Origin of the sequence: Streptomyces sp. NPDC057099 (assembly GCF_042671245.1) — a bacterium.
GTDB classification, from domain to species: Bacteria; Actinomycetota; Actinomycetes; order Streptomycetales; family Streptomycetaceae; genus Streptomyces; species Streptomyces purpurascens.
Map to the genome: position 1 here is coordinate 334,610 of NZ_JBHUTX010000005.1, position 56,216 is coordinate 390,825.

The window sequence follows — 56,216 nt, forward strand, 5'->3', positions numbered from 1 at the left end:
CAGTTCCAGGGCGCCCGGCTCGACCACCCGCCGGCCCGCGCGGTCGGTGAAGGACGACAGGTCCGCGTGGAAGCGGAACGTCACCCGGACCGCCTCGCCCGGGGCCGCCGTCACCCGCTGGTAGCCGATCAGCCGCATGTCGGGGCGGGTCACGGACGCCACCGGGTCGTGCAGATACAGCTGGACGACCTCCGCGCCCTCGCGGTCGCCCGTGTTGCGGACGGTCACCGACACGTCGTACGAGCCGTCCGTGCCGACCTCGACAGGATCGGGGTCGCTGCTCTCCCAGGCGAACGCCGTGTACGAGCGGCCGTGGCCGAACGCGTACAGCGGGGTCGGGTCCAGGTTGCTGACCTCGCCCGCGAGGCCGAGCGGCGGCTGGAGATACGTCCAGGGCTGGCCGCCGGGGACCTGCGGGACGCTCACGGGGAGCCGGCCCGACGGGTTCACGCGGCCCGACAGCACGCCCGCGACGGCCGGGCCGCCCTCCTCCCCCGGGAAGAAGGCCTGGACGACGGCCCCCAGGCGTCCGTGCCACCGCCCGAGGGCGTACGGCCGGCCGGTCAGCAGGACCAGGACCACGGGCACGCCGGTGGCGATCAGCGCGTCCAGCAACTCGCCCTGGGCGCCCGGCAGGCCGAGGTCCGTCGCGTCGCAGCCCTCGCCCGAGGTGCCCCGGCCGAACAGGCCCGCCCGGTCGCCGAGGACCGCCACGCACACGTCCGCCTCGGCGGTGCGGGCGATGGCCTCCTCGAAGCCCGAGGTGTCCGGGCCGGTCACCTCGCACCCTTGTGCGAACGTCACCTTGGCGTCGGGGAGTTCGGTGCGCAGGGCGTCCAGGACGGTCGGGATCTCGATGCCGGTCGGCACCTCGGGGTGGTGGGTGAGGACATGGGACGGGAAGGAGTAGCAGCCCAGCATGGCCAGGGCGTCGGCCGCCCGGGGGCCGACCACCGCGATCCGGGTGTCGGGGGCCAGCGGGAGCAGGCCGTCGGGGTTGTCGAGCAGGACCACCGACTCCTCGGCCAGACGGCGGGCCAGGATCCGGTTGCCCGTGGAGTCCAGGTTCACCTCGGTGGCCGGCTCCGGGGTCCAGTCCTCTTCCAGCAGGCCCAGCTCGCACTTCTGGAGCAGGACGCGGCGGGCCGCGCGGTCCACGAGTTCCTCGGGGACCTGGCCCGACCGGACGGCGGCCGGCAGCGGATCGCCGTAGCACTTGAGGGTGGGCAGTTCGACGTCGATGCCGGCTTCGAGGGCCGCGTGGGCCGCCTCGGCCGGGGTGCCGGCGACGCGGTGCAGGGTCTGCAGGAAGCCGATGCCGAAGTAGTCGGCGACGACCGTGCCGGTGAAGCCCCACTCCTCGCGCAGGAGCCCGGTCAGCAGCTCGGGGTCCGCCGAGGCCGGGACGCCGTCCCGCTCGGTGTAGGCGGCCATCACCGAGCGCGCCCCGCCCTCGCGCAGCGCCATCTCGAAGGGCGGGAGCGTGACGTCAGCGAACTCGCGGACACCGGCCCGCACCGGGGCCAGATTGCGGGCGCCCGCCGAGGACGCGTACCCGGCGAAGTGCTTGAGCGTGGCGACGACCCCGGCCGACTCCAGGCCCCGCACATAGGCCGAGCCGACCGTGCCGACCAGGTACGGGTCCTCGCCGATGGTCTCCTCCACCCGGCCCCAGCGCGGATCGCGTACGACGTCCAGCACGGGCGCGAGGCCCTGGTGGACACCGGCCGAGCGCAGGTCGTCGCCGATCCGGCGGGCCATCTCCTCGACCAGCGGGGGATCCCAGGTCGCACCCCAGGCCAGCGGGACCGGGTAGGCCGTGGCCTGCCAGGCGGTGAAGCCGGCCAGGCACTCCTCGTGCGCGATCGCCGGGATGCCGAAGCGGCCGGCCTCGGTGATCCGGCGCTGGGCGCGGGCCAGGGCCCGCACGCCGAGCGCCGGGTCCACGGGGGCGGTGCCGAAGGAGCGGGTGAGCTGGCCCAGGCCGCGCGTGATCAGCTCGTCCCAGTCATGGTCCACGCTCATGTCGTGCTGGTGCGGAGCGACTCCGTCGCCGTCCGTCGAGGCGCCCACCCACACGCCGTACAGCTGGGCGGTCTTCTCCTCCAGGGTCATCCGGGAGAGCAGGTCGTCGACGCGGGCGGCGGCGGGCAGCGCGGGGTCACGCCAGGGCGCGGTGGTCATGAAGCTCCTGTCGGGTGGACGGACGGCCCTCTCACGAACGGTGCTGACGAGCGGTTCTCACGAACGCATCTACGAATGTTTCGTTATGTGCTCCGAATGTTCCGGGAACCTATGGCGCCGCGAGGACTTCGTCAAGGGGGCCCGCAGGGTTACGATCGCCGCCATGACTTCCCCGGAGCCCGCTGACAGCCGGCCGCAAACCCGGACGCAAGACCGGACGCAGGGGCGCACCGCGCAGACCGCGACGCTCGCCGAGATCGCCCGTGAGGCCGGTGTGTCGGCGCCGACTGTTTCGAAGGTCCTGAACGGCCGTGCCGATGTCGCCCCGGCCACCCGGGCCCGCGTCGAGGACCTGCTGCGCGCCCACGGCTACCGGCGCCGCCGGGCCGAGGCGACCCGCTCGCCCCTGATCGACCTGGTCTTCCACGAACTGGAGAGCGCCTGGGCGATGGAGGTCATCCGGGGCGTGGAGAACGTGGCCCGGGACGCCGGGCTGAGCGTGGTGCTGTCGGAGAGCGCCGGGCGGCTCACCCCCGGGCGGACCTGGGCCGACCAGGTCGCCGCGCGCCGCCCGCACGGCGTCGTCCTCGTGCTGTCCGGGCTCGACGCGTCGCAGCGGGCGCTGCTGACCAGCCGCTCCATCCCGTTCGTGGTGATGGACCCGGCCGGCGACCCGGGCGCCGACGTGCCGTCGATCGGCGCGACCAACTGGCAGGGCGGTCTCGCGGCCACCCGGCACCTGGTCGAGCTGGGGCACCGCAGGATCGGCGCGATCACCGGGCCCTCGCAGATGATGTGCAGCCGCGCCCGGGTCGACGGCTACCGGGCCGCCCTGGAGACGGCCGGGCTTCCGGTGGACCCCGGGCTGATCGCGGACGGCGACTTCCATCACGAGGCCGGCTACCGGCGGGGCCTGGAGCTGCTGCGCCGCCCGGACCGGCCGACCGCCGTCTTCGCCGGGAACGACCTCCAGGCGCTCGGGCTGTACGAGGCCGCGCGCGAACTGGGGCTGCGCATCCCCGAGGACCTGAGCGTGGTCGGGTTCGACGACCTGCCGGTGGCGCCCCTGGTCGGGCCGCCGCTGACGACCGTACGGCAGCCGCTGACGGAGATGGCCGAGGCGGCGGCCAAGCTGGTGCTCGACCTCGGCCGCGAGGAGGGCACCCCGGCGGCGACCCGGGTCGAGCTGGCGACGAGCCTGGTGGTGCGCAGCAGCACGGTGGCGCCCCTGGCCGGAAGGTGACGTATGGACGGGTGGGGCGGGTGTCTTGACGGGCGGGACCGGCGTCTCCACACTCCTCCGAAGCCAATCGGTTGCACCACCGAAACTTTCGGAGGCACCCGCAATGAGATCCCTGAGATCGGGCATGAGATCGCTGAGATCGGGCTTGCTCACATCCCTGCTGGCCGGCGCCGTGACGGCCGGCTCCCTCCTGGTCGCGGCCCCCGCCTCGCACGCCGCCGACACCCCACTGCGCGACCTCGCCGCCGCCAAGGGCAAGGTCATCGGTACGGCGGTCACCGGCTCCAGGCTCACCGGCACCTACGGCGACATCGCCGGACGCGAGTTCAACTCGCTCACCCCCGGCAACGCCATGAAGTGGGGCTCCGTCGAGCCGAGCCGGGGTAGTTACAACTGGGCCGAGGCCGACCGGATCGTCGAGTTCGCCGAGGCCCACGGCCAGCAGGTGCGCGGCCACACCCTGCTCTGGCACCAGCAGAACCCGGGCTGGCTGACGAACGGCAGCTGGACCCGGGACCAGCTCGGCGCGATCGTGCAGGACCACATCGCCACCGAGGTCGGCCGCTACAAGGGCAGGCTCGCCGCCTGGGACGTGGTGAACGAACCGTTCAACGAGGACGGCACCTACCGCCCGACCCTCTTCCACACCACCCTCGGCCAGGACTACATCGCACAGGCCCTGACCTGGGCCCGGGCCGCCGACCCGAGCGCGAAGCTGTACGTCAACGACTACAACGTGGAGGGCGTCAACGCGAAGAGCACCGCTCTGTACAACCTGGTCAAGTCGCTGAAGGAGCGCGGGGTTCCGATCGACGGGGTCGGGCTGCAGGCCCATCTCATCGTCGGCCAGGTGCCCTCGACGCTCCAGCAGAACATCCAGCGCTTCGCCGACCTGGGTGTCGACGTGGCGATCACGGAGCTGGACATCCGGATGCAGCTGCCGGCGACCGAGGCGAAGCTGACCCAGCAGGCCGCCGACTACAAGGCGGTGATGAACGCCTGTGTGGCCGTCACACGCTGCGTCGGTGCCACCGTCTGGGGCTTCACCGACTCCGACTCCTGGATCCCGGACACCTTCCCCGGCCAGGGCGCGGCGACGCCGTACGACGAGAACTACAGCCCGAAACCGGCGTACCACGCCCTCGCGGAAGCCCTCGGCGGTACGACGACCCCGCCCCCGACGGGCGCCTGCACGGCGACCTACAGCGTCACCAGCCAGTGGAACACGGGCTACACGGGCCAGGTGCGGATCGCCTGCTCGGGGGCCGCGCTGTCGTCGTGGAAGGCGAACTGGACGTTCGGCGCCGGGCAGCGGATCACCCAGGCCTGGAACGCGAGCTGCACCCAGTCGGGGGCGGCGGTCAGTTGTGTGAACGCCTCGTACAACGGTTCGGTGCCGGACGGTGGTTCGGTGACGTTCGGGTTCAACGGCTCGTGGAGCGGGAGCAATCCGGTGCCGGTGGTGACACTGGGGTGAGAACGGGCCCGTCCGGCCCATGAAGTCTGAGAATTTCCGAAGAAAAGGCGCGGCGAGTGCCCTGCCCGTAATAATTCGGACTTATGTTCCTGCCGTGACGGGACACGAGGCGAACGGCGACGAGAGCAGAGGCACGGGCCGGCGGTCGATCGCGCTGCGCACCGCCGGCCTCACCCTGACGGCCCTGCTGATGCTGGCCGCCACGGCGGCGGGCTGGGCCTACTGGCATCTCGACAGCAACATCAAGAGCGTCGACATCGACAACGCGCTGGGCGACAACCGCCCGCCGAGGCCGGTGAGCGTGCCGTCGCCCTCGGCGTCCGCCCTGCCCAGCGGTGCGCTCAACATCCTGGTCCTGGGCTCGGACTCGCGCAGCGGCGAGCAGAACCAGAGGATCGGGGGCGGCGACAGCATGGGCGCCCGCTCCGACACGGCGATGGTCGTCCACCTCGACGCCGGGCGGACCAGCGCGACGGTGGTGAGCATCCCGCGCGACACCCTGGTCACCCGCCCGTCCTGCCCCCGCTCCTCCGGCGGTTCGACGGCGGTGGCCTACCACTCCATGTTCAACAGCGCGTACGCGGTGGGCGGTCCGGTCTGTGCCGTGAAGACCGTCGAGTCGCTCACCGGCGTCCGCATGGACCACTACATCGAGGTCGACTTCTCCGGCTTCGAGAAGCTGGTGGACGCGCTCGGCGGTGTCACCGTCACCACCGAGGAGGACATCGCCGACGACCACAGCCATCTGCGTCTGAAGGCCGGCACCCACCATCTGGACGGCGACCGGGCCCTCGCCCTCGCCCGCACCCGGCACGGCATCGGCGACGGCAGCGACCTCGGCCGCATCGGCCTCCAGCACACGCTGGTGAAGGCACTGCTGGAACAGATCGCCGCACAGAACCTGCTCACCGACCCGGCGAAGCTGTACCGGGTCGCGGACGCGGTGACCGCGGGCCTCACCACCGACACCGGCCTGGACTCCCTGACCGACCTGACCCGGCTCGGCCAGAGCCTCAAGGGCCTGTCGGCGAGCGAGGTGCGGACGGTGACGATGCCGGTGGTGCGGGCGCCGTCGGACCCCAACCGGGTGGTGGCCGAGGAGCCCGAGGCGGAGAAGCTGTGGGAGTCGCTGCGCTGACCTGCGTAAACGCGACCCGGGAAGGGATCCGGAAAAGAATCTCGAAGAAAACGCGGCGACCGTGTCGATTCCGGGGTCTCCCGATCGACGCAGGGGTGAGAGCGGGAAAAAAGTCCCTGCTCCGGAGACCCCGAGGAGTCACCATGCCGCGCTTTCTCACCCTGATCCGCATCGACGAGAAGAACGCCCCCGCCGAGGGCCCGAGCCCGGAGCTCATGGAGCGGATGGGCGCGCTCCTGGAGGAGATCACCAAGGCCGGGGTCATGCTCGACACGGCCGGGCTCACCCCGACCTCGGACGGCAGCCGGGTGACCTGGGAGGGCGGGCAGCTGTCCGTCACCGACGGGCCGTTCACGGAGTCCAAGGAGGTCATCGGCGGCTACTCGATCAGCCAGTGCAAGGACAAGGCCGAGGCGATCGAGTGGACCAAGCGGTTCCTGTCCACGCACGAGGACTACTGGACGATCACCGCCGAGGTCCGGCAGATCGCCGAGGACTGACCGGCGCTGCTTGGCCGGGTGCCGCCGAGGGTGTCTGATGGTGGGCTGTGACAGCGCAGCCCACCCCGGACCCGAGCGGCACCGGCACGGCCATCGAAACGGTCTTCCGCATCGAGTCGCCCCGCATCATCGCCGGCGTCACCCGGATCGTCCGGGACGTCGGCATCGCCGAGGAACTCGCGCAGGACGCCCTGGTCGCCGCGCTGGAGCAGTGGCCCCGGGACGGCGTGCCCGACAACCCGGGCGCCTGGCTCATGACCACCGCCCGCAACCGCGCCGTCGACCTGGTCCGCCGCCGGGAGAACTACGCCCGCAAGCTGGCGGAGATCGGCCGCGACCTGTCGACCGTGTCTCCTCCCGAGGAGCCCACGGTCCTCCATGACCCTGACGACATCGACGACGACCTGCTCCGCCTGGTCTTCACCGCCTGCCACCCGGTCCTGTCCACCGAGGCCCGCACCGCCCTCACCCTGCGCCTCCTCGGCGGCCTCACCACGGCCGAGATCGCCCGCGCCTTCCTGGTCCCGGAACCGACCGTCGCGCAACGCATCGTCCGCGCGAAACGCACCCTGGCGACGCGGAACATCGCCTTCGAGGTGCCCTACGGCCCCGACCGCGAGGCCCGTCTCGGCTCCGTCCTCGACGTCATCTACCTCATCTTCAACGAGGGCTACGCCGCCACGGCCGGCGACGACTGGCTCCGCCCGTCCCTGTGCGAGGACGCCCTGCGCCTCGCCCGGGTGCTCTCGTCCCTCATGCCGAAGGAACCCGAGGTCCACGGCCTGACCGCGCTCCTGGAGTTCCAGGCGTCCCGCACCGCGGCCCGGACCGGCCCCTCCGGCGAACCCGTCCTCCTCAAGGACCAGAACCGCGCCCGCTGGAACCGCATGCTCATCGCCCGCGGCGTCGCCGCGCTGGGCAGAGCCGAGGCCGCCTCCTCCGGCGCCCCGGGCCCGTACCTTCTGCAAGGCGCCATCGCCGCCTGCCACGCGCACGCCTACACCTACGAGGAGACCGACTGGCCGCGCATCGCCGTCCTGTACGGCCTCCTGGCCGCCCGCTCGCCCTCCCCGGTCGTGGAGCTGAACCGCGCGGTGGCCGTCTCCATGGCCGAGGGCCCGTCCCAGGCCCTGCCCCTCGTCGACGCCCTGACCGGTGACCCCGCCCTGCGCGACTACCACCTGCTCCCCAGCGTCCGGGCCGACCTCCTCGCCCGGCTGGGCCGTACGGCGGAGGCCCGGGCCGAGTTCGAACGGGCGGCGTCGCTGACGCGGAACGAACGGGAACGGGAGCTGCTGCTGCGCCGGGCGGCGGAACAGTCCTGACGGTGTCCCGGCTACGCGGGGTGCCCGATGAGCATCGCCGGGGCCCCCGCCACCCGGGTCAGGAACACCGTGGCCGCGTGCGGGCCCTGCGGCTTGACCTTCTTGCGGAGTTCCTCCGGCTCGACGGCCGAGCCCCGCTTCTTGACGGTGAGGGTGCCGACCTGACGCTCCCTCAGCAGGGCCTTCAGCTTCTTGACGTTGAAGGGGAGATGGTCGGTGATCTCGTAGGCGGTCGCGTACGGGGTCGGGTGCAGGGCGTCGGCCGTGACGTACGCGATGGTCGCGTCGAGCAGGCCGCCGTCGACCCGGTCGGCCACCTCGGAGACCAGATGGGCCCGGATGACGGCGCCGTCGGGCTCGTACAGGTAGCGGCCGGGCGGACGGACCTCCGGGTCGGGCAGGCCGCGCGAGAGCAGGGTGCGGGGGCCCGGCAGCAGGGTGGCCCGTACCGCCCCCGGCTCGGTGCCGAACCACAGCACCGCCTCCTTCACGTCCCCGCCGTCGGAGATCCACTCGGCCTCGGCGTCCTCGGGCACCGCCTCGTGCGGGACACCGGGGGCGATCTTCAACGCGGCGGCCCGGGGGGCCCGGCGGGCGGCCGACACCGCCCAGGACAGGGGCGGTGAGTAGGCCTCGGGGTCGAAGATCCGGCCCCGGCCGCCGCGCCGGGCCGGGTCGACGAAGACGGCGTCGTAGCCGGCCGTGTCCACCTCGGTGACATCGGCCTCCCGCACCTCGATCAGGCCGGCCAGACCCAGCGCGTCGGCGTTCGCCCGCGCCGCCGCGGCCGTCATCGGATCCCGGTCCACGGCCAGCACCCGGATCCCGGCGCGGGCCAGCGCGATCGCGTCCCCGCCGATGCCGGAGCACAGGTCGGCGACGGAGGTGATCCCCAGGTCCGTCATCCGCCGGGCGCGATACGCCGCCACACTCGACCGGGTGGACTGCTCCACCCCGTTCGGCGTGAAGAACATCCGCCCCGCGTCCTCGGCCCCGAACTTCGCGGCCGCCCGCTGCCGCAGCCGCGCCTGGCCCAGCGCCGCCGACACCAGCTCGGCGGGATGCTCCCGGCGCAGCCGCGTCGCCACGGCCAGCTCCTTCGCCGGGTCGGTGTCCCGCACCTCGTCGAGGAGGGCGCGGCCTTCGGGGGTGAGGAGGAGGGCGAGGTCGTTCACCGGACCATTGTCGGCCACGGAGCGGCGGGGGCGGCGGGCCGGGGCGGATGTGGGCCAGTCGGAGGACGGCGGTGCCGTCGGTCGCGGTGTCGGGGCGGGTTCACAGGGGTGGGCTGCGAAGATCCGGCATCATGCGAGCAGTCGTACAAAATGACAAACGGCGGGCAACGGGCGGCGTGCGCATCGGCCTCGTCGTGCTCGCCCTCGCTGCCATCGCCTCGGGCTGCGCGCAGGCGGACGCCGGCCGGGTCGCCCCGGCCGGCGGTCAGCAGCCCCTCGAGGCGCCCCCGGCCCGCGCGCTCGACTCATACGCCACCAAGCTGCGCGCCGCGCACGCCGCCCGCATCGCCGCGGCGCACCGCTGGGGGCTGAGGAGAGTTCCGCTGGCGGCCCCGCCGGCCCCCGAGAAGAAGCCCGGGATCAAGACCCGCAAGGGCTTCGAGGTGGCCGGCCACCGGGAGCTGGAGCTGCCGCCCGTCTTCACCACGATCCCCACCCGGGACAAGGTCGTCTTCCTCACCATCGACGACGGCGCCGAGAAGGACCCGGCGTTCCTGCGGATGATGAGCGACCTGGACGTCCCGTACACCGCCTTCCTCAGCGGCTACCTGGTGAAGGACGACGACCGCTACTTCCGGCAGATGCAGGCCAGGGGCACGGTCCTGAACAACCACACCCTCTGGCACCGCTACATGCCGGGTCTGTCCTACCGCGCGCAGCGGCGCGAGATCTGCGGCATGCAGCGCTTCATCGAGAGGCGCTACGGCACCCGCCCCACCCTCTTCCGCCCGCCCTTCGGCAGCTACGACCGGGCGACCCTGCGCGCCGCCAAGGCCTGCGGCATCGAGTACGCGCCCCTGTGGAACGCGGAGGTCTTCGTCGACCACTGGGAGTACCGCGAGGCGGACCGGAGGCTGCGCCCGGGCGACATCGTCCTCAGCCACTTCCGGGGCCGCGAGCAGTGGAAGGGCGCGATGCCCGACATGATCCGCCGCTTCCTGAACAAGGTCACGACCGAGGGATACGCGGTGGGGCGGCTGGAGGACTACCTGTGAGGCGGCTGCCGAGGGCCACGGCGCTGTGCGCGGGCGTGCTCCTGCTGGCCGGATGCGCCGGGGCGGCGGGGGAGCGGGCGGGAGCGGACGGCCGGGGCCAGGACCCGACGCACGCGGCCGGCCGGCTCGCGCGTCCGGTACGCCTGCCGCCCGTCGTGGACCGGGTCCGCACCCGCGACCCGGTCGTCTTCCTCACCTACGACGACGGAGCCGAACGCGACCCCGGCTTCGCCGCCCTCGTCCGCGAACGGCGGCTCCCGGTCACCCTGTTCCTCACGGACGGTGTCGCGGGCCCCGGATACGGCCGGCTGGCCCGGCTGCGCGCGGTCGGCGCGTCCCTCCAGAACCACACCCTCGACCACCCGGCCCTGCGCGGCCTGCCCTACGCGGGCCAGCGCGCCGAGATCTGCGGCCAACAGCACAAACTCCGCTCCCGCTTCGGCATCCGCCCCCACCTCTTCCGCCCGCCGTACGGCACCTACGACACGACGACCCTGCGCGCCGCCGCCGACTGCGGCAGCACGGCGGTCGTCCTCTGGCGGGCGTCCCTGTCCGCCGACGGCGAACTGACGTACACCCACGGCGAGCCGCGCCTTGGCCCCGGCGACATCGTCTCCGTGCCGTCGGCCCCGACGGAGCCCCTGTCACCGACGGCACGGACCGTGCGGCTGCTGAGGGAGATCGAGGGGAGCGGGCTGCGGGTGGGGCGGCTGGAGGACTACCTCTGACACGAACTCCCCGGCCGACGCGCCGCCGGCAATTAGCAGTCCGCTTGACCGAGTGCTAATCGCGGTCATAGTCTCGGCTCTGGCACTCCCCACTGGAGAGTGCCAACACAGCGACGGGCAGGTCCGGCACCCGCGACGACGGATCCACCTGGTCGCCACCTCAGACAGTTAACCCCGTGAGATCTCCGAAGGGGGAGGTCGGATCGTGACGACCACCAGCTCCAAGGTTGCCATCAAGCCGCTCGAGGACCGCATCGTGGTCCAGCCGCTCGACGCCGAGCAGACCACCGCCTCTGGCCTGGTCATCCCGGACACCGCCAAGGAGAAGCCCCAGGAGGGCGTCGTCCTGGCCGTGGGCCCGGGCCGCTTCGAGGACGGTAACCGTCTTCCGCTCGACGTCTCCGTCGGCGATGTCGTGCTCTACAGCAAGTACGGCGGCACCGAGGTGAAGTACAACGGCGAGGAGTACCTCGTCCTCTCGGCTCGCGACGTGCTCGCGATCGTCGAGAAGTAATTCACCCCGCAATACCAGCATTGCAGTGAACTGCGCCCCTGGCCCCCGCGACCTTATGAAGCCGGGCGTCGGGGGCGCGGTTCGTTTCACCCACGTTTTCCGAGAGGGCTGAACCGCTCCCATGGCGAAGATCCTGAAGTTCGACGAGGACGCCCGTCGCGCCCTCGAGCGCGGCGTCAACAAGCTTGCCGACACGGTCAAGGTGACGATCGGCCCCAAGGGCCGCAACGTCGTCATCGACAAGAAGTTCGGTGCCCCCACCATCACCAACGACGGCGTGACCATCGCCCGTGAGGTAGAGGTCGAGGACCCATACGAGAACCTCGGTGCCCAGCTGGTCAAGGAGGTGGCGACCAAGACCAACGACATCGCGGGTGACGGTACGACCACCGCGACCGTGCTCGCCCAGGCGCTCGTGCGCGAGGGCCTGAAGAACGTCGCCGCCGGTGCCTCCCCGGCCGCCCTGAAGAAGGGCATCGACGCCGCGGTCAAGGCCGTGTCCGAGGAGCTCCTCGCGACCGCCCGCCCGATCGACGAGAAGTCCGACATCGCCGCCGTCGCCGGTCTGTCCGCCCAGGACCAGCAGGTCGGCGAGCTCATCGCCGAGGCGATGGACAAGGTCGGCAAGGACGGTGTCATCACCGTCGAGGAGTCCAACACCTTCGGTCTGGAGCTGGACTTCACCGAGGGCATGGCCTTCGACAAGGGCTACCTGTCGCCGTACTTCGTGACGGACCAGGAGCGCATGGAAGCCGTCCTGGACGACCCGTACATCCTCATCACGCAGGGCAAGATCTCCGCCATCGCGGACCTGCTGCCGCTGCTGGAGAAGGTCATCCAGGCCAACGCCTCCAAGCCGCTGCTGATCATCGCCGAGGACGTCGACGGCGAGGCGCTGTCCACCCTCGTCGTGAACAAGATCCGCGGCACCTTCAACGCCGTCGCCGTGAAGGCCCCCGGCTTCGGCGACCGCCGCAAGGCGATGCTGCAGGACCTCGCGGTCCTCACCGGCGCCACGGTCGTCTCCGAGGAGGTCGGCCTCAAGCTCGACCAGGTCGGCCTGGACGTCCTCGGCTCCGCCCGCCGCATCACCGTCACCAAGGACGACACCACGGTCGTCGACGGCGCCGGCAACAAGGACGACGTGCAGGGCCGCGTCGCCCAGATCAAGGCCGAGATCGAGTCCACGGACTCCGACTGGGACCGCGAGAAGCTCCAGGAGCGCCTCGCGAAGCTGGCCGGCGGCGTGTGCGTCATCCGCGTCGGTGCCGCCACCGAGGTCGAGCTCAAGGAGCGCAAGCACCGTCTGGAGGACGCCATCTCCGCGACCCGCGCCGCGGTCGAGGAGGGCATCGTCTCCGGTGGCGGCTCCGCGCTCGTCCACGCCGTGAAGGTCCTCGAGGGCAACCTCGGCAAGACCGGCGACGAGGCCACCGGTGTCGCCGTCGTCCGCAAGGCCGCCGTCGAGCCGCTGCGCTGGATCGCCGAGAACGCCGGCCTGGAGGGCTACGTCATCACCTCCAAGGTCGCCGAGCTCGACAAGGGCCAGGGCTTCAACGCCGCGACCGGCGAGTACGGCGACCTGGTCAAGGCCGGCGTCATCGACCCGGTCAAGGTCACCCGCTCCGCCCTGGAGAACGCCGCCTCCATCGCCTCCCTCCTCCTCACGACCGAGACCCTGGTCGTCGAGAAGAAGGAAGAGGAGGAGCCGGCCGCCGCGGGCCACGGCCACGGCCACTCCCACTGAGGCACCGACCTCGTAGCAGAAGCCCCCGTTCCGCCCAGGCGGACGGGGGCTTCTCCCGTTCGTACGGCGGAGTCACAGCTCCAGCGGATCGAGCGCCCCGAGCTGCTGCATCAGCCCCAGCCGGTCGTACTCCCACCAGCCCTCGGCGATCTTCCCGTCCGGTGTGCACCGGTACACGGTCGTCCCGGTCATGGTGACGTCCTTCCCGGTCGGCGGAATCCCGAGGAATTCACCCTTGTGGTGCCCCTGCCAGGCCCACCGGGTGCACACCCGGTCGCCCTGGGCGATCTGGTCCTCGATCGTGAACGAGAAGTCGAACCCGCCCCGCCACACCTCCACCTCGCGCCGCAGCGCGTCCAGCCCGATGACGTCCTGCGGATTGGCGGGATCGTGGTCGTGGTAATCCTCGATGAACACGTCGTTGAACGGGGGCGCCGCACCCTGTCCGGGCGCCTGCTCGAAGAACCTGCGCGCGGTGGCCGCGTACAGCTGCTCGTCCCGCACCACGTCGAGGTCCGTGAACGTCGGCGTCTCGTCGCAGAGCGCCACCATCTCCCGGAAGATCCGCCCGGTCTCCGGAAGCCCGGAGTTCCGCATCGCCTCCTCGTACGACGGGAACTCCACGATCTCGACGACGTGCGACGCGTCGGCCCGGTCCTTCGCGACCACACTGTGCGACGCCGTCCGCTTCCCTCTGGTCTGCTCGACCCACTGATCCATCAGCCGGTTCATCTCGTCGAGCCGACTGGTCCTGCACTCGATGAGCTGTACGAACGTCATGGCCCTCGCCTCCGGGATCGCTGGAGTCGGCTGGACAGCTCCATTCTCCCAAGCGGGCCGCCCCGGTGCCTCCCGGCGCTGCGGCGTCCCTCTCGCCACCGAGCCCGCTACTGCGGCCCGTACTTCCGACCCGTCTTCGACGAAACCGCCCCGAGCATCCCCCGCGGCACCAGCTTCGCCGCCCCCATCAGCGCCTTGTACCGCGGGTCCGGGATCGACAGCGTCTTGCCCCGGGCCAGATCGTGCAGCGCCGCCGCCACCAGCTTGTCCGCGTCGAGCCACATCCAGCTCGGGATGTTGTCCGTGCCCATGCCGGCCCGGTCGTGGAACTCCGTGCGCACGAAGCCGGGGCAGAGCGCCATCAGCCGTACGCCGCTGCCGGCCAGGTCGCGCGCCGCGCCCTGCGTGAACTGCACGACCCAGGCCTTGGACGCGCCGTAGGTGCCCCGCGGGACGAACGCGGCGACCGACGCGACATTGACGACACCGCCCCGGCCGCGCGCCCGCATGCCCTCGGTCGCCGCCGACGTCAGCCGCAGCACCGCCTCGCAGTGCACCTTGAGCATCCGCAGCTCATCGGCCATGGAGACATCGAGATAGCGGCCCTTGTTGCCGAAGCCGGCGTTGTTGACCAGGAGGTCGACGGGGTTCTTGCGGTCGCCCAGCCGGCCGGCCACGGCCTCGATGCCCTTGTCCTCGGCCAGGTCGGCCGTCAGCACCTCCGCCTCGATGCCGTGCCCGTCGTGCAGCTCGGTCGCCTGTTCCCTGAGCCGCTTGGTGTCGCGGGCCACCAGCACCAGGTTGTGCCCGTCCGCCGCCAGTCGCCGCGCGAACGCGGCCCCGATGCCTGCCGTCGATCCCGTAATCAGAGCCGTTGTCATGGCAGAAGGTTAGTGACCCGGACTGGGTGCGTCCGCTTCCGGACGGGGCCTTCGGCGGTGAAGGGTCGGTGGAGACAGTCGCGGTGAGGCGCCGTCAGGCCCCGTTCTTCTCCACGTACTCCCGCGCCCAGCGCAGCACCTCCGGGTGCAGCGCCTCACCCGCCGCCAGCAGCCGCGGCAGCAGCGTCCGTTCGGTGGTCACCGCCCTGAACTGCAGGGCCACGGTCACGTCGTGGTCCGGCCGGTGCACGATCTCGACGGCGTCGCCCGCGCGAATCGCGCCGGGCTCGATCACCCGCAGATACGCCCCCGGCGCGCCCCGCCGGGTGAACCGCTTCACCCAGCCCTTCTCCTCCAGATGGCCCTGGAACGTGCGGCACGGGATCCGCCCGGAGGTGATCTCCAGGACCACCTCGGGCCCGATGCGCCAGCGCTCGCCGATCCGCGCGCCGGACACGTCCAGCCCCTGGGTCGTGAGGTTCTCGCCGAACGCCCCGTCGGCCAGCGTCCGGCCCAGCTCGCGCTCCCACTCGTCCAGGTCCTCGCGCGCCATCGCGTACACCGCCTGGTCGTCACCGCCGTGGTGCTCCAGCTTGCACACCGCGTCCCCGGCCAGCCCGCTCCCGCCGATGCCCTTGGGCCCGGGCGCCGACACCCGCACGGCCCCGTCCACCGGCCGCTTGTCGATCCCGGTCACGCCCTCCGGGTTGTCCGTGTACGGCACAGCCTCGGCACGGCCCAGATTCACAGACAGAAGCTTCATGCCTTGCACGGTAAGGGACCGGTCCTCAAAGCGTCGACGCATTATTCGCATCGAGATCAAAGAGGCGCTTATCCTCGAAGGGTGATCGAAGCCCGCCATCTCCGCGTACTGCGCGCCGTCGCCGCCACCGGTTCCTTCTCCGCCGCGGGGCGTGAGCTGGGCTGCACACAGCCCGCCGTCAGCCAGCAGATGAAGGCCTTGGAATCCTCCGTCGGCACCCCTCTGCTCATCCGCACCGGGCGTGAGATGCGCCTGACCCAGGCCGGTGAGGCGCTGGTGCGGCACGCCGCCGGGATCCTCGCCGGGCTCACGGCCGCGGAGGAGGAGATCGCCGCCATCGCCGGGCTGCGCGCGGGACGGGTCCGGCTCGTCTCCTTCCCCAGCGGCAGCTCCACGCTGGTGCCGACGGCCCTCGCCGCGCTGCGCGCCGCACACCCCGGCACCCGTGTCTCCCTGGAGGAGGCCGAACCGCCCGCATCGGTCGGGCTGCTGCGCGAGGGCGACTGCGACGTGGCGCTCGCCTTCCGCTACGAGGGCGCGGCGGGTGCGGAGGAGTGGGACGACCTCGTCGTACGGCCGCTGCTGTCGGACCGGCTCGTCGCCCTCGTGCCGGAGCGGCACCGGCTCGCGGGCGCGCGGTCCGTCGCCATCGGGGAACTCGCGCAGGAGCCGTGGATCGCGGGCTGCCCGCGCTGTCGCGGTCAGTTGGTCGAGGTGTGCGCGGCGGCCGGCTTCACGCCTCGCATCGACTTCGCCACCGACGACTATCCGGCGGTGGTCGGCCTGGTCGGCGCCGGACTGGGCGTGGCCGTGCTGCCGCAGCTGGCCGTCGAGTCGGTACGGCCCCGGGGTGTACGCACCGTGACGCTGGAACCGGCGGTGCGGCGGGAGATCGTCGCGCTCACCCTGCCCGACCTCGCACAGGTCCCGGCGGTGTCGGCGACGCTCGACCAGCTGGCGCGGGCGGCCGTCCGCTAGCGAGCACCAGGGGCACGCGTGCGCGTGCCGTTCGCAGAAACGTTATTTCAATGGTGTGAGGCGGTGTGCCCGCCAGGTGCCGACGCCGACACCAGCCGGTTGCGCGCCCGCCCCATGAGCTCTTCGCGCTCGTCCTCGGTCAGCCCGCCCCACACGCCGTACGGCTCACGCACCGCCAGCGCGTGAGCGGCGCACTCGGCGCGTACCGGGCACCTCATGCAGACCTCTTTGGCCGAGTTCTCGCGAGCACTCCGAGCCGCACCGCGCTCGCCCTCCGGATGGAAGAAGAGCGAGCTGTCCACCCCGCGACAGGCAGCCAGCAGCTGCCAGTCCCACAGGTCCGCGTTCGGTCCGGGAAGGCGGGAGAAATCTGCCATTACGTGACCCCTTGTAGCCGTTTTGGGCGGATCCGGTGTCTACGACCGTACAACTACGATCTAAGGAGATGAAAATATGACTCATTGCGAATCTAGCTCCAGACACTGGCAAAGCGGAAGAAATGGGTCTGAATGGGGCATAGGTTGTGATGAAAGTTCGCGGGTCTGCTGTGCATGTCTGCACCGTGTCCGCCCCCTCACGTAGAGTGCCGAAGAGGACAGCCGACCCCGTAACTCTTTCGAGTGACCGTCGTTGAGAGTGCGAGGCGGTTGAAGGAACAAGCGCTCGGACGGGCGTCCGAGACGGTCGACCGCACAGGTGACGATTCCGTACCAGCCTGGAGGCTCAAGGTGACGTGCATCAGCTGCGGAGGGCGGTCATGACTTCCGTCCTCGTCTGCGACGACTCCCCGCTTGCCCGAGAGGCGCTCCGTCGTGCGGTCGCGACCGTGCCCGGCGTAGAGCGCGTGACGACGGCGGCCAACGGCGAGGAAGTCCTCCGCCGCTGGGGGGCCGACCGCTCGGACCTGATTCTGATGGACGTGCGCATGCCCGGTCTGGGCGGCGTCGAGACGGTCCGGCGGCTGCTGTCCGCCGACCCCGGTGCGCGCATCATCATGCTCACCGTCGCCGAGGACCTGGACGGCGTGGCCCTCGCGGTCGCCGCCGGTGCCCGCGGCTATCTGCACAAGGACGCCTCCCGCGCCGAGCTGCGCGCGACGGTGACGCAGGCCCTGGCCGACCCGACCTGGCGGCTCGCCCCACGCCGGCTGCGCTCGGCCGAGATGGGCGCCGCGCCCACGCTCACGGCGCGTGAGATCCAGGTCCTCGAAGGCATGAGCCACGGCCGCTCGAACGCGGAGATCGGCCGCGAGCTGTTCCTCTCCGAGGACACCGTCAAGACCCACGCCCGGCGCCTGTTCAAGAAGCTCGGCGCCTCGGACCGGGCCCACGCCGTGGCGCTCGGCTTCCGGTGGGGCCTGGTGCGCTAGGGCCTGTCGTTTGGATCAGGGCGCAGGGAACTGACGGCGTCTTGTCGGCGCCGGTGAGCGGGGTCTGGTGCGTGCAGCTGCAAGGCGGAGGACGGCGGCGATGCGGAGCATCGGCAACCGACGACAACGCGGCAGATGCGCGTGCCAGGGCCCGCGTCTGCGGCGTGATCCAAATGACAGGCCCTCAACCTGTCCTTCGGATCGGGTCGGCTTCGGCGCGAGGCACCCGGCGCGGGCCGGGCGGCGGGGGCATGCGGATGCCCCCGCGCGAGCCGTACGCACGCGTGCGACAGCTCGGCGGGGTGCCTGCGGGGCCGCTCGGCTCCCGGACGATCCGAACGGCAGGTCCTGAGGGCGGCCGCGCGTGTGGCGGTGGTCGCAATGGGGGCGCGAAGAGGCAGGTGGGCGGGGTCGGCCCGGGTGTCCGCCGGGTGCCCGCTGCTTGTTTCGCCGCGGATGCCGCATCCTTGAGGGTGTGGAGTTCCTCGGGGACGAGTCGGTCGAGCGGAAGGGGAGGGCGCAGGGGATGAGTGCCGGCGCACCTGCTCATAACGCTTCGGTGCACAACAACGGGCGCGGTGCCGCGGACCCGGTGGCCGCAGGGCACCATGGACCGATGCGCGATGACGAGGCGGTCAATGCCCAAGGGGCGATCGGCGCGCTCGTCCACCGCGCCGTCGACGGGGACGAGCAGGCCACGCACGATCTGCTCGCCCATGTCCACCCCCTGGCGCTGCGCTACTGCCGCACCCGGCTGTCCCGTCTCCCCGGCGATGCCAGGCACTTCGTGGAGGACCTCGCCCAGGAGGTGTGCGTGGCGGTGCTCCTCGCGCTGCCCCGCTACCGGGACACCGGGCGTCCCTTCGAGGCGTTCGTCTTCGCCATCGCCGCGCACAAGGTCGCCGACCTGCAGCGCGCGGCGATGCGCCACCCCGGCTCGACGGCCATCCCCTCCGACGAGATGCCCGAGCGCCCCGACGACTCCCTGGGACCGGAAGAACGCGCGCTGCTGAGCAGTGACGCGGCATGGGCCAAGAAGCTCCTGGCCAACCTGCCCGAGAACCAGCGGGAGCTGCTGCTGCTGCGCATCGCGGTGGGGCTCACGGCCGAGGAGACGGGCCAGATGTTGGGAATGTCACCCGGCGCCGTCCGGGTGGCGCAGCACCGGGCGCTGAGCCGGCTGCGGGCGCTCGCCGAGCAGTAGGCCTTCAGCAGCCCTTGGTTGAACAGGTGGTGCGTGGCCTCCGTACGAACATACGAAGCCCCGAGCCGACCGGAACCGTGGAATGAGACAGCCGCGCTTCCCGTTAGCATGGACATCCGCACCGATCAAGGCCATTTGGGGAAGGTGTCATGACTGCAAACGTCGACGGAGTGCCCGGAAAATTCGCGACACTCGGGCTGACCTACGACGACGTGCTGCTGCTGCCGGGCGCGTCGGACATGGCTCCCGACGAGATCGACACCGCCTCGTACGTCTCGAAGAACGTGCGGGTCAACATCCCGCTGCTGTCCGCCGCCATGGACAAGGTCACCGAGTCGCGCATGGCGATCGCGATGGCTCGCCAGGGCGGCGTCGGCGTGCTGCACCGCAATCTGTCCATCGAGGACCAGGCCAACCAGGTCGACCTGGTGAAGCGGTCCGAGTCGGGCATGGTGGCCGACCCGATCACGGTCCACCCGGACGCCACGCTTGCCGAGGCCGACGCGCTGTGCGCCAAGTTCCGCATCAGCGGCGTCCCGGTCACCGACCCCGCCAAGAAGCTGCTCGGCATCGTCACCAACCGCGACATGGCCTTCGAGACCGACCGCACCCGCCGGGTCCGGGAGGTCATGACGCCGATGCCGCTGGTCACCGGCAAGGTCGGCATCTCCGGTGTCGAGGCCATGGAGCTGCTGCGCAAGCACAAGATCGAGAAGCTGCCGCTGGTCGACGACGACGGCGTCCTCAAGGGCCTGATCACCGTCAAGGACTTCGTCAAGGCGGAGAAGTACCCGAGCGCCGCAAAGGACGCGGAGGGCCGCCTCCTCGTCGGTGCCGCCGTCGGTGTCGCGGGTGACTCCTACGAGCGGGCCCAGGCCCTGATCGAGGCGGGCGTCGACTTCATCGTCGTCGACACCGCGCACGGCCACTCCCGGCTGGTCGGCGACATGGTCGCCAAGATCAAGTCGAACGCGAACGGTGTCGATGTCATCGGCGGCAACATCGCCACGCGCGACGGTGCCAAGGCCCTGGTCGACGCGGGCGTCGACGGCATCAAGGTCGGTGTCGGCCCCGGCTCCATCTGCACCACCCGTGTGGTCGCCGGTGTCGGTGTCCCGCAGGTCACGGCCATCTACGAGGCCGCTCTCGCCGCCAAGGAGGCCGGTGTCCCGGTCATCGGCGACGGCGGTCTGCAGTACTCCGGCGACATCGCCAAGGCCCTGGTCGCCGGCGCGGACACCGTGATGCTGGGCTCGCTGCTGGCCGGCTGCGAGGAGTCGCCGGGCGAGCTGCTCTTCATCAACGGCAAGCAGTTCAAGTCGTACCGCGGCATGGGCTCTCTGGGCGCCATGCAGACCCGCGGCGACCGCAAGTCCTTCTCCAAGGACCGCTACTTCCAGGAGGGCGTCGCCTCCGACGAGCAGCTGGTCCCCGAGGGCATCGAGGGCCAGGTGCCCTACCGCGGCCCGCTCTCCTCGGTCGTCCACCAGCTGGTCGGCGGCCTGCGCCAGTCGATGTTCTACGTCGGCGGCCGCACGGTGCCGGACCTCCAGGACAACGGCCGTTTCGTCCGGATCACGTCCGCGGGCCTCAAGGAGAGCCACCCGCACGACATCCAGATGACGGTCGAGGCGCCCAACTACAGCCGTAGCAAGTGACCCGCACGCGCGCGTGAGACGGACCAGGGGCGGTCCCGGAGCATCCGGGACCGCCCCTGTCGTGCCCGTCGGCGATACTGGAAGACGCTGCAACGCATCAGGGAAAGGCCACAAACGTGACTGAGATCGAGATCGGGCGCGGCAAGCGCGGCCGCCGGGCGTACGCCTTCGACGACATCGCCGTCGTCCCCAGCCGCCGTACGCGGGACCCGAAGGAGGTCTCGATCGCCTGGCAGATCGACGCCTACCGCTTCGAGCTGCCGTTCCTGGCCGCCCCCATGGACTCGGTCGTCTCCCCGGCCACCGCCATCCGCATCGGCGAGCTCGGCGGCCTCGGCGTGCTGAACCTCGAGGGCCTGTGGACGCGCCACGAGGACCCGCAGCCGCTGCTGGACGAGATCGCCGAGCTGCCCGCCGAGGCGGCGACCCGGCGCCTCCAGGAGATCTACGCCGCGCCGATCAAGGAGGAGCTGATCGGCGCCCGCATCAAGGAGGTGCGCGACTCGGGCGTGGTCACGGCCGCCGCGCTCTCCCCGCAGCGCACGGCCCAGTTCTCCAAGGCCGTCGTCGACGCGGGCGTGGACATCTTCGTCATCCGCGGTACGACGGTCTCGGCGGAGCACGTCTCCGGCGCGTCCGAGCCGCTGAACCTGAAGCAGTTCATCTACGAGCTGGACGTCCCGGTGATCGTCGGCGGCTGCGCCACGTACACCGCGGCCCTGCACCTGATGCGCACCGGCGCGGCCGGTGTGCTGGTCGGCTTCGGCGGCGGCGCCGCGCACACCACGCGCAATGTGCTCGGCATCCAGGTCCCCATGGCGACGGCGGTCGCCGACGTCGCGGCCGCGCGCCGTGACTACATGGACGAGTCCGGCGGCCGGTACGTGCACGTGATCGCGGACGGCGGTGTCGGCTGGTCCGGCGACCTGCCCAAGGCGATCGCCTGCGGTGCCGACGCGGTCATGATGGGCTCCCCGCTCGCGCGCGCGACCGACGGTCCGGGCAAGGGGCACCACTGGGGCATGGAGGCCGTGAACGAGGAGCTGCCGCGCGGCAAGAAGGTCGACCTCGGCACGGTCGGGACCATCGAGGAGATCCTCACCGGCCCGTCCCACACCCCCGACGGCTCGATGAACCTCTTCGGCGCCCTGCGCCGCGCCATGGCCACCACCGGCTACAGCGAGCTGAAGGAGTTCCAGCGCGTCGAGGTGACGGTGGCGGACTCGCAGCACCGGCGGTAGGCCCCGGATACGACGTCACAGACGGTGGGCGGCACCCATGGGTGTCGCCCCTCGTGTGTCCAGGAGCAGCTGCGCCTTCACCGACAGGCCCTGGAGGTCGTACGTGCGGTGCTGCTGGAGCAGGATGGTCAGATCCGCGTCGGCGGCCGCTTCGTAGAGCGAGTCCGCCCGGGGGACGGGGCGGTCGAGGACGCTCCAGTCGGGGACGTAAGGGTCGTGGTAGCTGACCGACGCGCCCAGGTCCGTCAGACGCAGGGCGATCTCCTCGGCGGGGGTGCCCTGGAGGTCGGCGAGGTCGGGCTTGTAGGTGACGCCCAGGAGCAGCACGCGGGCGCCGCGCGCCGACTTGCCGTGCTCGTTGAGGAGCTGGGCGCCGCGCTGGACGACGTAGCGGGGCATCCGGCTGTTGACCTTCTGGGCCAGTTCCACCATGCGCAGACTGCGGCCGCCGTGGGCGGTCAGGTCCTGCGGGAAGGTGTGGCCGCCGACGCCCGGGCCGGGGCGGAAGGCCTGGAAGCCGTACGGCTTGGTCTCCGCGCAGCGGATCACGTCCCACAGGTCGACGCCCAGGTCGTGGCAGAGCGCGGCCATCTCGTTGACGAGGGCGATGTTGACGTGCCGGTAGTTGGTCTCCAGCAGCTGCACGGTCTCCGCCTCGCGCAGTCCACGCGCGCGTACCACCTTGTCCGTGAGCCGTCCGTAGAAGGCGGCGGCCGACTCGGTGCAGGCCGGGGTGAGGCCGCCGATGACCTGCGGGGTGCCGGCGGGGGTGAAGTCGCGGTTGCCGGGGTCGACGCGGCTGGGGGAGTGGGCGAGGTGGAAGTCGCGGCCCGCCCGCAGGCCCGAGCCCTCCTCGAGGAGCGGGCGCAGGAATTCCTCCGTCGCCCCGGGGTACACAGGTGACTCCAGGATCACGGTGGTGTGCGGGCGCAGATGGGCGGCCAGGGTGCGGGCGGCCGTCTCCACCTGGCTCAGATCGAGCCCTCCGTCCGTGCCCGGCGGGGTCGGTGCGCAGATCACCGCGGTGCGCACCCTGCCGAGCTCGGCGGCGTTCGTGGTCGGCCGGAAGCCCTTCGCGAGCATGCGGCGCAGTTCGGCGGGGCTGAGGGAACCGGTCTCGGGTCCGGTCCGGTAGCCGATGGTGGGGATGCCGGCGGCGACGGCGGCCTGAGCCACGGGCAGGCCGTAAGGGCCGAGTCCGATGACGGCGAGATCTGCGGGCACGGCGAGGCCGTCCTTCCCGTAGCCGAAGTGGGACAGGTGCGCAAGCCCTGTGGACAGGACGGGCGAGTGCAATGTCAGACTAGGAGTAAATATGACCGTTATGTGGGATTGCCTGGCCGAGTTTCGGTGAGTGTTCCGTGCGGGTTGTCCACAGGCTGAGGGCCCGTGGTGGCTGAAGTCGGGCAACCCGGTCAGAATTTGGGCATGGGGGGTACGGACGGGGCTTCACCCGACGGGTGCGGCCGGCGCGACCGATGAGCGGGAGGCAGCGTGAGGACAGCGACACTCGGGCCGGAGCAGCGAGCCGAGTCACTGGCATCCATGGCCGAGCGAGAGCTGGACGTGCTGGTCGTGGGCGCGGGCGTGGTCGGTGCGGGCACCGCCCTCGACGCCGTGACCCGGGGCCTCGCCACGGGCCTGGTCGAGGCCCGCGACTGGGCCTCGGGCACCTCCAGCCGGTCCAGCAAACTGATCCACGGCGGTCTGCGCTATCTGGAGATGCTCGACTTCGCGCTCGTCAGGGAGGCGCTGAAGGAGCGCGGCCTGCTGCTGGAGCGGCTCGCCCCGCACCTGGTGAAGCCCGTGCCGTTCCTGTACCCGCTGCAGCACAAGGGCTGGGAGCGGCTCTACGCCGGGTCGGGCGTCGCGATGTACGACGCCATGTCCATGGCACGCGGCCATGGCCGGGGCCTGCCGATGCACCGCCACCTGACCCGCTCTCACGCCCTGCGCGTGGCGCCCTGCTTGAAGAAGGACGCGCTGGTCGGGGCGCTCCAGTACTACGACGCCCAGATGGACGACGCCCGCTATGTGACCAACCTGGTGCGCACGGCGGTGGCGTACGGCGCTAAAGCCGCCAACCGCGCGCGGGTGACGGGCTTCCTGCGCGAGGGTGAGCGGGTCGTCGGCGCGCGGGTGCAGGACGTCGAGGGGGGCGGGGAGTACGAGATCCGCGCCAAGCAGGTCGTCAACGCCACCGGTGTGTGGACGGACGACACCCAGGCCATGGTCGGGGAGCGCGGCCAGTTCCACGTCCGGGCCTCCAAGGGCATCCACCTGGTCGTGCCGCGCGACCGGATCCACTCCACGACCGGGCTGATCCTGCGCACGGAGAAGTCCGTGCTGTTCGTCATCCCCTGGGGCCGGCACTGGATCGTCGGCACCACGGACACCGACTGGGACCTCGACAAGGCCCACCCGGCCGCGTCCAGCGCGGACATCGACTACCTGCTGGAACATGTGAACTCGGTGCTCGCGGTGCCCCTCACCAGGGACGACGTCCAGGGCGTGTACGCGGGGCTGCGGCCGCTGCTCGCGGGCGAGTCGGACGCCACCAGCAAGCTGTCGCGCGAGCACACCGTGGCGCACCCGGTGCCCGGGCTCGTCGTCGTGGCGGGCGGCAAGTACACGACGTACCGGGTCATGGCCAAGGACGCGGTGGACGCGGCGGTGCACGGGCTCGACATGCGCGTCGCCGAGTGCGTCACCGAGGACGTGCCGCTGCTGGGCGCCGAGGGCTACCGGGCGCTGTGGAACGCGCGGGCGCGGATCGCCGCCCGGACCGGACTGCACGTGGTGCGCGTGGAGCACCTGCTGAACCGGTACGGGGCGATGACCGAGGAGCTTCTGGAGCTCATCGCCGAGGACCCGTCGCTGGGCGAGCCCCTGGCGGCGGCCGACGACTATCTGCGCGCCGAGATCGTCTACGCGGCCTCGCACGAGGGGGCGCGGCATCTGGACGACGTGCTGACCCGGCGGACGCGCATCTCGATCGAGACCTTCGACCGGGGCAGCCGCAGCGCACGCGACGCCGCCGGGCTGATGGCGCCCGTGCTCGGCTGGGAAAAGGACCAGATCGAGCGCGAGGTCGAGCACTACCAGAAGCGGGTCGAGGCCGAGCGGGAGTCGCAGCGGCAGCCCGACGACCTCACGGCGGACGCGGCGCGGCTGGGGGCGCCGGACATCGTGCCCCGGTAGGTCCCGGTAGGCCCCGGTAGGCGCGTCACTCGAACGAGTGTCGTGAGCTGGGATCTCCGTTCGGGGCCCGGTCGTTCTACGAGGTGCGGGGGCAGAACTCGGCCGCGAGCACCGCGGGTTCGAGGTCGGGATCGGCGATCGCGTCCGTGTTCACGCGGAGGGTGAGGACACGCCGGCCGTCGACGGTGGCCGCGGTGCGCACATAGCTGCCGGATATGTGCCCGTTGTGCCCCCACACCGTGGTGCCGCACGGAAGTTTCTCGGGGAGCAGCCCCATGCCGTACGCGCCGTGTGCGGCACGGGTGTCGAGCATCTCGCGCAGCCAGTGCGGGGGCAGCAGCCGCCCGCTGAGCAGGGCCGCGTAGAAGCGGTCCAGATCGGCGAGCGTGGTCACCAGCTCGCCCGCGGCCCCGGCCACCCGCGGGTCGAGATCGGTGACGTCGGTTCCGTCGGCGGCGTAGGCGCGGCCGTGCGGAGAGGGCAGCGAGGAGCGGGAGCCGGGGAAGGAGGTGCCCGTCAGACGCAGCGGAGTGATGATGCGGCGCTCGGCCTCGGCGGCGTACGAGTCGCCGGTCACCTGCTGGATGACCAGACCGAGCAGGACGTAGTTGGTGTTCGAGTAGGAGAAGCGGCCGCGCGCGGCCGGAGGGTGGGTGAGGGCGATGCGTACGGCCTGATGGGGTGTGACGGGTACCGTTCCGCCGGTGTCCGCGGCGAAGTCGTACAGGCCGCTGGTGTGGGTGAGCAGGGAGCGCAGGGTCAGCGCGCGGCCGTCGTTGCCCGCTCCCCGCACCAGGCCGGGCAGGTGCCGCTCCACCGTGTCGGACAGCGACAGCCGGTGCTCGGCGGCCAGTTGCAGCACGACCGTCGCGATGAACGTCTTCGTGATGCTGCCGGCGCGGAAGTGGTCCGACCGGGCGATTCCGGGACCGGCCTGGGCATAGCGGGTGGTGCGCCCTTCCCGGGTCAGCAGGGCCGCGGCGGGAGCCTTGCCCCGGGTCACGAGCAGCGGCAGCACCGCGTCCGTGGGCGGGGCCGAGAGGGCCGAGGAGTCGGCCGGCGGCAGTCCGAGGACGGCGACGGACACCGGCAGGGCCAGCAACGTCCGAAACGGCGGCATGCGGGCTCCTCCCTCGTCAGGGCCCATCATGCAAGGCGGCGAGGGGCGCGGCACACCCGGGTTCCGGGTGGACGGGCCCGGCGCCCCGGTGCCCAGGGGCCCCCTGGGCACGGCGCACTTGTCGGGTGAGAGACAATGGAGGCTCTGTCAGGGCGGGTTGTATGAGGGGACGCATGTCGGAGGCGGAGCGGGCGGCGGGCACATCTCGTCAGGACACTCGTCAGGACAACAGGGAGCGTCTCCTGGCCGGGCGTTACCGGCTGGGCGAGGTGCTCGGCCGCGGCGGCATGGGCACCGTGTGGCGGGCCGAGGACGAGACGCTGGGGCGGACGGTCGCCGTCAAGGAGCTGCGGTTCCCGACGAACATCGACCAGGAGGAGAAGCGGCGGCTGATCACGCGGACGCTGCGCGAGGCCAAGGCGATCGCGCGGATCCGCAACAACAGCGCCGTGACCGTGTTCGACGTGGTCCAGGAGGACGACCGGCCCTGGATCGTGATGGAGCTCGTCGAGGGCAAGTCGCTCGCCGAGGCCATCCGGGAGGACGGCCTCCTCGAGCCGAAGAGGGCCGCGGAGGTCGGGCTCGCCGTCCTCGACGTGCTGCGGTCCGCGCACCGCGAGGGCATTCTGCACCGCGACGTGAAGCCGTCGAACGTGCTGATCTCCGAGGACGGCCGGGTCGTGCTCACCGACTTCGGTATCGCCCAGGTCGAGGGCGACCCGTCCATCACCTCGACCGGCATGCTCGTCGGCGCGCCCTCCTACATCTCCCCGGAGCGGGCGCGCGGGCACAAGCCGGGCCCGGCCGCCGACCTGTGGTCGCTCGGCGGGCTGCTGTACGCGTCGGTGGAGGGAGCGCCGCCGTACGACAAGGGATCGGCCATAGCGACCCTCACCGCGGTGATGACCGAGCCGCTGGAGGAGCCGAAGAACGCGGGCCCGCTGACGGACGTCATCCACGGACTGCTCACCAAGGACCCCGCCAAGCGGCTCGACGACGCGGGTGCCCGGGCGATGCTGAACGCCGTCATCCACGCGCCGGAGACGGCCGAGCCGGAGCCGATGGACGCGACGAAGGTCGTGCCGCTGCCGGCACAGCCGGACAAGGCGTCGCGCAAGGGCAGTTCCTCGGGCGCCGGGAACAAGCGCGGCGAGGAGGCCGGGGAGCGGCTGCGCGGGGCGCTGCGCTCCGTGCGCAAGGCCGCGGCCGGACCGGCCGCGGCGTCGGCGGCGACCCGCACCGAGACTGAGGACGCCAAGGCCGCCCCCGGACCGAAGGGCGAGGCGGCCGCCGGGGGCGCGGCCGTTTCGAAGTCGGGTCCGAAGCAGGCCTCGGGGGCGGCGGCCTCCGGGTCCGGTGAGCGGGGCAAGCAGGACGCGAAGGCGACCTCCGAGGGACGGAGTTCGGGGTGGCCCGTCATGCCGCCGCCGGACCTGCCGCCCCGGCAGGTGCCCCGGGCGCCGCTCACCGACGTGGTGTCGCGGCGAACCCTGATGATCATCGCCGTGGTCGTGGTGCTCGCCGTGCTCGGCACGGTGCTCACCATCGCGTTCAGCGGGGGCGACGAGGGCTCGAACGGGGCGGGCGAGAGCGGCGGCAAGACCGTCGCCACCGCGTCGGGCAGCGCCGACACCAAGGGCGACGAGAAGGACGGCACGCGCACCGACAACACCGCGACGCAGCCCGGGCCGTCGGGGCCCTCCTCGAACACCGAACCGAGCGGCGGGGCGAGCGGATCCGCCGGCGAGGGTGACAGCGGGTCCGCCGGAAAGGGCACCGCGGCGGAGTCGACTCACGAGGGGAACCAGGGGTACTCGATAGGCCTGCCGAAGGGCTGGAAGTTCCAGTCCACGGGCTCCGCCGGCGACCGGTTCACCGGGCCCGACGGGCAGAAGCTGCTCATCGCCTGGACGTCCACGCCCAAGGGCGACCCGGTGGCGGACTGGAAGAGCCAGGAGCGCTACATGCAGCGCGCGGAGTACAAGAAGATCCGAATAGAGAAGGTGGACTACCGCGGCTGGAACACGGCCGACTGGGAGTTCACCTACCGCGAGAGCGGCACCCGGTACCGGACCATCGACCGCGGGTTCGTCGTCGACGACTCCCAGGGCTACGCGCTGATGTACACGGCGAAGGCGGCCGACTGGGACGGCGACTCACGCAAGGACACCTGGGCCACGCTGACCAAGACCTTCGAACCCAAGTCCTGAGCATGAGGGTCCCCGGGTTTGGGGAGGCAGATCTGGCATCCCCACATTGCGGGTTGCCTGCGGCACGTATCGTAAATATTTGCGGTCCGTGCGCAGCCGGAACGGACCGTGGGGCGAACGGATGTGACCGACCGGGCTGACGGGGGAGGCAACGTGGACGACTATGCGGGCCGGGTACTCGCCGACCGCTACCGCCTGCCGCTGCCGCCGTCCGACGAATACGAACTCACCGAGACCCGGGCCTTCGACACCTACAGCGGACAGGAAGTCCTGGTCAGGCAGGTGCCGTTGCCCGAGGTGGTCGAGGCGGAGGTCCTCGACGCGGAGGGACTGCCCGACGGCTTCACCGCGCGCGACGGTGGCGCGCGACGGTCCGGCACGCGTCCGGGCCCCCGGCGGCCCACGGACCCGGTGGTACGGCGCGCGGTCGACGCCGCGCAGGCCGCCGCCGCCATTCCCGACCATCCGCGGCTCGACCAGGTCTTCGACGTGTTCGCCGAGGGCGGTTCGCTGTGGATCGTCAGCGAGCTGGTGTCCGCGCGTCCGCTGGCGGCGCTGCTCGCCGAGAAGCCGCTGACGCCGTACCGGGCGGCCGAGGTCGCCTCCGACGTCCTCATGGCGCTGCGGGTTTTGCACGCCCACGGCTGGGTGCACCGGAACGTCACGGCGCGGACGGTGCTCGTCTGCGACGACGGCCGGGTGATGCTGACCGGTCTCGCGGTGGGCGCGGCGGAGGAGGCGCTGTGCGGGTACGACCCGGTGCCGCCCTCCGAGGAGCTTGAGCAGGGCCCGGACCACGAGGGCGGCGGTGGCGCCGTCCGAGGTCCGGGTGGCGGCGCCCCGGCCGGCCTCGGTGGCGCGGCCGATCCCGAGGCCGCGCGGCGAGCCGCCATAGAGGCGCGCGAGTCCAGGGGACTGCCCGCGGCCGGGAGCGACACGGCGGGCCGGGGCCCGGCCGTGCCCGCCCGCAGGAGTGTGGACGACAGCGGTGACCCACGGGTCGCGCGCGCCGGGGCGATCGCCGCCTACCGGGCCGGTGCCCGGGCCGCCGCACGCGTCCAGGAGGCGCAGGAGGGCGGCCGGGCCGCACTGCCCGGTGCCCGGTCCGCCCCGGACGGCGGGCCCGCGCCCCACAGCAACGGCTCGGCGCAGTCGCCGTACATCCCCGGGCAGGGCACGGCACCCGGTGCGGCTCCGCCGGGCCGGATAGCCGACCCCTACGGCGTCGGCGGCGCCCCCCGGACGACCGCCTGGCACGGCGCCACGCCCCGGGGCGGAACCGGCGGAGCGCCCCTGCCGCAGGGGCAGGAGCAGGCGGCTCTCCCGCCGGCCCCGGACCCCTCCGCCCAGGGCTCGCCCGCCCGATGGGACGAACTGGTCGCCGAGACCCCCGCACCCCGGCGCGGCCCGGCCACGGCCCTGGCCGCCGAGCGGGCGCGGCAGGCGCGGATGGCCGTGGTGGGTCCCGTGACGGAGCGCTGGGCGCCCGAGCAGGCCGGACCCGTGCACGAGAACTGGCAGTTGGCCGCCCCGATCGGTCCCGCGACCGACCTGTGGGCGCTCGGCGCGCTGCTCTTCAGGGCCGTACAGGGGCATGCGCCCTACCCGGAGGAGTCGACGGCCGAGCTGGTGCAGCTGGTGTGCGCCGAACCGCCCGCCTACGCCGAGGAGTGCGGGCCGCTGCGGCCGGTCGTGGAGTCGCTGCTGCGTCAGGACCCCACCGAGCGACTCGACTTCGAGGAGCTGCGCGGCTGGCTGCGCTCGCTCGTCCGCTCGGCGCCCGAGCCGGAGGCCGGGGTACACGTCGTCGCGGCACCGCCCGTCGACGCGAGCCGGCTGCCCGTCGTACGCCGCCGGGGCGAGCTCGTGCGCAGGCGCAAGGCCGGGTTGCCCGCGCACCACGGGCGGCACAAACGGGCCAAGCGCGAGTCCCGGTCGCCGAACCGGCTCGGCCGCACCCTGCTCCTGCTGGTCCTGCTCGTGATGGCCGCCGCGATCGCCTACGCCATGCTCTTCATGCCCAAGTCGAAGACCGACGGCGCGGAAGGCACGGGCGGCACGGACCGCACCGGTTCCGCCGGTGAGGTCAGCCAGGCACCCGAGCCCGACGCCAGCAGCGAGCCCCGGCCCGACCAGACCTCGCCCGAGCCGGGGAAGGGCCCGTCGACGTCGGCCGGTTCCGCCGAGACCCAGACCGCGGGCCCCGATGCCGCCGACGGCTTCACCCTGCGCAAGGACGCGGCGGGCTTCCAGGTCGCCGTCGCCAAGGGCTGGGGACACACCCCGCGCAACGGCAGCGGCCAGGTCGTCTACGCGAAGGGCGACTTCGAGCTCATCGTCGTACCGGGCCGGGACAGCGCCGCGGAGTTCGGCCGTGATCCGATGGCCTACCAGCGGGAGAAGGAGCGCGAGTTGCAGCCGTACCGCGACTCCAGCTGGGCCACCTCCACCGGTCTGAAGACGATCGAGGTGGGCGGGCGGACCATGGCCGAGGGGCAGTTCACCTGGACCGGCGGCGACGGGGGCGAGCTGTATGTGCGCAACCTCGCGATGCTGGTCGAGGGGCGGTACCACGTGGTCCAGGTGCGCGGGCCGGAGGCCGAGCGGGACGAGGTGACGCGGCTGTACGAGCAGGCGGCGGCGACCTACAAGGCGACGGGCTGAGCGCCCGGCGCGCCGCCTGTACGCGGTAGTTCAACCTCTGGTTGCCTCGCGTCCCGACAGGCGACAACCGTCACAGTGCGGTCACCGTGGTACCCCGCTTGTTCCCTGGGGAGGGGCGGGTCCTTACGCTGACCCTGTCAAGACCATTGCGGGGCAACGTGAATCAGATGCAGGGCCAGCTCGTCGCGGGCCGCTACCGGCTCGCCGACTCCATCGGCAGCGGCGGCATGGGCCGGGTGTGGCGCGCCCATGACGAGGTGCTGCACCGGTCCGTCGCCATCAAGGAGTTGACCGCGGCCCTCTACGTCTCCGAGAGCGAACAGGCCATCCTGCTGGCGCGCACCCGGGCGGAGGCACGGGCCGCCGCCCGGATCAACCACTCGGCGGTCGTCACGGTGCACGACGTGCTGGAGCACGACGGCCGCCCGTGGATCGTGATGGAGCTGGTCGAGGGCCGTTCGCTGGCCGACGCGGTCAAGGAGGAGGGGCGCGTCGAGCCGCGCGAGGCGGCACGCATCGGCCTCTGGGTGCTGCGGGCCCTGCGCGCCGCGCACACCGCCGGTGTCCTGCACCGCGACGTCAAGCCGGGCAACGTCCTCCTCGGCCGGGACGGACGCGTCCTGCTCACCGACTTCGGCATCGCCCAGATCGAGGGCGACACCACCATCACCCGGACCGGAGAGGTCGTCGGCTCCGTCGACTACCTGGCGCCCGAGCGGGTGCGCGGCCACGACCCGGGTCCGTCCTCCGACCTGTGGGCACTCGCGGCGACGCTCTACACGGCGGTGGAGGGCCGGTCGCCGTTCCGCCGCACCACCCCGCTGACCACCATGCAGGCGGTCGTCGAGGAAGAGGCCGCCCAGCTGCAGCACGCCGGTCCGCTCGCCCCCGTCATCAACGCCCTGCTGCGCAAGGATCCGGCCACCCGGCCCGACGCGTCCGAGGCTGAGCAGATGTTCGCCGAGGCGGCGGAGGGGCGGCGGCCGAGCGGGGCACAGGCGTACGTCCCGACGCAGTACGGGGGGACGCCGTACCGGGACGTCCACAGCGGCATGGGCACCGCGGGCACGGGCACGACCGGCATGGGCACGGGCCCGTCCGGCACCGGCTCCGGTTCGCACACCCGCACACCGCTCCCGCCGCTGGCCGGCACCCCCGCCACCGGTGCCCCGGCCCCCGGGACGCCGGCGTCCGGGACCCCCGTCGCCGGCCATCCGACGACCGGTCCCACCACCATCGGTACGACGGCGACGGGCCCGCAGGCGTCCGGGCCGCAGCGGACCGGTTCGGGCCGGCGCCGCCGGCTGCGTACGCTCGCCCTCGTCGTCGCGCTCGCGGCCATCATCGGCGGGGGCACCGCCGTGGTGCTGCAGCAGTGGGACGAGGGCCGGCAGACGCCGGGCGGAGCCTCCGGATCGGCGAGTCCCACGAGCCCGCAGCAGCCCGCGGGATCGGTTCCCGACAGCTGGGTCCGCCACGACGACCCCGCGGGTTTCAGCCTCTCCCTGCCGAAGGGCTGGAAGCGCAAGCCCTTCGGTCCGCAGGGCGAACTCAAGCAGATCGACTACACGCCCGACGGCGGACGGCACTTCGTGCGCATCGCCATCGACACCTCCCCGGACTTCGCCGACCCCTACGCGCACCAGCTCGACCTGGAGCAGCAGATCAAGGATCTGGTCGACTACCGGCGGATCACGCTGGAGCGCAACGTCTACCGTGACCGGGGCGGCGCGCTGTGGGAGTACACCTGGACCGCGCGCGCGAAGGACACCCCGTTCCCCGGCCCGCGCCGCGCCATCGAGGAGACGTACGTCGCCCGCGACGGCACCGAGTACGCGCTCTACATGTCGTCGCCGGTGGAGGACTGGGCGAAGGCGCGCAAGCAGTTCACCTCGCTGCTCCAGGGCTGGCAGGAGAAGACCTCCTGACACAAGGGCCTCCTGACGTGGCGCCCCGCTGACACGGGCCCCTGTTTCGGCCACCCGCGGCCGCGGCCCCGGAGCCGATCCGTCCGGTGGGGCATGATTGCCGCATGGGGACCGAGGGGCACAACACGCGTGTCATCGCGGGCCGCTACCGGTTCGAGGAGAGACTCGGGCGCGGTGGCATGGGCGTGGTGTGGCGGGCGACCGACCAGCTGCTCGGCCGGGGCGTGGCCGTCAAGGAGCTCCCCTACGACGAGACGCTCTCCGCGGCGGAGGCGCGCCGGCAGCGGGACCGTACGCTGCGCGAGGCCCGGGCCGTCGCCCAGCTGAGCCATCCGCACATCATCGTCGTCCATGACGTCGTCGAGGACGACGAACGCCCGTACATCGTCATGGAGCTGATCGAGGGCGGCTCGCTCGCCGACCGGCTCGCCCATCATGGCCCGGTCGACGCCTCCGAAGCGGCCCGCATCGGCATCGCCCTGCTCGGCGCGCTGAGCGCCGCGCACGCGGCCGGTGTGCTGCACCGCGACCTCAAGCCGGACAACGTGCTGCTGGAGACCGGCACCGACCGCGTCCTCCTGACCGACTTCGGCATCGCCCAGGTCGCCGGAACGCCCACCCTCACCGAGAACAACTCCTTCGTCGGCTCGCCCGAGTACACCGCGCCCGAGCGGATGTCCGGGGCCAGGACCGGGCCCGAGTCCGACCTGTGGTCGCTGGGCGCGCTGCTGTGCGCGGCTCTCAGCGGCGAGTCGCCGTTCCGCCGCGACTCGTTGGGCGGCATCCTGCACGCGGTCGTCGCCGCCGAGATCCGGCCACCCGCGCAGGCCGGACCGCTCCTGCCCGTCGTACAGGGACTGCTCGAACGCGACCCGGACCGGCGGCTGGACGCGGACCGGGCGGAGCGGATGCTGCGGGCCTTTCGCGACACGGGCCGGACACCGGAGGCGCCGCCGCCCGGGTACATGCCGACGCTCCGGGACACACCGCGCGGCCGGTCGCGCGGAACACCGCACGACACCGCGGGCCGGCAGCCGTTCACACCGCCTGCGGGCATGCCCCCACCGGGCCGGCTCGCCGAACAGCTGATGCGGCAGCCCACCCGGAGGGTGCTCGTGGCCGCGCTGCTGGTCGCCGCGATGGCCGGGGCCGGGGTGTCCGCGGCGGCGCTGCTCATGGACGAGGGCGGTGAGCCGGGAGGAGGCCCCACGCCGACGAGTTCGGCTCCCGGGACGCCCACGACCCGGCCCTCCTCCCCGAGCGCCCCCGCCCCCACGACCACCCCTGTCAGCTCTCCTACCGGCGCAAACGGGAGATAAGCCCCGGCCAGGGTCACGGGTCTGTGACCGGTTCGCGGCATTGGTGGATACGTAAGCGCTTGGCGCGATATGGATGACCTCATGAGCAGCAGCGGGGGATCCAGATCCGGGGCCGATGAGCCGACAAGTTTTGTTCTGCAACCGCCCAGCCCGCCGGCACCGGTACCGGGCAATCCCTACGCGACGCCCACCCAGGTCGTGCCGCCCCGGTCGGAGAGCGCGGCGCCGGCGGCGCCGCAGGCGGCCGAGGACCCCGGTGCCGGGCGCCTCATAGCCGGGCGTTACCGGCTGATCGCCAAGCTCGGGCACGGCGGCATGGGCACGGTGTGGCGGGCCGAGGACGAGACGGTGGACCGGGAGGTCGCCGTCAAGGAGCCCCGCGTCCCGGATCATCTTCCCGAGCGCGAACGTGCCAACGCCTTCGAGCGCATGCGTCGTGAGGCGCGTGCCGCGGCCCGGCTCGATCATCCGGCGGTGGTCGACGTCCACGACGTGGCGGTGGTGGACGACCAGCCGTGGATCGTGATGGAGCTGGTGCGGGGACGGTCGCTGGGCGACGCGCTCCAGGAGGGCACCCTGTCCGCGCGCGAGGCGGCCCGGATCGGCCTTGAGGTGCTCGGCGCGCTGGAGGCCGCGCACGCGGCGGGCATCCTGCACCGCGATGTGAAACCGGACAACGTGCTGCTCGGCCGCTACGACCGGGTCGTCCTCACGGACTTCGGCATCGCCCAGATCGAGGGCGAGACCAACCTGACCGACACCGGCGGCTTCGTCGGCTCGCCCGAGTACATCGCGCCGGAGCGGGTGCTGGGCCAGCGCCCGGGCCCGGCCAGCGACCTGTGGTCCCTGGGCGTGGTGCTGTACGCGGCGACGGAGGGCGTCTCGCCGTTCCGCCGCAGCAACACCCCCGCCACGCTCCAGTCCGTCCTCAACGCCACGCCCGCGCCGCCCGCCTCCGCCCCGGGACCGCTCGCCGAGGTCATCACGGGCCTGCTGCACAAGGACCCGGCCCGCCGCCCGAACGCCGCACAGGTGCGGGCCCGGCTGGAGGCGGCCGCGAACCCGCCCACCGCCCAGCACACCCAGGTCGGGCAGGTCACGGGCCAGGGCACCGCAAGCCGGGGCATCCGGCTCGGCCGCCGGGCGTGGACCGGACTCGGCGCGGTGGTCGTGGCGGCGGCGGTGACGGCGTACCTGGTCGTCGCGGACCCGTTCGCCGGGCCCTTGCCCGACGGCTGGCAGACCAAGCAGGAGAAGGGCCTCGCCGCGTCACTGGCGGTTCCCGGCGGCTACCAGCGGACCGTGCCCGACCGGGAGAGGGACCAGGGGCACTGGGTCACGTACACCGACTGGAGCGGCAGCGTCTGGATCGGCCTGACCCTCGACAAGAAGGCGGAGGACACCGGCCGCAACATCGCGGGCTCCGCGGCCGCCGAGATGTACGACGACGACAGCCGGTTCAAGGACAGCGGCAGCTACGACCTGGACATGCCCGAGAACCCGAAGACGAACCCCAGGGTGACCACGTACAGGGACAAGAAGGCCGCCGAGAACACCGTCTCCTACGACACCGACGACAGCGAGAACCCCCGCCCCCGCGAACTCCGGATGTTCTACTACAGGACCGCCGACGGCGACATGTACAAGCTCACCGTCAGCTACCCGGGCAAGGGCGACTTCACCGAGCGCGGACGTGAGGTGGCGAGCACGGCGATCGCGAACCTGGACATCGACGGGACCTGAACCCGCTCCGCCAACACCCCCGGAAATGACCCGCGTCGACAATCGCCCGCCCCGCACGGTACTGATGGGGCATGAGCAACGACGGGGTCGTGGCGGGCGCCCAGGGCCGGCTGATCGGTGGGCGCTACCGGCTGATCGAGCGCATCGGCTCCGGCGGGACGGGCACCGTCTGGCGGGCCCGCGACGAGCTCGTACAGCGTGAAGTCGCCGTCAGACAGCCCCGGTTGCCGGGCGGCCCGGAGGACGAGAGCCACCGGCGGGCGGCCCACCGGCTCCACCGGGAGGCCCGGGCCGCCGCCCGCGTCGACCATCCCGCCGCCGTCACCATCCACGACGTGGTCGTCGAGGCGGAGCGGCCGGACGAGGGCCCGCGTCCTTCGGGTCCCGACGAGCTGGACGCGGCCGAGGCGCTCGACGGACTCCCCTGGATCGTCATGGAGTCGGTCCGGGGCGAGTCCCTGGACGAGACGCTCCGGCGCGGACCCGTCGACGTGCGCGAAGCGGCCCGGATCGGCCTCGCGGTCCTCGGCGCCCTGCGTGCCGCGCACTCCGTCGGCATCGTGCACCGGGACGTGAAGCCCGCCAATGTGCTGCTCGGCCCCGGCCGGCGCGTCGTCCTCACCGACTTCGGCATCGGCATCGGCATGGCCCATGTCCAGGGCGAGGAGTCCCTCACGGGCGGCGGGGAGTTCGCGGGCTCGCCGGAGTTCGTCGCCCCCGAGCGGATGTCCGGCCGTACCGCCGGGCCCGCCTCCGACCTGTGGTCCCTGGGCGTCCTGCTGTACGCCGCGGTGGAGGGCTCGTCGCCGTTCCGCCGGACCACCCCGGAGGCCACACTCGCCGCGATCCGGGCCGCCGAGCCGCCCGAACCGGAGCGGGCCGGACCGCTCGGGCCGCTGATCGTCCGGCTGCTGGCGCACGACCCCGACGGGCGGCCGGACGCCGAAGAGGTCGCGAAGGAACTGGAAGCGGTGGCGGGGCCGACGGCGGCCGAGGAGTCTCAGGAGGCCGAGCCCATACCGGAGTTCACGCAGGAGACGCCGAGGCTTGAGGAGACCGCCGAACCCCCGGAGGCCGGCCCCGCGGAGCGGGACGACGCGCCCTCGAAGCGCCAGAGCCTCCTCCGCCCCGCCCCCTTCGCCCTCCTCAGCGCACTGCTCGCCGGCGGCATAGGCGCAGCCACTCACCTCGACGGCGCCGGCACCGCCGAGAGCGCCGAACAGACCGCCGACACGGCGGACACCTGGACCCCGCACCACGATCCGGACCTGGCGGCCGTCCTCCATCTCCCGCGCCCCTACCGCGAACTCGACCGGACCGGCAGCGCGACCGACCAGCCCCGCACCGTGCTCTACGGCGACGAACGGGGCGGCACCGTCCAGGTCCGCCTCCTCCTCTGGGACCGGGCCCCGGGCTCCCCGATGGACCAGGCCCGGAAGGAACCCGTCGTCCCGGGGGACACCCGCTACACCCGCACCAGCGTCCAGGGCCACGAGGCCGCCCTCGCCGACACCACCTACGACGCGGACGAGGGCCCGAGGCGGGTCACGCGCGTGCTGATCCGCACCGGCGACGACCGCATGTACGAACTGCGCGTCGACATGCCCAGGGGCACGCCGGAGGAGGAGGAAGGCACCTCGGTGTTCCGGGGCGCCCGGGACCGGCTCGGGCTCGGTACGGGATCGTAAAAGGCTGAATTACACCGACTGTCACCGCACAACGCCCTGATCAGGGTGTTTGTTGCCAGCAGCCACTGGCGTCGTGTGTGTACTCGGTGAAGCCGTATTACCGACGGGTACCCAAAGCCTCCGCCGGGGCATACCCTGCGGCTCATGACGGACGCGCACGCCCCGGAGAAGACCGGCACGGCACAGACCGGCACGAACCCCCTCGCCCCCGCCCCGGAGGGCGCCCGCACGGCCGCGGACGTGGTCACCCCGGAGCTGGTCGCCCAGCTCACCAAGGGCGTGGTCGGTTCAGGTCGCACCGCCAACCACACGCCGTTCACCGGGGAGCAGCTGGCCGAACTCCCCGAGTCGACGCCCGAGGACGTGGCGAAGGCCTTCGAACTGGCCCGCACCGCCCAGGCCGTGTGGGAGCAGACGCCCGTACGGCAGCGCGCCGCCGTCCTGCTCCGCTTCCACGACCTGGTGCTGGAGCGCCAGGCCGAGGTGCTCGACCTGATCCAGCTGGAGACCGGAAAGGCACGGCTGCACGCCCACGAGGAGGTCCAGGCCGTCGCGGTCGCCGCCCGGCACTACGGCCGCAAGGCCCCCGCCTACCTCCGGCCCAAGCGGCACGCCGGTGCCATGCCGACCCTCACCAAGGTCACCGAACTGCGCCACCCGCGCGGTGTGATCGGCCAGATCGCCCCCTGGAACTACCCCCTGGAGCTGTCGGTCGGCGACGCGATCCCGGCCTTCGTGGCGGGCAACGCGGTCGTCATGAAGCCGGACACGGAGACCTGCCTCACCGCCCTGTGGGCCCGTGACCTGCTCATCGAGGCCGGCCTGCCCGCCGACGTCTTCCAGGTCGTCCTCGGCGACGGCCCGGTCGTCGGCCCCGAGGTCGTCAAGCACGCCGACTACGTCTCCTTCACCGGCTCCACCCGCACCGGCCGCGAGGTCGCCCGGGGCGCCGCCGCCCGGCTGGTCGGCGTCTCCCTCGAACTCGGCGGCAAGAACGCCATGCTGGTGCTGGAGGACGCCGACATCGAGAAGGCCGCCGCCGGCGCCGTCCGCGCCTGCTTCTCCTCCGCCGGGCAGCTCTGCATCTCCATCGAGCGGCTGTACGTCCACGAGTCGATCGCGGACGCCTTCCTGGAGCGCTTCGCCGCCCGCACGAGGGCGATGCGCCTGGGCACGTCGCTGGCGTACGGCGCCGACATGGGCTCCCTGGTCGGCGAACGCCAGCTGGAGACCGTCACGCGCCACGTGGAGGAGGCGGTCGCCAAGGGCGCGAAGATTCTCGCCGGCGGGACGGCCCGCCCGGACATCGGCCCGTACTTCTTCGAGCCCACGATCCTCGACGGCGTCGAAACGGAGATGTCCGTCTGCGCCGAGGAGACCTTCGGCCCGGTCGTCTCGATCTACCGCTTCAAGGACGAGGACGAGGTCATCGAGCGCGCCAACGCCACGGCGTACGGCCTGAACTCCTCGGTCTGGACGAAGAACGGCCGGCGCGGCCAAGAGGTCGCCGCCCGGCTGCGCACCGGCACGGTCAACATCAACGAGGGCTACGCCCCCGCGTACGGCAGCGTCCAGTCGCCCATGGGCGGCATGAAGGACTCGGGCCTCGGCCGCCGCCACGGCTCCGAGGGCATCCTCAAGTACACCGAGGCCCAGACGGTCGCCCACCAGAGGGTCCTCCCGATGGCCCCGTCCCTGGGCATGGACGACGAGAAGTACGCCCAGTTCATGAGCAGGAGCCTCCGCCTGATGAAGGCGTTCCGGTTCCGGTGATTCAGCGAGGAGACCACGTGCCTCAGGACGTTCACGACTACGACGTCATCGTCGTAGGCTCCGGTTTCGGCGGCTCCGTGACCGCCCTGCGCCTCACCGAAAAGGGCTACAAGGTCGGCGTCCTGGAAGCAGGCCGCCGCTTCACCCGCGAGTCCCTCCCCAAGAACTCCTGGGACCTCAAGAACTACCTCTGGGCGCCGAAACTCGGCATGTACGGCATCCAGCGCATCCATCTGCTGGGCAACGTCATGGTCCTGGCGGGCGCGGGCGTCGGCGGCGGCTCCCTCAACTACGCCAACACCCTCTACGTCCCGCCGAAGCCGTTCTTCGAGGACCCGCAGTGGCGGGACATCACGGACTGGCAGGACGAGCTGAAGCCGTTCTACGACCAGGCCCGGCGCATGCTGGGCGTGCGGCTCAACCCGACCATGACCCCGTCCGACGTCCATCTGAAGGCCGCCGCGGAGCGCATGGGCTGCGGCGACTCCTTCCATCTCGCCCCGGTCGGCGTCTTCTTCGGCGACGGCGAGGACGCCGACGGCACGGCGAAGGCGAAGCCGGGCCAGGAGGTGCCCGACCCGTACTTCGGCGGCGCGGGCCCGGCCCGCAAGGCCTGCGCGGAGTGCGGCGAGTGCATGACCGGCTGCCGCCACGGCGCGAAGAACACCCTCAACGAGAACTATCTGCACCTGGCCGAGAAGGCCGGCGCCGTCGTCCACCCCCTGACCACGGTCGTCTCGGTCACCGACGACTCGCGTGGCGGGTACGCCGTCGCCACGCTCCCCACCGACGACCGCCGCAAGGCGAAGGGCCGTACCTACACGGCCCGACGGGTCGTCCTCGCCGCCGGCACCTACGGCACCCAGACCCTGCTGCACCGCATGAAGGCGGGCGGCCAGCTGCCGTACGTCTCCGACAAGCTGGGCGAGCTGACCCGCACCAACTCCGAGGCCCTGGTCGGCGCCCAGACCGACGACCGGCGCTACCGCAAGGTGCACGGCGGGCGGAAGGCCGACTTCACCCGGGGCGTGGCCATCACGTCCTCGATCCACCCGGACGAGAACACCCACATCGAGCCGGTCCGCTACGGCAAGGGCTCCAACTCGATGGGCGGCCTGTCCATCCTCCAGGTCCCCTACGCCGGCCACGGCTCGGGCTCCTCGCGGGTCCTGGGCTTCCTCGCCCACGCGGCGAAGCACCCCTTGCTGGTGCTGCGTTCCCTGTCCAACCGCCGCTGGTCGGAGCGGACCATCATCGGTCTGGTGATGCAGTCGCTGGACAACTCCCTGACGACGTATCTGAAACCGTCGGGCGCCGGCCGCGGCCTGCTCACCGCACGCCAGGGCCACGGCGCCCCCAACCCCAAGCAGATCAAGGCCGCCACGGAGAGCGCCTCGGCCCTGGCCGCCGAGATCAACGGCTTCGCGGGCTCGAACGTCGGCGAACTGATGGGCACCCCGCTCACCGCCCACTTCCTGGGCGGCTGCCCCATCGGCGCCTCCCGCGAGACCGGCGTGATCGACCCGTACCACCGCCTCTACGGCCACTCCGGCATCTCGGTGGTCGACGGCGCCGCGGTCTCCGCCAACCTGGGCGTCAACCCGTCCCTCACCATCACCGCCCAGGCCGAGCGGGCGATGTCGTACTGGCCCAACAAGGGCGAGCCCGACCTCCGGCCGAAGCAGGGTGCGGCCTACGAACGTCTCCAGCCGGTCGAGCCCAAGTCCCCGGCGGTCCCGGCGGACGCGTTCGGCGCGCTGCGGCTGCCGTTCCTGGGCCTGCCGGCGGTGCCGCCGAAGAAGTAGCCGAAGCCGACACAGAGAAGAGGGACCTGCGCCCCCCTCCGAGCGCAGGTCCCTCTTCCGTCTTGCGTAAAGCTCCGGCGTGTTACGCCTCGACACCGGCCTTGCGGCGACGCACCACGAAGATCGCACCGGCACCGGCGACGACCGCGGCACCGCCGACGAGGCCGATCATCGGCAGGGCGGAGCTGGAGCCGGTCTCGGCGAGGCTGCCGGTGACCTGCGGCGTGGTGCCGCTCGGCTTCTTGTCGGTGACGGGCGCCTTGCCGCCTTCCTGCGGCTTGGTGCCACCGGTGTCCGTACCGGCGGAGACGATCTGGAACTTGTAGGAGATCTGGCCGAAGCCGGTGCACTCGGCGTCGTTGTCGCCGTAGATCGTCGCGCCGAGCGAGAAGCCGGCGCCGACCGGGGCGGACTTGCTGACGTTGAGGCGCAGCGGGATGTTGACCTCGTAGTCGGGCTTCAGCTCGTCGGTGTAGCCGACGTAGCCGACCGCGAGGCCGTCCTCGTTGAGGTCGACCCAGATCTTGTCGTCCGGGTCCCAGGCCTGGAGCTGGACCTGCTTGCTGGAGAACAGGTCCTCGCCGTTCTTGTCGGCGGAGGCACCGGCGAAGAAGTCGAGGTCGTTCAGCGTGGAGTCGGAGTTGTTGAGCACGTTCAGCGAGAACTTGTGCCAGCCGCTGCCCGCCGAGATCTTGCCGGGCAGACCGCTGATGCCGACGTCGACCTTGGTGTCCTCGCAGACCGAGGGCTCGGGGTCGGGGGACTCCGACTCCTCGGGCTCGGAGGTGGTCGGCGCCGGGGAGGACGGGCTCGCGGACGTGCTCGGCGAGGTGGACGTCTGAGGAGCGGACTCGCTCACGGACGTGCTCGGAGCCGGCGACGTCTCGGCGGTCTCGGACTCGGTCGCCGACGGCGAGGGGCTGCTGCTCTCGGTCGCCGACTCGGTCGCGGAGGCGCTCGGCGTGGGCGTCGTTTCGTCGGTCGCGTACGCGGCCGGTGCCGCGAGCAGTGCCACCGGGGCTATGACCGCCGTAGCGGCCGCTGCTGCCATGGCGCGGCGAAGCTTCATGAAGACCTCGGAGAGTCCGGCGTACCGCAGGACGCGGTACGAACGTTGGGGGAGGCCTCCGCGTGTGGGGCGCGGGAGTGCCCTTGGTTCTGCAGGTTTGATCCGTGAAACCTGTGAATGGTTGCGCTGGCATTCACAGAATTTTTATGTGGCCTGAGTCACGTCCATGACCTTCTTGTGAAGGCGCTTGCCGAGCGCCTAGAACTGTCGTTCGTGTCTGACAAGCCGTCCGACGATCATCCGTCGGCCTCCGAGATCCCTGACGACGTCTGGGAACAGTTCACCCGCGACACCGAACGGGACATCCGCGGCTCCGCCCCGAAGGAGCCGTCCGCGCGGGCCCGCATGGTGACCGAGCGGCTGCGCCTGCAGGAGGAGCGAGGTGAAACGCCACCGGGGTGGCGTACCGGCCCCTTACCGCCGGAGGCGAACCGCCGGGCGGGCCGCCGCCGCACGCTGTGGACCGTTCTCGGTGTGACGGTCGCCGTCGCCGTGGCCGTGGTGGCCCTGAAGCCGTCGCTGCTGCCCGGTGACCCTTTCGGTACGGGTGAGCCCGGGGCCGCCGAGGCCTCGCCCCTGCCCGCCGAGACGGCGGCGCCCACCGCCGCACCCGGGGCGTCGGACGCCGAAACCCCCACCCTGGACCAGCCCTTCGCCGGTTCCCCCGCGCTGCGCTGGGCCGACGGCGAGGCCGGCATCGTCCTGCCCGAGGCGAAGGCCGTCGGCCCGGTCTCCAAGGACCGCGTGGAACAGGCCCTGAAGCTGACGAAGAAACTGCTGGTCGCCGCCAACCTCGACCCGGCGACGGTACGCGGGGAACGTCCCGGGGCCGCGCTCAAGGTGCTCGACCCCAAGCAGCCGGGGCTCCTCGACGATCTGAACACAGCCCTGCGCTCCCCGAGCGACGAGCACGACCCGCTGACGATGTTCAGCCGTTTCGACCCCGACGAGATACGGCCGGTCGGCGACGTGATCAAGACGCGCGGGCGCATGACGTTCGAGAAGGGCACGCACGCGGGGGTCGCGGTGCGCGCCGACTACACCTTCGTCTACCCCGTCATGCGCGCCGACGGATCGACCGAGGTCACCCGCACGATCGTGCGCAGGGTCCTCGACGTCGAACTCGCCGACCCCGCCCGCTACCGGGTCACCGAGGGCCGGCTGACCGTCCGGAAGTACGACGAGGAGATCGGCAACTCCGCCTGCGACGTCCACGACGGCTATCTGCACCCGGAGTTCCCGTCGAGCGACAAGGACACCGACCCCACCGGCCCGACGACGGATCCGTACGACCGGAGCAGGGGCCTCGACAACGGCGACGCCTGCGGGACGGTGACCCGCACCTGAGCAGGCCCGACAAGCATGAGCGAAGGGCCCCGCGGGATGGAGCCGCGGGGCCCTTCCTCTCGTCAGCACCGACGTCAGGGCAGCGCCGGTGCCTGGAAGCGGCGCCGGGGGGTTGCGCCGCTGGTCTCGATTCCTGGCCATGTCCGCCGGGCGGCCCCGGGCGTCCCCGGAGCCGTCCGTTCTCTTGGGTGACCGGGCTGCTGTCCCCTGCCGTCCGGTCACTTCCCTGGAGCGAGGTCCCACGACGCACGGCACGATCCGTACGTCTCATCGCTCCAGTGAGCCACGCGTGGTTCTTTCGGGCCCGCCCCTGGCTGGCACGGACAACGAGACCAACGAGGGGGCCCGGGGCCGGTCACGCGCCGTACGGGTGAGAGCGGTGCGTACGTCTGTCCCGGGAACGCGGATTCCTCCGCTGGGCTCAGATCTTGCCCCGGCACAGCTCCAGCAGGGTCATCGCGAGGGCCGTGCCCGGCTTGCCCAGCGCGTCCCTGTAGTGGCCGAGCACCTCCATCTCGCGGGAGAGGTTCACGCGCCGCCCTCCGGAGGTGATCCGCGCCTCCTGGATGACGGCCGAGACGGCCACCCGTTCCTGGATCAGGCCGATGATCCGGTCGTCGAGCGCGTCGATCCGCTCACGCGCGCCGGTGATCACCTCGGCGGCCTCGGGGGTACGGGCGCCGGTCACGTCGGTGGTGGTCGTGGGAACGGTCATGGGAGGGGCTCCTCGTCGTCTGGGGGTGCCCCGGAGCGGCAGGGCCCGGACGACGACAGACGCCCCGGGCCTTGTCGGCCCGGGGCGCCTGGGAAGTCGCTTGTCAGTTGCTCAAGCAGCACGACCATGGCAGCCGGCGGGCCGGATGCCATAGGTAAAGCGGAAGGTCTGGTGCGTGAGCATGGCGCTCAGTATGCCCTGGGGCGGCGCGGCGTCCAAGCGGGTTCGCATGCTGAGACTCGCATGGTGAGACGAGAGGTCCGGAGTCCGGGCCTTCCGTGGGCGGGACACCGCGCACGAGCACCTCGGTAGAATCGGGTGGCACAAGACCCCCGCCCCACCGCCGGAAGGCACCCCGTGTCATCAGCGACTCCCGCTGCGAACGCCCCCGACACCGTCCTGGTCGTCGACTTCGGCGCGCAGTACGCCCAGCTCATCGCCCGTCGTGTCCGCGAGGCGCGGGTCTACAGCGAGATCGTGCCGAGCACCATGCCGGTCCAGGAGATCCTCGCCAAGAACCCCGCGGCGATCATCCTCTCCGGCGGTCCCTCGTCGGTCTACGAGGAAGGCGCCCCGAGCCTCGACCGCGCGATCTTCGAGGCCGGCGTACCCGTGTTCGGCATGTGCTACGGCTTCCAGCTGATGGCGCGGACCCTCGGCGGCACCGTCGACAACACCGGAGCCCGCGAGTACGGCCGCACCGGCCTGCACGTCTCCAAGTCGTCCTCCACCCTCTTCGAGGGCACCCCCGACGAGCAGGCCGTCTGGATGTCGCACGGCGACGCCTGCTCCGCCGCCCCCGAGGGCTTCTCCGTCACGGCCTCCACGGACGTCGTCCCGGTCGCCGCCTTCGAGAACGACGAGAAGAAGCTCTACGGCGTCCAGTACCACCCCGAGGTGATGCACTCCACGCACGGGCAGCAGGTGCTGGAGCACTTCCTGTACCGGGGCGCGGGCCTCACACCGAACTGGACCACCGGCAACGTGATCGAGGAGCAGGTCGCCGCGATCCGCGAGCAGGTCGGTGACCGGCGCGCCATCTGCGGCCTGTCCGGCGGCGTGGACTCCGCCGTCGCCGCCGCCCTCGTCCAGAAGGCCATCGGCTCCCAGCTGACCTGCGTGTACGTCGACCACGGCCTGATGCGCAAGGGCGAGACCGAGCAGGTCGAGAAGGACTTCGTCGCCGCGACCGGCGTCCAGCTGAAGGTCGTGGACGCGGAGGAGCGGTTCCTCAAGGCGCTCGCCGGGGTCTCCGACCCCGAGGAGAAGCGGAAGATCATCGGCCGCGAGTTCATCCGGGTCTTCGAGCAGGCCCAGGCCGAGATCATCGCCGACCAGGGCCCGGCGGTGGAGTTCCTCGTCCAGGGCACCCTCTACCCGGACGTGGTCGAGTCCGGCGGCGGCACCGGCACCGCCAACATCAAGTCCCACCACAACGTGGGCGGCCTGCCCGAGGACCTCGAGTTCAAGCTGATCGAGCCGCTGCGCCAGCTGTTCAAGGACGAGGTCCGGATGGTCGGCCAGGAGCTCGGCCTGCCGGACGAGATCGTCCAGCGCCAGCCGTTCCCCGGCCCGGGCCTGGGCATCCGTATCGTCGGCGCGGTCAGCAAGGAGCGCCTGGACCTGCTGCGCGAGGCCGACGCCATCGCCCGCGAGGAACTGACGGCGGCCGGCCTCGACCGGGACATCTGGCAGTGCCCGGTGGTCCTGCTCGCGGACGTCCGCAGCGTCGGCGTCCAGGGCGACGGCCGTACGTACGGCCACCCGATCGTCCTGCGCCCCGTCTCCTCCGAGGACGCCATGACGGCCGACTGGTCGCGTCTGCCGTACGACGTCCTGGCGAAGATCTCGACCCGGATCACCAACGAGGTGCGCGACGTCAACCGCGTCGTCCTCGACGTGACCTCGAAGCCGCCGGGGACCATCGAGTGGGAGTGACCCCCGGGCCTAGGTGCGCTTGATCGTGCGCAGGGCCTCGCCGGGCGTCCAGACCTGGACGACGAGGTACGTCTCGTCCTCGACGTAGGTCCTCACGACCTCCGTCAGCTCGGTACGGAAGAGGTGGAACGGCTCCGGCGGCTCCACCTCTTCGACGTATCCGGCCTTGGTCTGCGCGTCGTCGACCTCGATCGCCCGGCCGCCGATCCGGACGTCGCCGCCGCCCATCCGCGTGCCCTCCCCGGGGTTCGCCTGGAGCGTGAAGCGCGGGTCGCGGCGCAGGTCGAGCGCCTTGAGCGAGTCCGGCATCATGCCGAGCCACAGCTCGCCGTTCAGGAACCGCACCTCCAGGCCGCTGGTGCGGGGCGAACCGTCCTTGCGGAGGGTGGCCAGGACATGGTGGGTGTAGGCGCCGAAACGCTTCTCGATCGTGTCGGCCAGGTCCGGTTCGGCGGTGGCGAAAGCCGCCCAGTTCGCTGTCATACGGAGAGTGTGGCGCCGAAATCCGACATCCTCTGTCGGCTATTCGTGGAGTGGGGGAGACCGGAGGCACAAGGGTGCGCACGGGGGCGCTCGTCTCATCTTCACGAAACGGTTCTGTTCATCCCGGCCCGACCGGCGGTAACTTCCGCCCGTACGAAGAACCACGCTGGAGGACCTATGCACGGGCCCACCCCGCCCCTGCCGCTGCCCACCGACCGGCTGCGGTTCGCGATGCCGCCCATGCACGAGTCGGTCGAGGACGAACGCCGGCACCGCAAGGAACGGCTCGCGGGCGCCCTCAGGATCTTCGGGCGGCTCGGCTTCGAGGACGGCGTCTCCGGTCACATCACCGCCCGCGACCCGGAGTACACCGACTGCTTCTGGGTCAACCCGTTCGGGCTGCCCTTCCGGCACGTCACCGTGAGCGACCTGGTCCTCGCCAACCAGGACGGCCAGGTCGTCGAGGGCCGCTACCACGTCAACCAGGCCGCGTTCACCGTGCACGCCCAGGTGCACGCCGCCCGCCCCGACGTGGTCGCCGTCGCCCACTGCCACTCGGTGCACGGCCGGGCGCTCGCGGCCCTCGGCGAGCTGCTGGAGCCGATCACCCAGGAGAGCTGCGCCTTCTACGAGGACCACACCCTCTACGACGCCTACACCGGAGTCTCCGTCGACGCCGAGGAGGGGCGGCGCATCGCGGACACGCTCGGCTCCCGCAAGGCACTCGTGCTGCGCAACCACGGCCTGCTGACCGTCGGTGACTCGGTGGACGCGGCGGCCTGGTGGTTCGTGTCGATGGAGCGGTCCTGCCAGGTGCAGCTGACGGCGCAGGCGGCCGGGCGGCCGGTCCGGATCGACCACCGGATGGCGGTGGCGACGCGGGAGCAGCTGGGCGGCGACCTGGTGGCGTGGATCAACTACCAGCCGATGTGGCAGGACGTCAGCCGGAGCGAGCCGGATCTGCTGAGCTAGGCGGTCTTGGCTGTGGCCTTGGCTGCGGCTGCGGCTGTGGGGCGTGCCGCCGGTGTCAGAAGCCGCGGAGCACCACTGCCTTCGTCCTCGCGAACTCCTCGTCCGTGAGCACCCCGTCCCGGTGCAGCCGGCCCAGTTCGCGCAGGCGGCGCAGCAGTACGTCGTGGTGCTCGGCGGCGGGCGGCACGGCCGGTGCCGGGCGCTGGGCGTTCGAGTGGTGCTCGGCGTCCGCCGACGGGTGCGGCAGCCGGGCCGTGACCGCCGTGGCGACGAGCGCCGTGAGCAGATCGCGGCGGGGGCTGCCCCACAGGTCCAGGGCGTACGGGTCCTTCTCCGGCGGCAGTTTCGAGAACACCGTCTCGCGGGTCACGAAGCGCAGGAGGCCGTCCTCGTGGCCGGAGTTCGGCAGCCACTCGACCTGGACCAGGTCGCCCAGGGTGATGATCCGCGGGCCGGTGGCGCGTTTGACCCGCTCGGAGGCGTCGGCCCAGTCGATCCGCACCCGGGTGCCGTCGAAGGAGACCGTCCCGTCGGACGAACGGACCGAGACCGGGACCGGCGGTCCGGGCAGCAGATAGGCCTTCGCCGGTTCCTTCGGAATCCGGTCCAGGAGCAGCGCGCGGCGGATCTCCTCGGCGACGTACTCGGCGCCCCCCGTCCGGTCGGCGTCCACCGCCAGCCGGTACGGATCGGCCGCGTCAGGCAGCCGCCCGCCGGTCGCCCGGAGCAGGGGATCGGCGCCCTCCCGCAGCCGCAACCGCAGCCGTCCGCGCCTGCGTTCCGGTTCGAGCACGACACTCGAGACCGCCTCCAGCGGCACGGCGATCTCTCCGTAGGTCTGCCGGAACAGCGGCACGGAGCGGTGCAGACCGGGCGTGATCCGGACCGTGTCGCCGTCGAAGGCCCAGGTCCCGTCACGCTGGATGATCTCGGCCATAGGGGAATTCTCCCAGTCAGGTCAACACGGCACGCCGAAGTTCACCCGTGTTGGCCAGACCGAGCGGACGCGAACCGGCTGGTGTAGGGCACAATTCGCTGTCGTCGCAGGGGAGTTGTACAGCGGTGTTTCCGGGCTCCGGAAGGCCGACGGTGGTTGGGTCGCGGGAAGGCGGGCGTCGGGCGTGGCGGTGCGCGAGGGACAGGGCGGCGCGGACGCGGGTGGGTACGCGGACGCGGGGGCGTATGCGGGCCGGTACGCGAGCGGACACGGCAGTGGTTATGGGAGTACTCACGGCAGTGCGCATGGCGGTGCTCACGGCGGTGCTCATGAAGGCGGGTGCGCCTGTGGGGACTGCCCGCACGGGGCGCGTGAGGGGCACCGGCGGGCCGTCGCCGCGTTCCTGCGCAGGCGCGACGAGTTCGCGGCCGGGCAGGGGCTGCCGGCCGCGGTGGCCCACTCCGCCTCGGCCTCCCGGCAGTGGGTCTCGGAGGAACTGGCGCAGTCCGCGGAGTCCGTCGCCGAGCGCGGCCGGGCCGAGGGCCGGGCCTGGCTGACGGGCCTGTGGAGCCGCACGGCGGCCGTGGTGTGGGCGGCCGTCGTGCTGTTGCTGCTCGGGCAGTGCCTCACCGCGGTCGGCGCGGGCTGGACGGCGGCGCGTACGGCCGGGCTGGCCGCGGCGCTGGTGGTGGCCGGTGCGGTGACCGCGGCGTCGTGGTTCCACCGGTCGAAGGGCGGCGCGCTGGCGCCCGTGATCGGCGACGACAACCGGCTCTCCACCTCCCGCACGGTCGCCGCGGCGTGGGTGCTGTTCGTGGCCTACGCGGTGCTCGTCCTGGCGGGGCGGCTGGCGGCCGCCTCCCGGCACCGGGAGCGGGACGCGCTGATCTCCGGGCTGGAACTCGCCCGCGGCGCCGGGATCGTGACCGTGCTCGCCGTGGTGTGCGGGATCGCCGTGCTCGTGCGGCGGGTGGTCGGGCTGCGGGTGCTGGGGCAACGGCTGCAGAAGACGCGCGCCGACCGGCCGCGCGCCGCCGACCTGCTGACCGACGACGCGGGCCGGGGCACCTTCGCCGACATCCAGTACGTCGTCATCGGCGGGGTCGCCCTGGTCTTCGCGGCGGTGCGGCTGGCCAGGCGCCCGGACCAGTTGCCGGACCTGCCGTGGGGTCTGGCGGTGGTGGTCCTGGTGTCGGCGGCGACCTATCTGGCCGGCAAGTACGCGGAGGGCGGCCGGCCGGTCATCCTCTCCGTGGTCCGGGCCCGGGAGGCGGGCGACCTCGACGGGCCGATCCGCACGGGCGACGACATCGAGATCCGGGGCGCCGGATTCGTGCCGCCGGGCGCGCAGGGGGCCGACCGGCTGGCCCGGATGGTCGTCCGGGTGGGTGCCGTGCACGTCCACGTCCCGCTGGTACCGGTACCCGGCGGCTTCAGCAACCCGGCGGACACGCTGCTGACGGTGCCGGTGCCGGCGGATGTGGAACCGGGACGGGTGGACGTGCAGGTGGTCACGGCGGCGGGGGTGGAGACGAACCGGTACGCGGTTGATGTGACGGAGTGACGGCCGACCGCGGACTCCGGCGGCCGGGCAACAACCGGCAACAATTGGGGACCGACAGGGTTGAGCGCGGTCCGTTTGTCGTACGTATGGTCTGTTGAGGGGGTCTCGGCACCGGCGGCGAGAGGCGGCTTGCAGCGATGACTCACAGTATGCGAACGGACACGAACGGCCCCCACTACCGCGGTGACGGAGGCTGGCGGGACACCCTCGGCCGCTACGCCCTCCTTCCGCTGCGCATCTTCCTCGGCGTCACCTTCATCTACGCCGGCCTGGACAAACTCACCGACAGCGCCTTCATGAAGGACTCCGGCGCCGGGTCGATCGGCGACATGATGCGCGCCGTCCGCGACTCCTCCGCCATCCCCGCCCTGGTCGACCTCTCCCTGAAGAGCCCGGTCGGCTTCGGCTACGCCATCGCCTTCGGCGAACTGGCCGTCGGCATCGGCACCCTGCTCGGTGTGCTCGCCCGTCTGGCCGCACTCGGCGGCGCGCTGATCTCCCTCAGCCTGTGGCTGACCGTGAGCTGGGCCTCCGATCCCTACTACTACGGCAACGACCTTGCCTACCTCATGGCCTGGACCCCCCTCGTCCTGGCGGGCGCGCCCCTGTTGTCCGTGGACGCCGCCCTGAGGTCGCGACGACGGCAGAGGCGGGAGTACCGGTAGCTGGTGCCCCGGCGGGCACTAGTCGGTGGCGGTACGGCCCGTCGTGCGGCGTCGGCGCAGGCGGCCCGTCAGGAACGCCACCGCGCCGGCCAGGCACAGTCCGCCCGTGACGAGGGGGATCGCCACGAACCACGGGGTCTCCCAGGCGCCGCCCGCGTCACCGGCGTAGAGGACGCCCGTCAGGACGAGGACGACACCGGCGACCAGCTTTCCGGGCCGGGGCTCATGACGCAGCACGGGTCACCTCCGCCTGTCCCATGCCGACCTGGAGGTCCAGGTCGATGGTGCCGGACCTCTCGACGCCCTTGGCGGGGGAGAGGGTGATCCGCTTCTGCTGTCCCGGTCTCACGTCCACGTCCTTCGTGTCGTCGCCCGGCAGCTGGAGGTCGCCGAGCCCCACGTCGACGCTCAGCCGCACGGTCACGTCCTCGGGCACGAGCACCTTCACCCGGCCGATGCCCACGTCGGCGCTGGTCGTCACGGTCTGTCTCCCGGCCACGTCCAGCCCGGTCAGGTCGAGGGTGCCGACGCCGGTGCCCAGTTCGTACTGCTGCCGTACGTCCGCCACCGTGGCGGGCCGCCAGGTCGTGCGGGCCCAGTGGGTGTCGATGTCCTTGGGCAGTGCCGCCGAGCCGGCGAGCAGTCCGGCCGTGATGACCGCCAGCAGGATCGAGCCCGCCCCGGTCCGTCCCAGGAAGGCGCTGACGGCTATGCCCAGGCCCAGGACGGCGAGCGCGCAGGACAGCCCCGTCTGCAGGCTGGTGCCCAGCGGGTGATCTTCCCAGGTCAGGTCGGTGGCCAGGGCGCCGGCGAGCAGGGCCAGCAGGAAGACCCAGCCGCCGATCCAGCGGGGACCGCGCGGCTCGGGCGGCCGGCCGCGCGGGGCGGGTATGTCCTCGCGGCCGCCGGCCCGGGTGCCGAGCCCGATGTTGATGGCCGCCGCGACGTCCGGGTCGCGGGCGTCGCGGGGGCCCCACAGATAGCCCGTGCCGCCGATGTGGGTGCCGTCCTTGACGATGGGGTCGCGCCACCAGGAGGGGGAGGTGGCGAGGACCGGCGGCGCCTGGGGTTCGGGCGGGGCGTCGGCGGCGGCCTGGGCGGCCAGCGGGTCGGGGCTGGGGGCGCCCCGCTGGCGTGACCAGTATCCGGAGCCGGCCAGCAGTATGGAGAGGACGAAGGCGAAGGTCAGCACTCCGCCGTTGTGCAGCAGGGTCAGGAACACGCCGCAGCCGACCAGCGCGAACAGCACGGCCGTCAGGGCCTGGCCGTCGACGCGGCCGGTCAGCAGCTTGCGCACCTCGTTCTCGTCCTCGTCGTCGTACGGGACGAGGAGCCAGACGAAGCCGTAGAAGAGCAGACCGATGCCGCCGGTGACGGAGAGCACCGCGAGCGTGATCCGGAAGATCACCGGGTCCAGGTCGCACTGCCGCCCGAGCCCGGCGCAGACGCCGGCCAGGGTCTTGTGGCGGCGGTCGCGGCGGAACGTGTGCGGAGGGCCGGTCGGGCCGGGTGGGCCGGTCGGGCCGGGCGGGGTGGCTTCCCCGGTCGGGTCGGCCGCGTCGGGGGCTCCTCCCTGTTCTCCCGCGCCCGCACGCCCGTGCGCGGAGGAGCCGGGGGGCGCGGCATCCCGCGGCCCGGCGCCCGGTGCGGGGCTCGGGCCGGAGCCGGGTCCCGGACCCGTCGCGGCGTGCTCGTGATCGGTCATGGGTCCATGGTGACGGGCGCGGCGCCGCCGCGGCAGTCGGAACGACCCTGGCCGGACCCTGATATCGGCCCTGAGGAACGGCTCGGGAAGCGTTCGACAGGCCGGACTCCGGAGATCAGGGGAGTCTCCGGGGTCGACCCTGATGCCCCGGCCGTACGGCCGTGTGACCATCAATGGCATGTCGGAAGCCGCAGCAGCGCCACTCGCCGAACCGCGGCCGCCGCGCAAGCTCTACCGCAGCAGTGACGGACGCTGGCTCGGTGGCGTGGCGCGAGGTCTCGCCGGGCACCTCGGGCTGCCCGTCGTCTGGGTGCGGCTCGTGTTCGTCGGCCTGTTCATGGCCGACGGTCTCGGTGCGCTGCTGTACGCCGCGTTCTGGTTCTTCGTCCCGCTCGGCGTCGGCGGAGTCGACGCGCAGAAGCCGCCGGCCGCCTCGGAGGCCTCGCCCGACGGCCGCCGCAGGCTCGTCGCCCGCAAACCCGACAAGGGCCAGATAGTGGCCCTGCTGCTCATGGTCGCCGTGGCCCTGGTGTTCGTGGGCAATGTGAACCTCAGCGGCGGGGCCCGGGCCTATCTCTGGCCGGCGGTGCTCGTCGGCGCGGGTGTCGCCCTGGTCTGGCGGCAGGCGGACAACGCCCGCCGGGCCCGCTGGGTCGAGGTCGGCCGCCGTCGGCGCACGGTCACGCTGCTGCGCGCCGGGGGCGGGGTGCTGCTGGTGACGGCCGGCGTCTCCGGCATCTTCGTCATGCAGGGCTCCGCCGCCCACCTCGGCTCCGTCCTGCAGGCGGCCCTCGCGGTCCTCGTCGGGATCACGCTCCTGGCCGGGCCGTATCTGGTGCGCATGACGCAGGACCTCTCCGAGGAGCGCCTGATGCGCATCCGTGCCCAGGAGCGCGCGGAGGTCGCCGCCCATGTGCACGACTCGGTGCTGCACACCCTCACCCTGATCCAGCGCAACGCGGAGAACGCGAACGAGGTGCGCCGCCTCGCCCGCGCCCAGGAGCGCGACCTGCGCACCTGGCTCTACAAGCCCGAGGGCACCGGCAAGGACGAGGCCGACGAACCCACCACGCTCGCCGACGCCGTGCGGCGCAACGCGGCCGAGGTGGAGGACAAGCACGGCGTGCCCATCGAGGTCGTGGTGGTGGGGGACTGCCCGCTCGACGAGGGGATCGGCGCACAGATGCAGGCCGCACGGGAAGCAATGGTGAACGCCGCCAAGTACGGTGGCGAGGGCGGAGCCGTACAGGTCTACGCCGAGGTCGAGGGGAAGACGGTCTTCGTGTCCGTCCGGGATCGCGGCCCCGGCTTCGACCTCGACTCGATACCCGCCGACCGCATGGGTGTCAGAGAATCGATCATCGGCCGTATGGAGCGCCACGGCGGCACGGCGCGGCTGCGCGCGGTGCCGGGCGGCGGCACGGAGGTCGAGCTGGAGATGGAGAGGGCGGAGAAGACGTCATGAGCGACCCGACCGAGGCGAACGGTACGGCGGGACCGGCGGAGGCGGCGGGGCCCGCGGAGTCGGGCGGCGGCGCCGGCGGGCGTCGGGTGCGCGTGGTCCTCGTCGACGACCATCGCATGTTCCGTACGGGGGTCCAGGCCGAGATCGGGCAGACCGAGCAGACCGGTGTCGAGGTCGTCGGCGAGGCCGCGGACGTCGACCAGGCGGTCACGGTCATCACCGCGACCCGGCCCGAGGTGGTCCTCCTCGACGTGCATCTCCCGGGCGGGGGCGGGGTGGAAGTGCTGCGCCGCTGTGCCCCGTTGATGGCCGACGCCGAGCAGCCGGTCCGCTTCCTCGCGCTGTCCGTGTCGGACGCGGCGGAGGACGTGATCGGCGTGATCCGCGGCGGGGCCCGCGGGTACGTCACCAAAACGATCACCGGCACGGACCTCGTCGACTCCGTCTTCCGCGTCCAGGAGGGCGACGCGGTGTTCTCCCCGCGGCTGGCCGGATTCGTCCTCGACGCCTTCGCCTCCACCGACGCGCCTCCGGTCGACGAGGACCTGGACCGGCTGACCCAGCGCGAGCGCGAGGTGCTGCGGCTCATCGCCCGGGGATACGCGTACAAGGAGATAGCCAAGCAGCTGTTCATCTCCGTGAAGACGGTCGAGTCGCATGTCTCGGCGGTCCTGCGCAAGCTCCAGCTCTCCAACCGGCACGAGCTGACCAGGTGGGCCACGGCGCGACGGCTGGTGTGATCTGCGGCGCCTCTGCCCGGACGCCCCGTCAGACCACCCGCGTCGCGCCCGCGTACGGCATCTCGTCGAGCGGGGCGACCCGTACCGGGGCCGAGGAGTTCGGGGCGTGGATCATCTGCCCGTTGCCCACGTAGATGCCGACGTGGCTGATGCCGGCGTAGAAGAAGACCAGGTCACCGGGGAGGAGTTCGGAGCGGGAGACGCGGCGGCCGGCGGCGATCTGGGAGTACGTCGTGCGGGGCAGTGCGACGCCCGCGGAGCGGTACGCGGCCTGGACGAGGCCCGAGCAGTCGAAGGCGTTCGGGCCGGTCGCGCCCCAGACGTAGGGGCTGCCGAGCTTCTGGTAGGCGTAGGAGACGGCGGCGGCAGCGCGGGCGTTGGGCGCCTGCGAGGCGGCGGACCCGGCGGCCGCCAGGGTGTCCCGGAGGCCCGTCGAGGAGCGTGAGGCGCGGTTCGTGCCCTGCCCTTCGCGCAGGCCGGCACGTTCCTGCGGGGTGAGCCGGGACAGCAGCTGCCGTGCGGAGCCCAGCTTGCCGGTGATCGTCTTCTTGTGCCGCTTCAGCTCCGTCTGCCGCGACTTCAGGGACGTCAGCTCGATGTGGGCGGCCCCGCGCAGCTGCTCGATCTCCCGGAGCTGCTTGCGGACGCCCGCGACGGCGGACTTCTGCCGGTTGCCGGCCCGCTCCACGAACTCGGCGTTCTCGAGGTACCGGTCGGGGTCGTCGGACAGGGCGAGCCGGAGGGCGGGGTCGATGCCGCCGTCCCGGTACTGCGCGGCGGCGACCGAGCCCAGCGCGTCGCGGGCCGAGTCGAGCCGTTCCTCCTTGCGGGCAGCCTGGTTCTGGAGCTTCCTGAGCCGTTCTCCGGCGGCGTCGGCCTTCTCCTTCGCGCCGTTGTACTTCTCGGTGGCGACCTCCGCCTCCTGGTACAGCTGGTCCACCTCGGCCTTGACCTGGCCGGGGGTGAGCTGTGGTTCGGCGTGTCCGGTTCCGTCGAAGCCCGTCGCGGTCGCCGCGCCGGCGAGCGCGATCGTGGCGGCCGTCCGGGCCGTGTTGCCGCTCGCGGTGCGCTGTCGGGGCTTGCGGTGCGCTGACACCTTGGGAGCCACGTCCTTTCCTGCGACCGCCCAGGTGCGTGCGACGGCCGCCGTGGGGAGCGGACGGGCGGCCTGCGCGTCCGGCGGCGGCCCGCACAGGGGAAGCGGG

The 56,216-nt window shown here is 72.2% G+C and carries 45 protein-coding genes (1 of these 45 cut by a window edge); 30 read left to right on the forward strand and 15 right to left on the reverse strand.

Annotated elements, in window-relative coordinates; translation table 11 throughout:
* Nucleotides 1-2,184, reverse strand: partial view of a glycoside hydrolase family 3 N-terminal domain-containing protein gene (locus ACFT4A_RS10205; protein ID WP_382827619.1) — the 5' portion only. 123 nt of this gene lie to the left of the window's left edge; 2,184 of the gene's 2,307 nt are visible here — the first part of the coding sequence; the start codon lies at nucleotides 2,182-2,184; its stop codon lies beyond the left edge, outside the window.
* A gap of 163 nt (nucleotides 2,185-2,347) precedes the next feature.
* On the opposite strand from ACFT4A_RS10205, the gene ACFT4A_RS10210 reads away from it, so the two are divergent.
* The 5 genes from ACFT4A_RS10210 (at nucleotide 2,348) to ACFT4A_RS10230 (ending at nucleotide 7,867) form a co-directional block, all read left to right on the forward strand.
* On the forward strand, nucleotides 2,348-3,427 hold the full coding sequence (locus tag ACFT4A_RS10210; RefSeq protein WP_382827620.1) for a LacI family DNA-binding transcriptional regulator: 1,080 nt from the start codon (nucleotides 2,348-2,350) through the stop codon (nucleotides 3,425-3,427).
* Between the two features lie 124 nt (nucleotides 3,428-3,551).
* On the forward strand, nucleotides 3,552-4,904 hold the full coding sequence (locus ACFT4A_RS10215; protein WP_382827622.1) for an endo-1,4-beta-xylanase: 1,353 nt from the start codon (nucleotides 3,552-3,554) through the stop codon (nucleotides 4,902-4,904).
* Nucleotides 4,905-4,998: 94 nt separating this feature from the next.
* Nucleotides 4,999-6,042 carry an LCP family protein gene (locus ACFT4A_RS10220; protein WP_382827624.1) on the forward strand — a complete coding sequence of 348 codons (1,044 nt, stop codon included), beginning with the start codon at nucleotides 4,999-5,001 and terminating at the stop codon, nucleotides 6,040-6,042.
* Nucleotides 6,043-6,185: 143 nt separating this feature from the next.
* A complete protein-coding gene (locus ACFT4A_RS10225; RefSeq protein WP_376386542.1) occupies nucleotides 6,186-6,542 on the forward strand; it encodes a YciI family protein in 357 nt (118 codons plus the stop codon).
* Between the two features lie 47 nt (nucleotides 6,543-6,589).
* Nucleotides 6,590-7,867, forward strand: coding sequence for an RNA polymerase sigma factor (locus ACFT4A_RS10230; protein ID WP_382827626.1), 1,278 nt, complete (start codon nucleotides 6,590-6,592; stop codon nucleotides 7,865-7,867).
* Between the two features lie 11 nt (nucleotides 7,868-7,878).
* On the opposite strand, the gene ACFT4A_RS10235 is transcribed toward ACFT4A_RS10230, so the two are convergent.
* Nucleotides 7,879-9,042 (reverse strand): SAM-dependent methyltransferase, encoded by a 1,164-nt coding sequence (locus tag ACFT4A_RS10235; RefSeq protein ID WP_382827628.1) that lies wholly within the window; start codon nucleotides 9,040-9,042, stop codon nucleotides 7,879-7,881.
* Nucleotides 9,043-9,218: 176 nt separating this feature from the next.
* Here ACFT4A_RS10235 and ACFT4A_RS10240 point away from each other — a divergent pair, with 176 nt between their 5' ends.
* The 4 genes from ACFT4A_RS10240 to groL all read left to right on the forward strand — a co-directional run bounded on the left by ACFT4A_RS10240 (nucleotide 9,219) and on the right by groL (nucleotide 13,086).
* Nucleotides 9,219-10,097 (forward strand): polysaccharide deacetylase family protein, encoded by an 879-nt coding sequence (locus ACFT4A_RS10240; protein WP_382827630.1) that lies wholly within the window; start codon nucleotides 9,219-9,221, stop codon nucleotides 10,095-10,097.
* Nucleotides 10,094-10,825, forward strand: a complete 732-nt coding sequence (locus ACFT4A_RS10245) for a polysaccharide deacetylase family protein (RefSeq protein WP_382827632.1) — start codon at nucleotides 10,094-10,096, stop codon at nucleotides 10,823-10,825. Before ACFT4A_RS10240 ends, ACFT4A_RS10245 begins: the two co-directional genes overlap by 4 nt.
* A 205-nt stretch (nucleotides 10,826-11,030) precedes the next feature.
* The gene (gene groES / locus ACFT4A_RS10250) at nucleotides 11,031-11,339 is read left to right on the forward strand and encodes a co-chaperone GroES (RefSeq protein ID WP_003974211.1); all 309 of its coding nucleotides are present in this window, start codon (nucleotides 11,031-11,033) and stop codon (nucleotides 11,337-11,339) included.
* A gap of 121 nt (nucleotides 11,340-11,460) precedes the next feature.
* Complete coding sequence (gene groL, locus ACFT4A_RS10255; RefSeq protein WP_382827634.1) at nucleotides 11,461-13,086, forward strand: chaperonin GroEL; 1,626 nt, start codon at nucleotides 11,461-11,463, stop codon at nucleotides 13,084-13,086.
* A gap of 72 nt (nucleotides 13,087-13,158) precedes the next feature.
* Here groL and ACFT4A_RS10260 read toward each other — a convergent pair whose 3' ends face one another.
* From ACFT4A_RS10260 to ACFT4A_RS10270, 3 genes are all read right to left on the reverse strand, one after another.
* Entirely contained in the window at nucleotides 13,159-13,866 is a 708-nt protein-coding gene (locus tag ACFT4A_RS10260) for an ester cyclase (RefSeq protein WP_382827636.1), read from the reverse strand.
* Nucleotides 13,867-13,973: 107 nt separating this feature from the next.
* Nucleotides 13,974-14,747 (reverse strand): SDR family NAD(P)-dependent oxidoreductase, encoded by a 774-nt coding sequence (locus ACFT4A_RS10265; RefSeq protein ID WP_382827638.1) that lies wholly within the window; start codon nucleotides 14,745-14,747, stop codon nucleotides 13,974-13,976.
* Between the two features lie 94 nt (nucleotides 14,748-14,841).
* The gene (locus ACFT4A_RS10270; protein WP_382827640.1) at nucleotides 14,842-15,510 is read right to left on the reverse strand and encodes an MOSC domain-containing protein; all 669 of its coding nucleotides are present in this window, start codon (nucleotides 15,508-15,510) and stop codon (nucleotides 14,842-14,844) included.
* A gap of 81 nt (nucleotides 15,511-15,591) precedes the next feature.
* Here ACFT4A_RS10270 and ACFT4A_RS10275 point away from each other — a divergent pair, with 81 nt between their 5' ends.
* Nucleotides 15,592-16,488, forward strand: a complete 897-nt coding sequence (locus ACFT4A_RS10275; protein WP_382827642.1) for a LysR family transcriptional regulator — start codon at nucleotides 15,592-15,594, stop codon at nucleotides 16,486-16,488.
* A 47-nt stretch (nucleotides 16,489-16,535) separates the two neighbouring features.
* On the opposite strand, the gene ACFT4A_RS10280 is transcribed toward ACFT4A_RS10275, so the two are convergent.
* A complete protein-coding gene (locus tag ACFT4A_RS10280; RefSeq protein WP_184591351.1) occupies nucleotides 16,536-16,865 on the reverse strand; it encodes a WhiB family transcriptional regulator in 330 nt (109 codons plus the stop codon).
* Between the two features lie 380 nt (nucleotides 16,866-17,245).
* On the opposite strand from ACFT4A_RS10280, the gene ACFT4A_RS10285 reads away from it, so the two are divergent.
* From ACFT4A_RS10285 to ACFT4A_RS10300, 4 genes are all read left to right on the forward strand, one after another.
* Nucleotides 17,246-17,857 (forward strand): response regulator transcription factor, encoded by a 612-nt coding sequence (locus tag ACFT4A_RS10285; protein WP_003948568.1) that lies wholly within the window; start codon nucleotides 17,246-17,248, stop codon nucleotides 17,855-17,857.
* 616 nt (nucleotides 17,858-18,473) lie between these two features.
* Nucleotides 18,474-19,061, forward strand: coding sequence for a sigma-70 family RNA polymerase sigma factor (locus tag ACFT4A_RS10290; RefSeq protein WP_382827644.1), 588 nt, complete (start codon nucleotides 18,474-18,476; stop codon nucleotides 19,059-19,061).
* Nucleotides 19,062-19,210: 149 nt separating this feature from the next.
* Nucleotides 19,211-20,719, forward strand: a complete 1,509-nt coding sequence (gene guaB, locus ACFT4A_RS10295) for an IMP dehydrogenase (RefSeq protein ID WP_215119351.1) — start codon at nucleotides 19,211-19,213, stop codon at nucleotides 20,717-20,719.
* Nucleotides 20,720-20,835: 116 nt separating this feature from the next.
* Nucleotides 20,836-21,960, forward strand: coding sequence for a GuaB3 family IMP dehydrogenase-related protein (locus ACFT4A_RS10300; RefSeq protein WP_184591345.1), 1,125 nt, complete (start codon nucleotides 20,836-20,838; stop codon nucleotides 21,958-21,960).
* A gap of 15 nt (nucleotides 21,961-21,975) precedes the next feature.
* Here the strand turns inward: ACFT4A_RS10300 and ACFT4A_RS10305 are convergent, their stop codons facing one another.
* Nucleotides 21,976-23,184 carry a nucleotide sugar dehydrogenase gene (locus ACFT4A_RS10305; protein ID WP_382827646.1) on the reverse strand — a complete coding sequence of 403 codons (1,209 nt, stop codon included), beginning with the start codon at nucleotides 23,182-23,184 and terminating at the stop codon, nucleotides 21,976-21,978.
* 270 nt (nucleotides 23,185-23,454) lie between these two features.
* Between ACFT4A_RS10305 and ACFT4A_RS10310 the strand changes: the two genes are divergently transcribed.
* Nucleotides 23,455-25,161 carry a glycerol-3-phosphate dehydrogenase/oxidase gene (locus tag ACFT4A_RS10310; RefSeq protein ID WP_382827647.1) on the forward strand — a complete coding sequence of 569 codons (1,707 nt, stop codon included), beginning with the start codon at nucleotides 23,455-23,457 and terminating at the stop codon, nucleotides 25,159-25,161.
* Nucleotides 25,162-25,237: 76 nt separating this feature from the next.
* On the opposite strand, the gene ACFT4A_RS10315 is transcribed toward ACFT4A_RS10310, so the two are convergent.
* A complete protein-coding gene (locus ACFT4A_RS10315) occupies nucleotides 25,238-26,281 on the reverse strand; it encodes a serine hydrolase domain-containing protein (protein ID WP_382827649.1) in 1,044 nt (347 codons plus the stop codon).
* 173 nt (nucleotides 26,282-26,454) lie between these two features.
* On the opposite strand from ACFT4A_RS10315, the gene ACFT4A_RS10320 reads away from it, so the two are divergent.
* The 8 genes from ACFT4A_RS10320 (at nucleotide 26,455) to ACFT4A_RS10355 (ending at nucleotide 41,411) form a co-directional block, all read left to right on the forward strand.
* Nucleotides 26,455-28,491, forward strand: a complete 2,037-nt coding sequence (locus ACFT4A_RS10320) for a serine/threonine-protein kinase (protein ID WP_382827651.1) — start codon at nucleotides 26,455-26,457, stop codon at nucleotides 28,489-28,491.
* A 153-nt stretch (nucleotides 28,492-28,644) separates the two neighbouring features.
* Nucleotides 28,645-31,155, forward strand: a complete 2,511-nt coding sequence (locus tag ACFT4A_RS10325) for a protein kinase (protein WP_382827653.1) — start codon at nucleotides 28,645-28,647, stop codon at nucleotides 31,153-31,155.
* Nucleotides 31,156-31,322: 167 nt separating this feature from the next.
* On the forward strand, nucleotides 31,323-33,083 hold the full coding sequence (locus ACFT4A_RS10330) for a serine/threonine-protein kinase (protein WP_382827656.1): 1,761 nt from the start codon (nucleotides 31,323-31,325) through the stop codon (nucleotides 33,081-33,083).
* Between the two features lie 104 nt (nucleotides 33,084-33,187).
* Nucleotides 33,188-34,402, forward strand: a complete 1,215-nt coding sequence (locus ACFT4A_RS10335) for a serine/threonine-protein kinase (protein WP_382827659.1) — start codon at nucleotides 33,188-33,190, stop codon at nucleotides 34,400-34,402.
* A gap of 81 nt (nucleotides 34,403-34,483) precedes the next feature.
* The gene (locus ACFT4A_RS10340) at nucleotides 34,484-36,145 is read left to right on the forward strand and encodes a serine/threonine-protein kinase (protein ID WP_382827662.1); all 1,662 of its coding nucleotides are present in this window, start codon (nucleotides 34,484-34,486) and stop codon (nucleotides 36,143-36,145) included.
* Between the two features lie 71 nt (nucleotides 36,146-36,216).
* A complete protein-coding gene (locus ACFT4A_RS10345) occupies nucleotides 36,217-37,833 on the forward strand; it encodes a serine/threonine-protein kinase (protein WP_382827664.1) in 1,617 nt (538 codons plus the stop codon).
* A 144-nt stretch (nucleotides 37,834-37,977) separates the two neighbouring features.
* Nucleotides 37,978-39,606: a succinic semialdehyde dehydrogenase gene (locus ACFT4A_RS10350; RefSeq protein ID WP_382827667.1), complete on the forward strand. Its 1,629-nt coding sequence runs from the start codon at nucleotides 37,978-37,980 to the stop codon at nucleotides 39,604-39,606.
* Nucleotides 39,607-39,623: 17 nt separating this feature from the next.
* Entirely contained in the window at nucleotides 39,624-41,411 is a 1,788-nt protein-coding gene (locus ACFT4A_RS10355; protein ID WP_382827669.1) for a GMC family oxidoreductase N-terminal domain-containing protein, read from the forward strand.
* An 82-nt stretch (nucleotides 41,412-41,493) separates the two neighbouring features.
* Here the strand turns inward: ACFT4A_RS10355 and ACFT4A_RS10360 are convergent, their stop codons facing one another.
* Nucleotides 41,494-42,480 (reverse strand): LAETG motif-containing sortase-dependent surface protein, encoded by a 987-nt coding sequence (locus ACFT4A_RS10360; protein ID WP_382827672.1) that lies wholly within the window; start codon nucleotides 42,478-42,480, stop codon nucleotides 41,494-41,496.
* Nucleotides 42,481-42,693: 213 nt separating this feature from the next.
* Between ACFT4A_RS10360 and ACFT4A_RS10365 the strand changes: the two genes are divergently transcribed.
* Nucleotides 42,694-43,827, forward strand: a complete 1,134-nt coding sequence (locus ACFT4A_RS10365) for a hypothetical protein (protein WP_382827674.1) — start codon at nucleotides 42,694-42,696, stop codon at nucleotides 43,825-43,827.
* Between the two features lie 421 nt (nucleotides 43,828-44,248).
* Here the strand turns inward: ACFT4A_RS10365 and ACFT4A_RS10370 are convergent, their stop codons facing one another.
* Nucleotides 44,249-44,542 carry a chorismate mutase gene (locus ACFT4A_RS10370; RefSeq protein ID WP_184591320.1) on the reverse strand — a complete coding sequence of 98 codons (294 nt, stop codon included), beginning with the start codon at nucleotides 44,540-44,542 and terminating at the stop codon, nucleotides 44,249-44,251.
* Between the two features lie 357 nt (nucleotides 44,543-44,899).
* Between ACFT4A_RS10370 and guaA the strand changes: the two genes are divergently transcribed.
* On the forward strand, nucleotides 44,900-46,480 hold the full coding sequence (gene guaA, locus ACFT4A_RS10375; protein ID WP_382827677.1) for a glutamine-hydrolyzing GMP synthase: 1,581 nt from the start codon (nucleotides 44,900-44,902) through the stop codon (nucleotides 46,478-46,480).
* A 9-nt stretch (nucleotides 46,481-46,489) separates the two neighbouring features.
* Here guaA and ACFT4A_RS10380 read toward each other — a convergent pair whose 3' ends face one another.
* The gene (locus tag ACFT4A_RS10380) at nucleotides 46,490-46,963 is read right to left on the reverse strand and encodes a pyridoxamine 5'-phosphate oxidase family protein (RefSeq protein WP_382827680.1); all 474 of its coding nucleotides are present in this window, start codon (nucleotides 46,961-46,963) and stop codon (nucleotides 46,490-46,492) included.
* A gap of 177 nt (nucleotides 46,964-47,140) precedes the next feature.
* Here ACFT4A_RS10380 and ACFT4A_RS10385 point away from each other — a divergent pair, with 177 nt between their 5' ends.
* Complete coding sequence (locus ACFT4A_RS10385; RefSeq protein ID WP_382827682.1) at nucleotides 47,141-47,935, forward strand: class II aldolase/adducin family protein; 795 nt, start codon at nucleotides 47,141-47,143, stop codon at nucleotides 47,933-47,935.
* Nucleotides 47,936-47,990: 55 nt separating this feature from the next.
* Here ACFT4A_RS10385 and ACFT4A_RS10390 read toward each other — a convergent pair whose 3' ends face one another.
* Entirely contained in the window at nucleotides 47,991-48,872 is an 882-nt protein-coding gene (locus ACFT4A_RS10390) for a DUF4429 domain-containing protein (protein WP_382827685.1), read from the reverse strand.
* Nucleotides 48,873-49,056: 184 nt separating this feature from the next.
* On the opposite strand from ACFT4A_RS10390, the gene ACFT4A_RS10395 reads away from it, so the two are divergent.
* Together ACFT4A_RS10395 and ACFT4A_RS10400 are read left to right on the forward strand one after the other, a co-directional pair.
* Nucleotides 49,057-50,436 (forward strand): hypothetical protein, encoded by a 1,380-nt coding sequence (locus tag ACFT4A_RS10395; RefSeq protein WP_382827688.1) that lies wholly within the window; start codon nucleotides 49,057-49,059, stop codon nucleotides 50,434-50,436.
* A gap of 137 nt (nucleotides 50,437-50,573) precedes the next feature.
* On the forward strand, nucleotides 50,574-51,101 hold the full coding sequence (locus tag ACFT4A_RS10400) for a DoxX family protein (protein WP_215119310.1): 528 nt from the start codon (nucleotides 50,574-50,576) through the stop codon (nucleotides 51,099-51,101).
* Between the two features lie 18 nt (nucleotides 51,102-51,119).
* On the opposite strand, the gene ACFT4A_RS10405 is transcribed toward ACFT4A_RS10400, so the two are convergent.
* Entirely contained in the window at nucleotides 51,120-51,338 is a 219-nt protein-coding gene (locus ACFT4A_RS10405) for a hypothetical protein (protein ID WP_382827691.1), read from the reverse strand.
* A complete protein-coding gene (locus tag ACFT4A_RS10410; RefSeq protein ID WP_382827694.1) occupies nucleotides 51,325-52,806 on the reverse strand; it encodes a PspC domain-containing protein in 1,482 nt (493 codons plus the stop codon). Before ACFT4A_RS10410 ends, ACFT4A_RS10405 begins: the two co-directional genes overlap by 14 nt.
* 142 nt (nucleotides 52,807-52,948) lie before the next feature.
* Between ACFT4A_RS10410 and ACFT4A_RS10415 the strand changes: the two genes are divergently transcribed.
* Together ACFT4A_RS10415 and ACFT4A_RS10420 are read left to right on the forward strand one after the other, a co-directional pair.
* A complete protein-coding gene (locus tag ACFT4A_RS10415) occupies nucleotides 52,949-54,271 on the forward strand; it encodes a PspC domain-containing protein (protein ID WP_382827695.1) in 1,323 nt (440 codons plus the stop codon).
* Nucleotides 54,268-55,011 carry a response regulator transcription factor gene (locus ACFT4A_RS10420; RefSeq protein ID WP_184591306.1) on the forward strand — a complete coding sequence of 248 codons (744 nt, stop codon included), beginning with the start codon at nucleotides 54,268-54,270 and terminating at the stop codon, nucleotides 55,009-55,011. Before ACFT4A_RS10415 ends, ACFT4A_RS10420 begins: the two co-directional genes overlap by 4 nt.
* A gap of 28 nt (nucleotides 55,012-55,039) precedes the next feature.
* Here the strand turns inward: ACFT4A_RS10420 and ACFT4A_RS10425 are convergent, their stop codons facing one another.
* On the reverse strand, nucleotides 55,040-56,107 hold the full coding sequence (locus ACFT4A_RS10425; protein ID WP_382827742.1) for an NlpC/P60 family protein: 1,068 nt from the start codon (nucleotides 56,105-56,107) through the stop codon (nucleotides 55,040-55,042).
* Nucleotides 56,108-56,216: the final 109 nt, after the last annotated feature.

Coding starts and splice junctions, on each gene's coding strand:
- ACFT4A_RS10210 (WP_382827620.1), top strand. CDS start 2,348: ATGACTTCCCCGGAGCCCGCTGACAGCCGGCCGCAAACCCGGACGCAA.
- ACFT4A_RS10215 (WP_382827622.1), top strand. CDS start 3,552: ATGAGATCGCTGAGATCGGGCTTGCTCACATCCCTGCTGGCCGGCGCC.
- ACFT4A_RS10225 (WP_376386542.1), top strand. CDS start 6,186: ATGCCGCGCTTTCTCACCCTGATCCGCATCGACGAGAAGAACGCCCCC.
- groL (WP_382827634.1), top strand. CDS start 11,461: ATGGCGAAGATCCTGAAGTTCGACGAGGACGCCCGTCGCGCCCTCGAG.
- ACFT4A_RS10260 (WP_382827636.1), bottom strand. CDS start 13,866: ATGACGTTCGTACAGCTCATCGAGTGCAGGACCAGTCGGCTCGACGAG.
- ACFT4A_RS10265 (WP_382827638.1), bottom strand. CDS start 14,747: ATGACAACGGCTCTGATTACGGGATCGACGGCAGGCATCGGGGCCGCG.
- ACFT4A_RS10270 (WP_382827640.1), bottom strand. CDS start 15,510: ATGAAGCTTCTGTCTGTGAATCTGGGCCGTGCCGAGGCTGTGCCGTAC.
- ACFT4A_RS10280 (WP_184591351.1), bottom strand. CDS start 16,865: ATGGCAGATTTCTCCCGCCTTCCCGGACCGAACGCGGACCTGTGGGAC.
- ACFT4A_RS10285 (WP_003948568.1), top strand. CDS start 17,246: ATGACTTCCGTCCTCGTCTGCGACGACTCCCCGCTTGCCCGAGAGGCG.
- ACFT4A_RS10290 (WP_382827644.1), top strand. CDS start 18,474: ATGCGCGATGACGAGGCGGTCAATGCCCAAGGGGCGATCGGCGCGCTC.
- guaB (WP_215119351.1), top strand. CDS start 19,211: ATGACTGCAAACGTCGACGGAGTGCCCGGAAAATTCGCGACACTCGGG.
- ACFT4A_RS10315 (WP_382827649.1), bottom strand. CDS start 26,281: ATGCCGCCGTTTCGGACGTTGCTGGCCCTGCCGGTGTCCGTCGCCGTC.
- ACFT4A_RS10320 (WP_382827651.1), top strand. CDS start 26,455: ATGTCGGAGGCGGAGCGGGCGGCGGGCACATCTCGTCAGGACACTCGT.
- ACFT4A_RS10330 (WP_382827656.1), top strand. CDS start 31,323: ATGCAGGGCCAGCTCGTCGCGGGCCGCTACCGGCTCGCCGACTCCATC.
- ACFT4A_RS10335 (WP_382827659.1), top strand. CDS start 33,188: ATGGGGACCGAGGGGCACAACACGCGTGTCATCGCGGGCCGCTACCGG.
- ACFT4A_RS10340 (WP_382827662.1), top strand. CDS start 34,484: ATGAGCAGCAGCGGGGGATCCAGATCCGGGGCCGATGAGCCGACAAGT.
- ACFT4A_RS10345 (WP_382827664.1), top strand. CDS start 36,217: ATGAGCAACGACGGGGTCGTGGCGGGCGCCCAGGGCCGGCTGATCGGT.
- ACFT4A_RS10350 (WP_382827667.1), top strand. CDS start 37,978: ATGACGGACGCGCACGCCCCGGAGAAGACCGGCACGGCACAGACCGGC.
- ACFT4A_RS10360 (WP_382827672.1), bottom strand. CDS start 42,480: ATGAAGCTTCGCCGCGCCATGGCAGCAGCGGCCGCTACGGCGGTCATA.
- ACFT4A_RS10370 (WP_184591320.1), bottom strand. CDS start 44,542: ATGACCGTTCCCACGACCACCACCGACGTGACCGGCGCCCGTACCCCC.
- ACFT4A_RS10380 (WP_382827680.1), bottom strand. CDS start 46,963: ATGACAGCGAACTGGGCGGCTTTCGCCACCGCCGAACCGGACCTGGCC.
- ACFT4A_RS10385 (WP_382827682.1), top strand. CDS start 47,141: ATGCACGGGCCCACCCCGCCCCTGCCGCTGCCCACCGACCGGCTGCGG.
- ACFT4A_RS10390 (WP_382827685.1), bottom strand. CDS start 48,872: ATGGCCGAGATCATCCAGCGTGACGGGACCTGGGCCTTCGACGGCGAC.
- ACFT4A_RS10400 (WP_215119310.1), top strand. CDS start 50,574: ATGACTCACAGTATGCGAACGGACACGAACGGCCCCCACTACCGCGGT.
- ACFT4A_RS10410 (WP_382827694.1), bottom strand. CDS start 52,806: ATGACCGATCACGAGCACGCCGCGACGGGTCCGGGACCCGGCTCCGGC.
- ACFT4A_RS10415 (WP_382827695.1), top strand. CDS start 52,949: ATGCCCCGGCCGTACGGCCGTGTGACCATCAATGGCATGTCGGAAGCC.
- ACFT4A_RS10420 (WP_184591306.1), top strand. CDS start 54,268: ATGAGCGACCCGACCGAGGCGAACGGTACGGCGGGACCGGCGGAGGCG.